At 68.6% G+C, this 54,959-nt stretch carries 57 protein-coding genes; 30 read left to right on the forward strand and 27 right to left on the reverse strand.

Features of this window, described 5'->3' with window-relative positions; translation table 11 throughout:
- Window positions 1-167: 167 nt before the first annotated feature.
- Window positions 168-527 (reverse strand): thioredoxin, encoded by a 360-nt coding sequence (gene trxA, locus ACWCO2_RS00005; protein WP_450125450.1) that lies wholly within the window; start codon window positions 525-527, stop codon window positions 168-170.
- A 79-nt stretch (window positions 528-606) separates the two neighbouring features.
- Entirely contained in the window at window positions 607-3,468 is a 2,862-nt protein-coding gene (locus tag ACWCO2_RS00010; RefSeq protein ID WP_450125451.1) for an FAD-binding and (Fe-S)-binding domain-containing protein, read from the reverse strand.
- A 192-nt stretch (window positions 3,469-3,660) separates the two neighbouring features.
- Between ACWCO2_RS00010 and fabG the strand changes: the two genes are divergently transcribed.
- The 3 genes from fabG (at window position 3,661) to ACWCO2_RS00025 (ending at window position 6,516) form a co-directional block, all read left to right on the forward strand.
- Window positions 3,661-4,365, forward strand: a complete 705-nt coding sequence (gene fabG, locus ACWCO2_RS00015; RefSeq protein ID WP_270951668.1) for a 3-oxoacyl-ACP reductase FabG — start codon at window positions 3,661-3,663, stop codon at window positions 4,363-4,365.
- Between the two features lie 91 nt (window positions 4,366-4,456).
- On the forward strand, window positions 4,457-5,227 hold the full coding sequence (fabI, locus tag ACWCO2_RS00020; RefSeq protein ID WP_450125452.1) for an enoyl-ACP reductase FabI: 771 nt from the start codon (window positions 4,457-4,459) through the stop codon (window positions 5,225-5,227).
- A gap of 269 nt (window positions 5,228-5,496) precedes the next feature.
- Entirely contained in the window at window positions 5,497-6,516 is a 1,020-nt protein-coding gene (locus ACWCO2_RS00025; RefSeq protein WP_450125453.1) for a ferrochelatase, read from the forward strand.
- Window positions 6,517-6,574: 58 nt separating this feature from the next.
- Here the strand turns inward: ACWCO2_RS00025 and ACWCO2_RS00030 are convergent, their stop codons facing one another.
- Window positions 6,575-7,609: a PucR family transcriptional regulator gene (locus ACWCO2_RS00030; protein WP_450125454.1), complete on the reverse strand. Its 1,035-nt coding sequence runs from the start codon at window positions 7,607-7,609 to the stop codon at window positions 6,575-6,577.
- 95 nt (window positions 7,610-7,704) lie between these two features.
- Between ACWCO2_RS00030 and ACWCO2_RS00035 the strand changes: the two genes are divergently transcribed.
- Window positions 7,705-8,523 carry an alpha/beta hydrolase gene (locus ACWCO2_RS00035; RefSeq protein ID WP_450125455.1) on the forward strand — a complete coding sequence of 273 codons (819 nt, stop codon included), beginning with the start codon at window positions 7,705-7,707 and terminating at the stop codon, window positions 8,521-8,523.
- Here ACWCO2_RS00035 and ACWCO2_RS00040 read toward each other — a convergent pair.
- Window positions 8,520-10,394: a sensor histidine kinase gene (locus ACWCO2_RS00040; RefSeq protein ID WP_450125456.1), complete on the reverse strand. Its 1,875-nt coding sequence runs from the start codon at window positions 10,392-10,394 to the stop codon at window positions 8,520-8,522. The two genes, ACWCO2_RS00035 and ACWCO2_RS00040, sit on opposite strands and share 4 nt — an antisense overlap.
- On the reverse strand, window positions 10,378-11,082 hold the full coding sequence (locus ACWCO2_RS00045; protein ID WP_450125457.1) for a response regulator: 705 nt from the start codon (window positions 11,080-11,082) through the stop codon (window positions 10,378-10,380). The genes ACWCO2_RS00040 and ACWCO2_RS00045 overlap by 17 nt, the downstream gene beginning before the upstream one ends.
- 190 nt (window positions 11,083-11,272) lie before the next feature.
- Between ACWCO2_RS00045 and ACWCO2_RS00050 the strand changes: the two genes are divergently transcribed.
- Together ACWCO2_RS00050 and ACWCO2_RS00055 are read left to right on the forward strand one after the other, a co-directional pair.
- Window positions 11,273-11,656: a hypothetical protein gene (locus ACWCO2_RS00050; protein ID WP_450125458.1), complete on the forward strand. Its 384-nt coding sequence runs from the start codon at window positions 11,273-11,275 to the stop codon at window positions 11,654-11,656.
- A 37-nt stretch (window positions 11,657-11,693) separates the two neighbouring features.
- Entirely contained in the window at window positions 11,694-12,311 is a 618-nt protein-coding gene (locus tag ACWCO2_RS00055) for a class F sortase (RefSeq protein WP_450125459.1), read from the forward strand.
- 3 nt (window positions 12,312-12,314) lie between these two features.
- Here the strand turns inward: ACWCO2_RS00055 and ACWCO2_RS00060 are convergent, their stop codons facing one another.
- Window positions 12,315-13,136 (reverse strand): UbiA family prenyltransferase, encoded by an 822-nt coding sequence (locus ACWCO2_RS00060; RefSeq protein ID WP_450125460.1) that lies wholly within the window; start codon window positions 13,134-13,136, stop codon window positions 12,315-12,317.
- Between the two features lie 27 nt (window positions 13,137-13,163).
- Here ACWCO2_RS00060 and ACWCO2_RS00065 point away from each other — a divergent pair, with 27 nt between their 5' ends.
- The 4 genes from ACWCO2_RS00065 to ACWCO2_RS00080 are packed head-to-tail and all read left to right on the forward strand — an operon-like array spanning window position 13,164 to window position 16,803.
- Window positions 13,164-13,880 (forward strand): class I SAM-dependent methyltransferase, encoded by a 717-nt coding sequence (locus ACWCO2_RS00065; protein WP_450125461.1) that lies wholly within the window; start codon window positions 13,164-13,166, stop codon window positions 13,878-13,880.
- A 12-nt stretch (window positions 13,881-13,892) separates the two neighbouring features.
- Window positions 13,893-15,065 carry an acyl-CoA dehydrogenase family protein gene (locus tag ACWCO2_RS00070; RefSeq protein ID WP_450125767.1) on the forward strand — a complete coding sequence of 391 codons (1,173 nt, stop codon included), beginning with the start codon at window positions 13,893-13,895 and terminating at the stop codon, window positions 15,063-15,065.
- A complete protein-coding gene (locus ACWCO2_RS00075; RefSeq protein ID WP_450125462.1) occupies window positions 15,062-16,099 on the forward strand; it encodes a type III polyketide synthase in 1,038 nt (345 codons plus the stop codon). The genes ACWCO2_RS00070 and ACWCO2_RS00075 overlap by 4 nt, the downstream gene beginning before the upstream one ends.
- The gene (locus ACWCO2_RS00080; RefSeq protein WP_450125463.1) at window positions 16,096-16,803 is read left to right on the forward strand and encodes a YqjF family protein; all 708 of its coding nucleotides are present in this window, start codon (window positions 16,096-16,098) and stop codon (window positions 16,801-16,803) included. Before ACWCO2_RS00075 ends, ACWCO2_RS00080 begins: the two co-directional genes overlap by 4 nt.
- 58 nt (window positions 16,804-16,861) lie before the next feature.
- Here the strand turns inward: ACWCO2_RS00080 and ACWCO2_RS00085 are convergent, their stop codons facing one another.
- A complete protein-coding gene (locus tag ACWCO2_RS00085; RefSeq protein ID WP_450125464.1) occupies window positions 16,862-17,383 on the reverse strand; it encodes a lytic polysaccharide monooxygenase auxiliary activity family 9 protein in 522 nt (173 codons plus the stop codon).
- Window positions 17,384-17,600: 217 nt separating this feature from the next.
- Window positions 17,601-19,163: a non-homologous end-joining DNA ligase gene (gene ligD, locus ACWCO2_RS00090; RefSeq protein ID WP_450125465.1), complete on the reverse strand. Its 1,563-nt coding sequence runs from the start codon at window positions 19,161-19,163 to the stop codon at window positions 17,601-17,603.
- Window positions 19,164-19,266: 103 nt separating this feature from the next.
- On the opposite strand from ligD, the gene ACWCO2_RS00095 reads away from it, so the two are divergent.
- Window positions 19,267-20,379 carry an NAD(P)/FAD-dependent oxidoreductase gene (locus ACWCO2_RS00095; RefSeq protein WP_450125466.1) on the forward strand — a complete coding sequence of 371 codons (1,113 nt, stop codon included), beginning with the start codon at window positions 19,267-19,269 and terminating at the stop codon, window positions 20,377-20,379.
- Window positions 20,380-20,453: 74 nt separating this feature from the next.
- On the opposite strand, the gene ACWCO2_RS00100 is transcribed toward ACWCO2_RS00095, so the two are convergent.
- On the reverse strand, window positions 20,454-21,284 hold the full coding sequence (locus tag ACWCO2_RS00100; protein ID WP_450125467.1) for a helix-turn-helix transcriptional regulator: 831 nt from the start codon (window positions 21,282-21,284) through the stop codon (window positions 20,454-20,456).
- 119 nt (window positions 21,285-21,403) lie between these two features.
- Here ACWCO2_RS00100 and ACWCO2_RS00105 point away from each other — a divergent pair, with 119 nt between their 5' ends.
- Entirely contained in the window at window positions 21,404-22,468 is a 1,065-nt protein-coding gene (locus tag ACWCO2_RS00105; protein WP_450125468.1) for an aldo/keto reductase, read from the forward strand.
- Between the two features lie 109 nt (window positions 22,469-22,577).
- Here the strand turns inward: ACWCO2_RS00105 and ACWCO2_RS00110 are convergent, their stop codons facing one another.
- The 3 genes from ACWCO2_RS00110 to ACWCO2_RS00120 form a co-directional block, all read right to left on the reverse strand.
- The gene (locus ACWCO2_RS00110; RefSeq protein WP_450125469.1) at window positions 22,578-22,751 is read right to left on the reverse strand and encodes a DUF397 domain-containing protein; all 174 of its coding nucleotides are present in this window, start codon (window positions 22,749-22,751) and stop codon (window positions 22,578-22,580) included.
- 3 nt (window positions 22,752-22,754) lie between these two features.
- Window positions 22,755-23,603: a helix-turn-helix domain-containing protein gene (locus tag ACWCO2_RS00115; RefSeq protein WP_450125470.1), complete on the reverse strand. Its 849-nt coding sequence runs from the start codon at window positions 23,601-23,603 to the stop codon at window positions 22,755-22,757.
- 665 nt (window positions 23,604-24,268) lie between these two features.
- Window positions 24,269-24,751, reverse strand: a complete 483-nt coding sequence (locus tag ACWCO2_RS00120) for a YbaK/EbsC family protein (protein WP_450125471.1) — start codon at window positions 24,749-24,751, stop codon at window positions 24,269-24,271.
- A 147-nt stretch (window positions 24,752-24,898) separates the two neighbouring features.
- On the opposite strand from ACWCO2_RS00120, the gene ACWCO2_RS00125 reads away from it, so the two are divergent.
- Window positions 24,899-25,648, forward strand: coding sequence for a lipoate--protein ligase family protein (locus tag ACWCO2_RS00125; protein WP_450125472.1), 750 nt, complete (start codon window positions 24,899-24,901; stop codon window positions 25,646-25,648).
- Between the two features lie 65 nt (window positions 25,649-25,713).
- Here ACWCO2_RS00125 and ACWCO2_RS00130 read toward each other — a convergent pair whose 3' ends face one another.
- Entirely contained in the window at window positions 25,714-26,193 is a 480-nt protein-coding gene (locus ACWCO2_RS00130; protein WP_450125473.1) for a DinB family protein, read from the reverse strand.
- A gap of 13 nt (window positions 26,194-26,206) precedes the next feature.
- Window positions 26,207-26,833: a class I SAM-dependent methyltransferase gene (locus ACWCO2_RS00135; RefSeq protein ID WP_450125474.1), complete on the reverse strand. Its 627-nt coding sequence runs from the start codon at window positions 26,831-26,833 to the stop codon at window positions 26,207-26,209.
- Window positions 26,834-26,920: 87 nt separating this feature from the next.
- Between ACWCO2_RS00135 and ACWCO2_RS00140 the strand changes: the two genes are divergently transcribed.
- From ACWCO2_RS00140 to ACWCO2_RS00150, 3 genes are all read left to right on the forward strand, one after another.
- Window positions 26,921-27,526 (forward strand): helix-turn-helix domain-containing protein, encoded by a 606-nt coding sequence (locus tag ACWCO2_RS00140; RefSeq protein ID WP_450125475.1) that lies wholly within the window; start codon window positions 26,921-26,923, stop codon window positions 27,524-27,526.
- A gap of 138 nt (window positions 27,527-27,664) precedes the next feature.
- Complete coding sequence (locus ACWCO2_RS00145) at window positions 27,665-28,789, forward strand: MFS transporter (protein WP_450125476.1); 1,125 nt, start codon at window positions 27,665-27,667, stop codon at window positions 28,787-28,789.
- Window positions 28,790-28,964: 175 nt separating this feature from the next.
- Window positions 28,965-29,738: an endonuclease I family protein gene (locus ACWCO2_RS00150; protein WP_450125768.1), complete on the forward strand. Its 774-nt coding sequence runs from the start codon at window positions 28,965-28,967 to the stop codon at window positions 29,736-29,738.
- Between the two features lie 54 nt (window positions 29,739-29,792).
- Here the strand turns inward: ACWCO2_RS00150 and ACWCO2_RS00155 are convergent, their stop codons facing one another.
- Entirely contained in the window at window positions 29,793-30,635 is an 843-nt protein-coding gene (locus tag ACWCO2_RS00155; RefSeq protein ID WP_450125477.1) for an alpha/beta fold hydrolase, read from the reverse strand.
- 51 nt (window positions 30,636-30,686) lie between these two features.
- Here ACWCO2_RS00155 and ACWCO2_RS00160 point away from each other — a divergent pair, with 51 nt between their 5' ends.
- Window positions 30,687-31,142, forward strand: a complete 456-nt coding sequence (locus ACWCO2_RS00160) for a MarR family winged helix-turn-helix transcriptional regulator (protein ID WP_450125478.1) — start codon at window positions 30,687-30,689, stop codon at window positions 31,140-31,142.
- A 4-nt stretch (window positions 31,143-31,146) separates the two neighbouring features.
- Here ACWCO2_RS00160 and ACWCO2_RS00165 read toward each other — a convergent pair whose 3' ends face one another.
- The 3 genes from ACWCO2_RS00165 to ACWCO2_RS00175 all read right to left on the reverse strand — a co-directional run bounded on the left by ACWCO2_RS00165 (window position 31,147) and on the right by ACWCO2_RS00175 (window position 33,640).
- On the reverse strand, window positions 31,147-31,692 hold the full coding sequence (locus tag ACWCO2_RS00165) for a PadR family transcriptional regulator (RefSeq protein ID WP_450125479.1): 546 nt from the start codon (window positions 31,690-31,692) through the stop codon (window positions 31,147-31,149).
- A 63-nt stretch (window positions 31,693-31,755) separates the two neighbouring features.
- Window positions 31,756-32,745 carry an NAD(P)H-dependent flavin oxidoreductase gene (locus tag ACWCO2_RS00170; RefSeq protein ID WP_450125480.1) on the reverse strand — a complete coding sequence of 330 codons (990 nt, stop codon included), beginning with the start codon at window positions 32,743-32,745 and terminating at the stop codon, window positions 31,756-31,758.
- Window positions 32,699-33,640 carry a transposase family protein gene (locus ACWCO2_RS00175; protein WP_450125481.1) on the reverse strand — a complete coding sequence of 314 codons (942 nt, stop codon included), beginning with the start codon at window positions 33,638-33,640 and terminating at the stop codon, window positions 32,699-32,701. The genes ACWCO2_RS00170 and ACWCO2_RS00175 overlap by 47 nt, the downstream gene beginning before the upstream one ends.
- A gap of 127 nt (window positions 33,641-33,767) precedes the next feature.
- Here ACWCO2_RS00175 and ACWCO2_RS00180 point away from each other — a divergent pair, with 127 nt between their 5' ends.
- Complete coding sequence (locus tag ACWCO2_RS00180; RefSeq protein WP_450125482.1) at window positions 33,768-34,109, forward strand: hypothetical protein; 342 nt, start codon at window positions 33,768-33,770, stop codon at window positions 34,107-34,109.
- Between the two features lie 36 nt (window positions 34,110-34,145).
- Here the strand turns inward: ACWCO2_RS00180 and ACWCO2_RS00185 are convergent, their stop codons facing one another.
- From ACWCO2_RS00185 to ACWCO2_RS00205, 5 genes are all read right to left on the reverse strand, one after another.
- A complete protein-coding gene (locus tag ACWCO2_RS00185) occupies window positions 34,146-35,945 on the reverse strand; it encodes a LamG-like jellyroll fold domain-containing protein (RefSeq protein WP_450125483.1) in 1,800 nt (599 codons plus the stop codon).
- Window positions 35,946-36,226: 281 nt separating this feature from the next.
- A complete protein-coding gene (locus tag ACWCO2_RS00190) occupies window positions 36,227-36,601 on the reverse strand; it encodes a glycine betaine ABC transporter substrate-binding protein (RefSeq protein WP_450125484.1) in 375 nt (124 codons plus the stop codon).
- On the reverse strand, window positions 36,523-37,272 hold the full coding sequence (locus ACWCO2_RS00195; RefSeq protein WP_450125485.1) for a transposase family protein: 750 nt from the start codon (window positions 37,270-37,272) through the stop codon (window positions 36,523-36,525). Before ACWCO2_RS00195 ends, ACWCO2_RS00190 begins: the two co-directional genes overlap by 79 nt.
- A gap of 91 nt (window positions 37,273-37,363) precedes the next feature.
- The gene (locus ACWCO2_RS00200; RefSeq protein ID WP_450125486.1) at window positions 37,364-38,929 is read right to left on the reverse strand and encodes a long-chain-fatty-acid--CoA ligase; all 1,566 of its coding nucleotides are present in this window, start codon (window positions 38,927-38,929) and stop codon (window positions 37,364-37,366) included.
- A gap of 76 nt (window positions 38,930-39,005) precedes the next feature.
- Window positions 39,006-39,632: a TetR/AcrR family transcriptional regulator gene (locus ACWCO2_RS00205; RefSeq protein WP_450125487.1), complete on the reverse strand. Its 627-nt coding sequence runs from the start codon at window positions 39,630-39,632 to the stop codon at window positions 39,006-39,008.
- A 163-nt stretch (window positions 39,633-39,795) separates the two neighbouring features.
- Here ACWCO2_RS00205 and ACWCO2_RS00210 point away from each other — a divergent pair, with 163 nt between their 5' ends.
- The 4 genes from ACWCO2_RS00210 to ACWCO2_RS00225 all read left to right on the forward strand — a co-directional run bounded on the left by ACWCO2_RS00210 (window position 39,796) and on the right by ACWCO2_RS00225 (window position 44,439).
- Complete coding sequence (locus ACWCO2_RS00210) at window positions 39,796-40,995, forward strand: acyl-CoA dehydrogenase family protein (protein ID WP_450125488.1); 1,200 nt, start codon at window positions 39,796-39,798, stop codon at window positions 40,993-40,995.
- A gap of 258 nt (window positions 40,996-41,253) precedes the next feature.
- Window positions 41,254-42,333, forward strand: coding sequence for an acyl-CoA dehydrogenase family protein (locus ACWCO2_RS00215; RefSeq protein WP_450125489.1), 1,080 nt, complete (start codon window positions 41,254-41,256; stop codon window positions 42,331-42,333).
- 148 nt (window positions 42,334-42,481) lie between these two features.
- Complete coding sequence (locus tag ACWCO2_RS00220; protein WP_450125490.1) at window positions 42,482-43,678, forward strand: MFS transporter; 1,197 nt, start codon at window positions 42,482-42,484, stop codon at window positions 43,676-43,678.
- A 41-nt stretch (window positions 43,679-43,719) separates the two neighbouring features.
- Window positions 43,720-44,439 (forward strand): HNH endonuclease family protein, encoded by a 720-nt coding sequence (locus tag ACWCO2_RS00225; protein WP_450125491.1) that lies wholly within the window; start codon window positions 43,720-43,722, stop codon window positions 44,437-44,439.
- On the opposite strand, the gene ACWCO2_RS00230 is transcribed toward ACWCO2_RS00225, so the two are convergent.
- Window positions 44,426-44,902, reverse strand: a complete 477-nt coding sequence (locus tag ACWCO2_RS00230) for an EamA family transporter (RefSeq protein WP_450125492.1) — start codon at window positions 44,900-44,902, stop codon at window positions 44,426-44,428. The genes ACWCO2_RS00225 and ACWCO2_RS00230 overlap by 14 nt on opposite strands.
- A 224-nt stretch (window positions 44,903-45,126) precedes the next feature.
- Here ACWCO2_RS00230 and ACWCO2_RS00235 point away from each other — a divergent pair, with 224 nt between their 5' ends.
- Both ACWCO2_RS00235 and ACWCO2_RS00240 read left to right on the forward strand, forming a co-directional pair.
- The gene (locus tag ACWCO2_RS00235) at window positions 45,127-45,747 is read left to right on the forward strand and encodes an L-threonylcarbamoyladenylate synthase (protein ID WP_450125493.1); all 621 of its coding nucleotides are present in this window, start codon (window positions 45,127-45,129) and stop codon (window positions 45,745-45,747) included.
- Window positions 45,748-46,099: 352 nt separating this feature from the next.
- Window positions 46,100-46,303: a cold-shock protein gene (locus ACWCO2_RS00240; protein ID WP_270950401.1), complete on the forward strand. Its 204-nt coding sequence runs from the start codon at window positions 46,100-46,102 to the stop codon at window positions 46,301-46,303.
- Between the two features lie 204 nt (window positions 46,304-46,507).
- Here the strand turns inward: ACWCO2_RS00240 and ACWCO2_RS00245 are convergent, their stop codons facing one another.
- Entirely contained in the window at window positions 46,508-46,867 is a 360-nt protein-coding gene (locus ACWCO2_RS00245; protein ID WP_450125494.1) for a hypothetical protein, read from the reverse strand.
- 65 nt (window positions 46,868-46,932) lie between these two features.
- Window positions 46,933-47,484: an FABP family protein gene (locus ACWCO2_RS00250; RefSeq protein WP_450125495.1), complete on the reverse strand. Its 552-nt coding sequence runs from the start codon at window positions 47,482-47,484 to the stop codon at window positions 46,933-46,935.
- Window positions 47,485-47,590: 106 nt separating this feature from the next.
- Between ACWCO2_RS00250 and ACWCO2_RS00255 the strand changes: the two genes are divergently transcribed.
- A complete protein-coding gene (locus tag ACWCO2_RS00255) occupies window positions 47,591-48,220 on the forward strand; it encodes a VOC family protein (RefSeq protein WP_450125496.1) in 630 nt (209 codons plus the stop codon).
- 210 nt (window positions 48,221-48,430) lie between these two features.
- Window positions 48,431-48,553, forward strand: coding sequence for a hypothetical protein (locus tag ACWCO2_RS00260; RefSeq protein WP_450125497.1), 123 nt, complete (start codon window positions 48,431-48,433; stop codon window positions 48,551-48,553).
- 13 nt (window positions 48,554-48,566) lie between these two features.
- Here ACWCO2_RS00260 and ACWCO2_RS00265 read toward each other — a convergent pair whose 3' ends face one another.
- Entirely contained in the window at window positions 48,567-49,475 is a 909-nt protein-coding gene (locus ACWCO2_RS00265) for a LysR family transcriptional regulator (protein ID WP_450125498.1), read from the reverse strand.
- Window positions 49,476-49,583: 108 nt separating this feature from the next.
- On the opposite strand from ACWCO2_RS00265, the gene mdlC reads away from it, so the two are divergent.
- The 4 genes from mdlC to ACWCO2_RS00285 all read left to right on the forward strand — a co-directional run bounded on the left by mdlC (window position 49,584) and on the right by ACWCO2_RS00285 (window position 54,591).
- On the forward strand, window positions 49,584-51,170 hold the full coding sequence (gene mdlC / locus ACWCO2_RS00270) for a benzoylformate decarboxylase (protein ID WP_450125499.1): 1,587 nt from the start codon (window positions 49,584-49,586) through the stop codon (window positions 51,168-51,170).
- A 39-nt stretch (window positions 51,171-51,209) separates the two neighbouring features.
- On the forward strand, window positions 51,210-52,541 hold the full coding sequence (locus ACWCO2_RS00275) for an MFS transporter (RefSeq protein ID WP_450125500.1): 1,332 nt from the start codon (window positions 51,210-51,212) through the stop codon (window positions 52,539-52,541).
- A gap of 14 nt (window positions 52,542-52,555) precedes the next feature.
- Window positions 52,556-54,016, forward strand: coding sequence for a benzaldehyde dehydrogenase (locus ACWCO2_RS00280; protein WP_450125501.1), 1,461 nt, complete (start codon window positions 52,556-52,558; stop codon window positions 54,014-54,016).
- Window positions 54,017-54,297: 281 nt separating this feature from the next.
- Window positions 54,298-54,591, forward strand: coding sequence for a zinc ribbon domain-containing protein (locus tag ACWCO2_RS00285; protein ID WP_450125769.1), 294 nt, complete (start codon window positions 54,298-54,300; stop codon window positions 54,589-54,591).
- The last annotated feature ends 368 nt before the right edge of the window (window positions 54,592-54,959 follow it).

Consider the following 54,959-nt stretch of genomic DNA (forward strand, 5'->3'; position numbering starts at 1 on the left):
CGCCCAGGGGGGGGGGGGCAATCGTATCACCCCCGGGGGGGGGGGGGGGGGGGGGGGGAGCATGCGCCGCAGGCGCATGCGCCCCTCGACGCGCGGTGCCGGTCGTGCTTCGCGGTCACCAGCCGGCCAGGATGAAAAGGCTCAATGGAAATCGCACGGCCGGGAGGTCAGTTGGCCTCCTGCGCCTCCTGGCGGACCTCGTCCATGTCGAGTTCGCGGGCCTGGCGGATCACGTCGTCGAGGACGTTCTCCGGCAGCGCGCCCGGCTGCTGGAAGATCAGCACGTTGTCGCGGATGACGGCCAGCGTCGGGATCGAGCTGACGTTGAACGCGCCGGCCAGCTCCTGCTGGGCCTCGGTGTCGACCTTGGCGAAGACGATGTCCTCGTTCTTGTCGGAGACGCGGTCGAAGACCGGGGCGAACTGCCGGCACGGGCCGCACCAGGACGCCCAGAAGTCGATGATGACGAAGTCCTTGTCGGCGACGACCTCGTCGAAGTTGTCCTTGGTCAGCTCGACCGTTGCCATGGGAGTTCCCTTCTCGTGGCGGTTACCGGGACAACGCGGTGCGCCCGCTCCGGCATTCCGCCGGTGGTTGTCGGGTGCGTCACCGCTGCGTCCCGTCCAGGGTGCGAGCGACGAGGGTAGCCAAGTGGACGGGTTCGACGTCGGAGGCCTGGCGCAGCTGTGTCCGGCAGCTGAAGCCGTCGGCGACCACGTCGGTTCCAGGCTCCGCGGCGCGCACGGCTGGGAGCAGGCCTTGCTCGGCGCAGGCCATCGAGACGTCGTGGTGGCCGCGTTCGAAGCCGAAGTTGCCCGCCAGTCCGCAACATCCCGAGTCCAGCACGCGAGCCCGCGTGCCGGTGGCGTCCAATGTGGCCTGATCGGCGGCGAACCCCAGCTCGGCGTGCTGGTGGCAGTGGACCTGCACCAGGGCCTGCCGGTCCGACGCGGGCTGTTGCCACTGCTCGCGGGTCGGCTCCACCCACTCGGCGAAGGTGCGGGTCGCCGCGGCCAGGGCAGCGACGTCGAGGTCGTCCGGGGCGAGTTCCACCGCGTCGTTGCGCAGGAATGCCGTGCAGCTGGGTTCCAGGCCGATCACCGGCAGACCGCGGTCGAGCTGCGGGCGCAGCAGGCGGGCGGTGCGGCGGACCGCGCGGCGGGCGATGCCGAGCTGACCCGTGGAGTGCCAGGTCAGTCCACAGCAGACCGGTTCGCGCGGGATTTCCACGGCGTGGCCGAGGGCTTCGAGCGCGGTGACCGCATCGCGCCCGATGTGCGGGTCGAAGTGGTTGGTGAAGGTGTCCGGGAAGAGCAGCACCCGTGCGGAGTTGCTGCTTCGCGGATTCCGCTCGGACCACCACGCCTGTAGTGATTGGGCGGCCAGTTCCGGCACGTCTCGTCGCGCGTCGATCCCGCCGAGTCGTTTGAACACCGGTGCCAGCGGGCCGGAAAGCACCCGGTTGACCAGCCGAGGGGCGCGCTGCCCGGCCTTCAACCACAGCGGCAGGAAGCCCATCGAGTAGTGCGCGGCCGGGCGCAGCCGGTGCCGGTAGTACTGGTGCAGGAACTCCGCCTTGTAGGTCGCCATGTCGACGTCGACCGGGCAGTCGGACTTGCATCCCTTGCAGGACAGGCACAGGTCGAGCGCTTCGCGGACCTCCCTGGACCGCCAGCCGTGCTTGATGACCCGACCGGCGAGCATCTCGAACAACAGGTGAGCGCGGCCTCGCGTGGAGTGCTTCTCCTCGCGGGTGACCCGGTAACTCGGGCACATCACCCCACCTGTGGTGTTCAGGCACTTGCCCATGCCGACGCAGCGGCGGGTCGCGGCGGCCAGGTCACCGGAGTCGGCGTGCAGTGCCAGCGCGGTGCGCGTCGGGATCTTGGGCGGGGCGACCAGCGGGCGCACGTCGGAGTCGACCGGTCGCGGGTGGACGATCTGCCCGGGGTTGAGCAACCCCTCCGGATCGAAGGCCGCCTTGAACCGCTCGAACGCCTTGATCACCTCGGGCGGGTACATCCGGGACAGCAGCGCGGAGCGGGCTTGGCCGTCGCCGTGCTCACCGGAGACCGAGCCACCGTGCGCCACCACGAGGTCCGCCGCGGCTTCCAGGAACGAGCGGTACTCCGCCGTGCCGGGCCCGGACAGCAGGTCGAAGTCGATGCGGACGTGGATGCAGCCGTCGCCGTAGTGGCCGTAGGTGACGCCGCGGCGGCCGAACCGCGCCAGCAGAGCGTCGAATTCCCGCAGGTAGGAGCCCAGTTGTTCGGGCGGGACGGCGGCGTCCTCCCAGCCTGACCAGCGCTCTGAACCGGCCATCCGGGTCGAGTACCCGGAGCCTTCCTCGCGGATCTTCCACAGCGCCGCGATCCGCACCGGATTGGTGTGCACGACGCTCTCCGCGCGCTCACCCATCGCCCGGACGATGTCCCTGGCCGCGGACTCGGCCTCACCGAGGTCGGATCCGCCGCTCTCCACCAGCAGCCAGCTGCGCCCGCCGGGCAGCAGCGGCAACGCGGGCGACGCGGGGTTGCGCTGCCGCACCACTTCGACCAGTTCGGAGCTGAGCCCTTCGATGGCCAGCGCCTCGAGTCCCCGCAGCCGGGGCACCTCGTCCGCGGCAGCGTAGGTATCGGGGAACCCGAGCACGGTCAGCGCTCGGACCGCAGGCGAGGACACCAGCTGGACCGTCGCCCCCAGCACCACCGCACAGCTGCCCTCGGAGCCGACTAGGGCTCGGGCCAGGTGGAAGCCGTTCTCCGGCAGCAACTGGTCGAGGTTGTAACCCGACACCCGACGTGCCAGGTCGGGGAAAGAACGGCGGACCAGATCGGCGACGTCGTCCCGCAACCCCCGCAGGTCCTGGTGCAGACGTCCGACGCGATCCCCGCGAGCGCACAGCGCGTCCAGCTGCTCCGGCGAGGTCGCGCCGACCTCGAGCCGGGTGCCGTCGGAGAGCAGCACGTCCAGGGAGTGCACGTTGTCGACGGTCTTGCCCCAGGCGACCGAATGCGTGCCGCAGGCGTTGTTGCCGATCATCCCGCCGAACGTGCAACGGCTGTGCGTGGAGGGATCGGGACCGAAGGTCAACCCGTGCCCGGCCACCGCCGAGCGCAGCGAGTCCAACACCACACCGGGCTGCACGCGGGCCAGCCGGCGGTCGACGTCGATGTCGACGATCCGGTTGAGGTGGCGGGCGAAGTCGAGCACCAGTCCGGTGCCGATGGCATTGCCCGCGATGCTGGTGCCCGCCCCGCGCGTGGTGATCGGTACGCCGTGACGCCGCGCGATGGTCACGGTCGCGGCCACGTCGTCCTCGTCGCGGGGGAAGACCACCCCAGTCGGCACCTGCCGGTAGTTGGACGCGTCGGTCGCGTAGAGCGCTCGGGTGCCGGGGTCGAAGCGCGCCGGTCCGGACAGCGCGGCGCGCAGCTCGGCGACGAGGTCAGCGGGCGGGTTGGCCATCGGAGCGCCTTCCTGGTCGGTGTTGGCGGTGCGGTGGTGATCAGCCGCATAGCGCAGTCTGCCTGCCCTCGCGGGTGTAGGCGCACCACGACACGGTGACCCTTTTTCTGTATGGAGGCGACGAGCGGTAGGCGTCCCCGAACGGATAATGTCGCGGCTGAACCGAATCTTGCGTTCGAGGGGAGATCCACAGTGGCACGGTCCGTACTGGTGACCGGCGGTAACCGCGGCATCGGCTTGGCCATCGCGAAGGCGTTCCAGGCCGCCGGGGACAAGGTCGCGGTCACGCACCGCGGATCGGGTGCACCGGAGGGGCTGTTCGGGGTGCAGTGCGACGTCACCGACCCGGAGCAGGTCGCGGCGGCCTTCGACGAGGTCGAGGCCGCGCACGGCCGGGTCGAGGTGCTGGTGGCCAACGCCGGCATCACCGACGACACCCTGCTGCTGCGGATGGGCGAGGACCAGTTCAGCCGGGTCATCGACGCCAACCTGGCCGGTTCCTACCGGGTGGCCAAGCGCGCGGCCAGCAGCATGCTGCGCAACCGCAAGGGCCGGATGATCTTCATCTCGTCGGTGGTCGGGCTCTCCGGCGGCGCCGGGCAGGCCAACTACGCGGCGAGCAAGGCGGGCCTGGTCGGCCTGGCCCGCTCGATCGCCCGCGAGCTGGGTTCGCGCAGCATCACCGCGAACGTGGTTGCCCCCGGTTTCGTCACCACGGACATGACCGACGCGCTGTCCGAGGAGCGCAAGAAGGAGATCTTCGGTCAGATCCCGCTGGCCCGGTTCGCCGCTCCGGAGGAGGTCGCGGGCACCGTGCAGTGGCTGGCCTCGGACTCCGCGGCCTACGTCACCGGAGCGGTGATCCCGGTCGACGGCGGTCTCGGGATGGGTCACTGAGCCACGTTCGAACCGCGCGCCCACGACGGCTGCGCGCGGTGTTAGTCCCAGGTGCCTGCGCACCTGGTGGAGAAGCACAGCGGAGGATTTCGTGAGCGGTTTGCTCGAAGGCAAGCGGATTCTGATCACCGGCGTGATCACCGACTCGTCGATCGCGTTCCACGCGGCCAAGGTCGCCCAGGAGCAGGGTGCCGAGGTGGTGCTCACCGGGTTCGGCCGGATGAGCCTGGTGCAGCGAATCGCGGGTCGGCTGCCCAAGCCGGCGCCCGTGCTCGAGCTGGACGTGACCAACAACGAGCACCTGGACAGCCTGGCCGAGCGGGTCCGCGAGCACGTCGACGGCCTCGACGGCGTCCTGCACTCCATCGGCTTCGCCCCGCCGTCCTGCCTGGGCGGTGACTTCCTGAACGCGCCGTGGGAGGACGTCTCCACCGCGATCGAGGTCTCGGCCTACTCGCTGAAGTCGCTGGCCACGGCCACCCTCCCGCTGATGGGCCAGGGCGGTTCGATCGTCGGCATGGACTTCGACGCCCGCGTCGCCTGGCCGGCCTACGACTGGATGGGCGTGGCCAAGGCAGCGCTGGAGTCCACCACTCGCTACCTGGCGCGCGAGCTCGGACCGAAGGGCATCCGGGTCAACCTGGTCGCGGCCGGTCCGGTGCGGACCATGGCGGCCAAGTCGATCCCGGGCTTCACCGACCTGGTGGAAGCCGGCTGGAGCGGCCGCTCGCCGCTGCCGTGGGACGTCGACGACCCGACCCCGGTGGCCAAGTCGATCTGCGCGGTGCTGTCGGACTGGCTGCCCATGACCACCGGTTCGATGGTCATGGTCGACGGCGGCGTGCACGCGCTGGGCGTCTGAGAACCTGTTTCCATCCTCGTTTTGCGTGGCGGTGCGGGTAGCGGAACCTCAGCGCCCGCCTGGCGCCAATACACGGCGGCTGGGCCGCCCTCGCCAGGCGAACGCTGAGAACCCGCGGCGGTGCCAGCGCCGAGGGTGGGCTGAACGCCTACGGCGTTTCAATGACAAGGATCAAAAACCTGGATCGAAGACAGGTCTGTGGTGTGGTCTCGCGCGCAGCCGGTGCACCCGGCTGCGCGCGAGCTTTTCGGCGCAGCCATCATGGTCGGGTGAGCTTTGACGCGTTGCTGTTCCTGTCGTTCGGAGGACCGGAGGGGCCGGAGGAGGTCCGGCCGTTCCTGGAGAACGTGACCAGAGGCAGGGGAGTCCCGCCAGAACGCCTCGACGAGGTCGCCGAGCACTACCACCACTTCGGCGGGGTGTCGCCGATCAACCGGCTCAACAAGGAGATCATCGCCGCGCTGGAGGCCGAACTGGCCGCGCAGGGCCGTGATCTGCCGGTCTACTTCGGCAACCGCAACTGGCACCCGATGGTCGAGGACACCGTCGCGAAGATGGCCGACGACGGGGTGCGCAACGCGCTGGTGTTCGCCACTTCGGCGTGGGGCGGCTACTCGGGGTGCAAGCAGTACCACGAGGACATCGTCCGGGCGCGGGAAGCGGTCGGCGAGCGGGCCCCGGATCTGGTGAAGCTGCGGCAGTTCTTCGACCACCCGCTGTTCATCGAGGCCAACGCCGACGCGGTGCGCCGGGCGTTCGAGGAGCTCGACCCGGCACAGCGTCAGCAGGCGCGACTGGTGTTCACCGCGCACTCCATCCCGCTGCGGGCCGACGAGCAGGAGGGCCCGGACGGCCAGCCGCGGTGGTACTCCCGCCAGGTCGCCGAGTCCGCGCGGTTGGTGGCCGAGGCGGTCGGCGCGGACGGCTACGACGTGGTGTGGCAGTCCCGGTCCGGCCCGCCGCAGGTGCCGTGGCTGGAGCCCGACATCTGCGACCACATCGAGGACCTGCACGCCAAGGGCGTCCAGGCGGTCGTTGTCAGCCCGATCGGTTTCATCTCCGACCACCTCGAGGTCATCTGGGACCTGGACAACGAGGCCAAGGACAAGGCAGCGGAACTGGGCATGGGCTTCGCCCGCGCGGTGACTGCGGGCCCGGACCCGAGGTTCGCGAAGTTGATCGTCGAACTCATCGCCGAGCACACCGACGGCGCGCAGCAGCGCAAGCTCTCGGAGCTTCCGGCGGCGGGCTCCACCGCCAACGGAGAACCCTGCGCCCCCGGCTGCTGAACCGAGTTCGAAGGCACCCCCGACCGGTATCGGTCGGGGGTGCCTTTCTCGCTGGGCTTCAGTCGGCGAGCAGGCGCCAGGTGGTCAGGGCGAGGTTGGCTCGGAGCAGCCCGGTCGGTTCGGTGAGGTTGAGGTCGAGGGCTTTGCCGAGGTGTTCGAGTCGGCGGGCGACGCTGCTGTGGTGCCGGTGGAGGCGCTCCGCTGCTCGACGCAGCGAACCGGTGGCGCAGTAGGCGTCGAGGGTTTCCAAGTCTTCCGGGGATTCGGCGATCTGGGCGATCGCAGCGACGTCGGGGTTGTTCTGGGCGGTGTCCTGGGGGATTTGCGCGAGCAGGGCCAGCGCTCCCAGATCGCGGTGGTGGACGACGGGCTGGTTCGGGGTGGTGAAGCGGAGGGTGGTGCGCGCCTCCTTCCAGGACAGCGCGGGGTTTTGAGCGGTACCGATGCCCGCGCGGGTTCCCGCCGGGAATCGGGTCGGGTCCACAGTGGTCGCAAGGATGACGCCGACTCCACCGACCGGCGCCGCTTTCACCGGACGGCCCGGGCTGATCAAATCGCCGATCTGGTCGAGCGGGAGCGACGAGCGCGTGGCGACGACGCGGATCGGCAAGGCGGGCGCGAAACCCAGGAGCCGCAGGCCCCGTTCCCGCGCGGCCTCGTCGCTGTCAGCGCTGATCACCAGCTCGACGAGTGCTGGGTCGGCCATGGTGGTGCGGGCCGGGCCGTACCTCTCGACCACCGCCGCCGCGGCGATGGCGAGCCGCTCCAGCAACAGATCGTCTAGCGGGCCAGCCGGGCCCGGGCGTTCCAACCACGCAGTGCCGATCTCCTCCTCGTCCAGCGAGATCGGCGTCGTGGTGGACGTGGGGATCGACGAGTCCGATGCTTCCTTGCCGTTCGGCGCGAACCGGATCACCCGTCCCGTGCCGTGCAACCGAACCCCAGCCACGCACTCGGACAACCCCGCCGAGGCCCTGACCAGCGCGGGGATGTCCACCGGGCGGCGCATCAGCGTGTCGTAGAACGAGACGACCCGCAGCGCGCCCGCGGCTTCAGCATCCAACTGCGACAGCCGGACGACCAACGCATCCATGTCGGCAGGATATGCGCGAACGTCGCGCGGTGGAGCTGAAACGCGCGACAGCTGGCGGGTGCTCCGGCCGGTGCTCCGCCGGGACGATGGCTGGCATGGATCCCGAACTCGAACCGTTCCTCTCGCTGTTCCCGCCGGCCGATCTGAGCGATCCGCCCACCTCTCGCAAGCAGCTGGCCGAGCTGGTCGCCTCGGTACCGGAGCCGTACACCGCGAACCTGGAGATCGAAGATCGCGCGGTTCCCGGTGAACCGGACGTTCCGGTGCGGATCTACCGGCCGAATCAAGCCCAGGGCGCGATCATCTGGTTGCACGGCGGCGGATTCGTCATGGGCGATCTCGGCACCGAACATCCGTGGGCGGCGATGCTCGCCAACGGCTCCGGAGCGACCGTGATCTCGGTGGGTTACCGGCTGGCCCCCGAAAACCCGTTCCCCGCGGCGAACGACGACGCCTACGCGACGCTGACCTGGGCAGCCGAGTACGCGGCAGAGCTCAGGATCGACCCGGAGCGAATCGCGATCGGCGGCCACAGCTCCGGTGCGGGGATCGCGGCCGTTGCTCCGTCTTGCGCCGCGCAGTGGCGTGATGAAGGCGCCTTCCACCGGGTGGTTCGGTGGAAGGCGCCGATCGAGTCGGGGGAGGTCGAGGACGAAGTCGAAGGTGGCGGTCCGGCCGTCGGGGCCGTCCTGGACGTCCATCAGCAGGGCCGGGTCGAAGATGGTGTCCGAGTCGTTGCCGGGTTCGCCGGGAAGTACAGCTGGGTGGTCAGGATTGGCTGGAGGAACGTGGCCCGACGGGTCCGCCGTTCTTCCTCTGTCATCAGCGAGCCGCCTTTCGGGGGAAATGACGCGAAATGGTGTGGACCATTGCGCGCGGGAGGGCTGGCCGCAGAAGTGCACTGTTCGGGCTAGGGATCGATGCTTCGCTCTGCTAAGTCCATTATGGACTGCATCGCTGGGAGGTGGATGCTGAACGTCGTGCCGACCCCGACGGTGCTGCGGACCCCGATGCTACCGCCGTGCGCGTCCACCAGGTGGTGCGTGATGGCCAAGCCCAGACCGCTGCCACCGCCGTGCCGGCCGCGCGACTTCTCCGCCCGCCAGAAGCGGTCGAAGACGTGCGGCAGCGCCGCGGCGTCGATGCCGACCCCGGTGTCGCTGACCTCGATGAGCACTTCGTCGTCCACCAGCCGAGCCCGTACCTCGACGCGCCCGCCCGCAGGGGTGTGGCGCAGCGCGTTGGACACCAGGTTGCCCAGCGCCTGGCGCAGCCGAGTCGGGTCGGCGGACAGATCCGGATCGCCGTCGACGGTCGCGGTCAGGCCTACGCCGTCGGCCTCGGCGCGGCTGCGGTGCGCAGCGGCGACCTGCTCCAGGAGCGCGCCGAGGTGCACTGGTTCGGGGTGGACGTGCAGGTTCCCGGCGTCGGCGAGCGCGAGGTCCTGCAGATCGTCGACGAGACGCTGCAGCAGCAGCGTTTCCTCCAGCAGCGAGGCCACCAGCGGTTCGTCCAGAGTGGCCACTCCGTCCTGCGTCGCCTCCAGCCAGCCGCGCACGTTGACCAACGGGGTGCGCAGTTCGTGCGCGATGTCGCTGACCATCGTCTTGCGCTGCTGCTCGGTGCGTTCGATTTGTTCGGACATCGCGTTGAACGTTGCGGCCAGCTCACCGATCTCTCCGCGCGCGCTGGTCCGCACCCGTGCGGAGCGGTCGCCGCCACCCATCCGGCGGGCTGCCGCGGTGATCGCGTCTATCGGGCGGACCAGTCGGCTGGCGGCCATAGCGGTCAGCCCGACGGTGACCACCAGCACCGCCAGCGCGGTCCACGCGATCCGCGAAATGCCCACAGTGGACAGATCGGTTGCCGCCTGGTTGCCGCCAGACTTGGTGATGAACAGCTGAGCGGCGGGCGAGACGTAGCCGCCGAGCTGTTCCCGGCGTGCGGCGTCCACGCAGTGCTGGTCCTCCGGTGCGGCGCGCAGGCCGTTCGGCCAGGTGGTTTCGGCGGCGTCGGCGGGCAGCGGATTCGCGCCCTGCCTGGTCAGGCAGGCGTTGACCAGGGTCAACAGCTCGGTGTTGGCCCTGCGCTCGGTCTCGGTGGTGACCGGCGGGCCCGCGCACAGATCCGCCGAAGGAGCCACGCGGGACGATTTCTCCGGCACCGCTACCCGGGCTGGTTCCGCGTTCGGTGTTTTGTCCGGCGCCGACGACTTGGGTACGGCCGGCTGCTCGTCGGCGGTGATCTCGACCGTCGAACGCCCGTTGGGCAGCTCGACGACCCGGCCGTCCGCCCCGATCTGCTGCAAGCAGCTGACCTGCCGCTGCGCGGCGCCCGCCAGTTCGCTGCGCTCGTCAGCGGTCAGCTGGTACGGGCCCACGGCCCGCGGATCGATACCCGAATCCGTCGTACCGGGCTTGAGCACCGGGTCCACGGAGAGCGGGTCGACCACGGCTGACGGGGTCTGCGGCAGCGGGGTGTCCTGCGGGTCCCCGGAATCAGCGAGCGGCGCGCGCGCCGCAGTGGTCAGGGTGATGCGGCGACCGGTGCGCTCGGACAGGTCAGCAACCACGTCCTGCACGCCGGACCACTGCTGGTGGGCGGCGGCGTAGCCGAGCAGCGCGTCGTAGATCTTGGCGTCGGTGGCCAGGCTCTCGCCGATCTCCTGGTTGATGGCCCCGCTGGTGCTCTGCGCGGCCAGCCACGCGGTCGCACTGATCGAGCACCCGGCCACCACCACCGACACCGTCAGCAGCCGGGCCAGCAGGCTATGCCGACGTGCCATCGGGGCAGTCCTGCAGCTTGTAGCCGACGCCGTAGACGGTGAGCAGCCGGACCGGTCGGCGCGGATCCGGTTCGAGCTTGCGGCGCAGGTTCATCACGTGCACGTCCACAGTGCGCTCGGTGATGAACTTGTCCACGCCGAAGGCCTGGCTGAGCAGCTGGCCGCGGGTGAAGGCGCGACCAGGTTCGGCGGCCAGCACGGCCAGCATCTGGAACTCCGCGGGTGTGCAGTCGAGTTTGTCGCCGTGCAGCGTGACCTCGTGGCGCTGCTGGTCCACCACCAGCTCGCCGACGCGCAACGGCTGGAGGCCGCGGTCCTGAACGCGCCGCACCCGCCGCAGGATCGCGCGCACGCGGGCGGCCAGCTGGCGAGGGCTGTAGGGCTTGGTGATGTAGTCATCGGCGCCGAGGTCGAGGCCGAGCAGCACGTCGTCCTCAGTGGTCCGCGCGGTCAGCAGCACGATCGGCACGTCCGATTCGGCGCGCAGGACGCGACACACGTCCAGTCCGTCCACCTTGGGCATCATCACGTCGAGCACGACCAGGTCCGGTTTGCGCCGCCGGGCCTCGTCGATCGCTGCCCGGCCATCAGCGACCAGCACCACCTGGTGGTCATCGCGTTCCAGGTAGCGCCGGATCAGCTCGGCCTGCTTCGGGTCGTCCTCCGCGACCAGCACATGTGCGCTCACACGGCGCATTATCGCTGCCGCCGGCGCGCTGCAGTGCCGGAGCAGCACATCTGAACAGGATCTTCACATTCGGCGCGGCGGAATCCGAACAGGTTCTTCACATCGTGCAGACGGGATCTTGAAAAGTCCTGACCATGCTGGTCCTCGTCCGGCACTTCCCGGACCGATCCAACGGAGAGGACGCAATCAGATGAAGCTTGGTCGTACGGTCGCAGCTGCTGCCCTGCTCGGAACCGCGGCGCTGCCGCTGGCCGCGACGGTCAGCTGGGCGGATGAGTCGAAGCCGGCCGCAGTGGAGGAGAGCAAGCCGGTCGCGGAGCAGGAGAGCCGCCCGGTCGAGCCGCCGAAGGAAGCCGCGCCGGCGCCGGAGCGGAGCCGTCCCGTCGAGTCGCAGCCGGCTCCGGGGGAGAAGCGCGGGCAGGTTTCACAGATCCCGACCGGTGCGCCGGAAACCGGTGGCGGCCCGGAGGAATCCGGCTTCGGCCCGGCTGCGCTCGGTGGCGCCGCGGCGATCGCCGTCGCGGGTGGCGGCACCGCGCTGGCGCTTCGTCGCCGACGTGCGGGCGTGAACTGAGGCGCCTGGGATGAACATGCCTCGCCGAGCGCGGGGGATGAGCCGGGGTGGTCGCGCGGTCGCGGCCGCCCCGGTCTTCATCGCTGCCGCGCTCTCCTTCGCGCTGTCGGGATGTTCGGTCGCCGACCGGCCCCCGAATCTCACTGCCAACACATCAACCCAGCAGGTGCAGGCCGCATCGGCGCTGCCACCCTCACCGCCGACCTGGATCGAGATCCCCAAGATCGATGCTCGGTCGTCGTTGATCCCGCTGGGGCTCAATCCCGATCGGACGGTCGCGGTGCCATCGGTGCACGAACCGATGCAGGCTAGTTGGTACCGCTACAGCCCCACTCCCGGCGAGGTCGGGCCCTCCGTGGTGCTGGGGCACGTCAACGGTGACGGTCAGGACGGGATCTTCGCGCGGCTGCAGGAGTTGCAGCCCGGCGACGAGATCCGGATCGGTCGCCAGGACGGGACGATCGCCCGGTTCGTCGTGCACCGCATGGCGCAGGAACCGAAGACCGGCTTCCCCCACGAGGAGGTCTACGGCGATACAGCCGATCCGCAGATCCGGCTGATCACCTGCGGCGGATCGTTCGACAGCAGCGCGCGGAGCTACCGGGACAACATCATCGCCTTCGCTACCCTAGCCGGAACCGTCCAGAGTGGATAGTGCTCAGCCCGACGGGATCCCGTTGCCCAGCAGGACCACGACGTCGAGCAGTGCGACCAGGACCACGGCGTGGAAAGCGGCACGGGATCCCGGACGACGCCCCAACGCGAGCCCGGCGCTGAGCAGCACCGCGGCCAGCGCGAGCACCAGCAGGCCAATGGGGAAGCCGACCGACCCGACCACGAGCAAGGCGGCAGTGGCGAGCACCAGAACTGCCGCAACCGCAGTGCTTTTCGCTGCGCCGAGCCGGTGAGGAAGACCGTGCACTCCGGTGGCGGCATCGTCGGCGAAATCGGGTAGCACGTTCACGAAATGCGCTGCCGAACCCAGCAACGCCGCTGCGAGCACCAACCACACCGGCGGCGCCGCCCCGATTCCCAACGTCACGAACGCAGGAAGCAATCCGAACGAGACGGCGTAGGGCAGCACCGAGAACGCCGTCGACTTCAACCCGAGGTCGTAAACCCACGCCGATCCCAACGCCACCAGATGTGCAGCAGTCGCCGCGGCGCCGAACGGAAGCGACAACACCACCGCGACCGGCGCAGAGACGAGAACGGCGACCAGCACCCCACGCCGGGACACCGCGCCGGAGGCCACCGGCTTGCCGGAACGCCCCACCTGTGCATCGCGATCGGCGTCGACCAGGTCGTTGAGCCATCCGACGGACAACTGCCCAAGCAGCACCGCGGCGACCACCCCCAGCACACCGAGCGATCCGCTGCCCACCGCCGCGGCCAGTCCGGCGGTGATCGCGGTGACGGCCAGCGCGGGCAGCGGGTGCGCGGCGCGGAGCAGCGCGGAGGCGGTTGCGAAGTGCCGCACCTGGCCGAGTGTGCCAGCCTGGAGCGCATGGCACGCAGCGGGACGCGGACCGCGCTGCGCAACGATCCGCAGCTCTACGAGACTTGCGCAGATCAGTGGTGGCAGCCGCAGGGTGTGTTCGCGATGCTGCACTGGCTCGCCGCCGCACGCGCGGCGCTCGTGCCCACTGCATCGCGTCCGGATGCGGTTCTGGTCGATCTGGGGTGCGGCGCCGGGCTGTTGGCTCCGCACGTGGCGGACAAGGGCTATCAGCACATCGGGGTGGACCGGTCGCCAAGTGCACTGCGGCAGGCCGCTGAGCACGGCGTTCAGCCGCTGGTCGGTGACGTGCAGGAGGTGCCGCTACCTGCTGAGTGCGCGGATTGCGTTGTGGCGGGGGAGATCCTGGAACACGTCGCGGATTTGCGCGCCGCGGTCGCCGAAGCGTGCCGGATCCTGCGGCCCGGCGGCCTGCTGGTGCTGGACACGCTGGCTGCGACCGCGCTGTGCCGAGTGCTGGCCATCGGCGTCGCCGAACGGTTGCCCGTCGCGCCGCGCGGCGTGCACGATCCGGCGCTGCTGGTCGACCGCGACGTTCTTGCGGATGAAGCTGCCCGGCACGGCGTTGACCTGGCGTTGCGGGGCCTGCGACCGTCTCTGCGGGACCTCGTGGCGTGGTCGCTCGGACGGCGGACCGCAGTTCGCATGGTTCCCATCCGGGTGACCGCCGTGCTGTTCCAGGCCATCGGCTGGAAGAAGGGGTGAGCGCCGGTGTCGATGTCATCTGCCTCTGCGCATGAGATGGTGCGCGACCTCGTTCCACGCATTGCCGCGCGCGCCGAGCACTACGACACCGAGGGCGCTTTCCCCAGCGAGGACTTCGCCGACCTGCGCGATCGAGGGCTGCTTGGGCTCATGGTTCCCGAGGAGCTGGGCGGACTCGGCGCCTCGTTCGCCGACTACGCCAACGTGGCGTCCGAATTGGCCACCGGAGCCGGCGCCACGGCGCTGATCTTCAACATGCACGCCTCGGTCACCGGCGCACTCGCGAACACGCCCGATGACCTGCTCGAACAACTGGGCGCACCGGAGAGCTGCTTCGACGCGCGCGACCGGCTGCTGTCTGACGCCGTCGACGGCGCGCTGTACGCGGTGGCGATGAGCGAACGCGGCAGCGGATCGCGGCTGTCGCGCACCACCACCGGTTACCGCCGCGGTGACGGCGGATTCCGCATCACCGGTCGGAAGGCGTTCGTCTCCGGCGCCGGCCACGCCGATGCCTACCTGGTCACCGCCAAGGACGTCGACGGTGCTGAGCCGCGGGTGTCCTACTTCCTGGTCCCGGCCGGTGACGGCATCCAGATCTCCCCGACCTGGGACTCGCTGGGCATGCGCGCCACCGGCAGCCACGACGTGCACTTCGACGTCGCCGTCGGCCCGGACGCGCTGCTGGGCGGTTTGGAAGGACTGACACTGCTGGTCGCGCAGGTGATGCCGCAGTGGCTGGTCGCCTCCTACGCCGCGGTGTACGTCGGCGTCGCTCGCTCCGCATTGCGCATCGGCAGCTCGCACCTGCATGAACGCGGTCTGCACGAGCTGCCGTCGGTGCGCAGCCGGATGGGGCGCGCCGATGCGTCGGTGGCAGCGGCTGAAGCGGTCGTGCAGGAGGCCGCGCGTCGAGTGGCGCAGCAGCCCGGGGAGCCGGAGACGAACCGCTGGGTGTGGCGGGCCAAGCTGGTCGCGGGCGACACCGCCGCGCAAGTGGCGTCCTCGGTGCTGGAAGCCGCCGGCGCCTCCGCGACCAGGCGCGGGCATCCGCTGGAACGCATCTACCGCGACGCCCGCTGCGGCGCACTGCAACCGGCGACTTCCGATGTCTGCGCCGACTGGCTCGGTGTTGCCGCGCTCGGCGGCGATCCCGACCACGACACCGAAGCACCGCGCTGGTGATCCCGGCGATCGTCGGATTCGGCTCGGCGCTGCCGCACTCCGCCGAGCAGCAAGAACTGTGGGACGGCTTCTTCGCGGCGCACTTCGGCGACAGCGCCCTGGCGCGACGGCTGTTCGCGGCAGTCGGAGTGCACCGCAGGCACACGGTCGCGAACCCGGTCGAGGAAGATCTGTCCGGATGGACCACGGCGGCCCGGATGCGCCGCTTCGACGAACAAGCGCCGCCCCTGGGGCACGAGGCGGTGCGTGCAGCGTTGGACGACGCGAGCCTTGATCCGCAGGATGTCCGCTTGCTCACCGTCGCATCCTGCACCGGCTACGGAACCCCTGGCCTGGACATCAAGCTCGCCCGTTCGCTGGGCCTGCGCTCGGACCTGCGACGGCTGTTCGTCGGGCACATGGGCTGCTACGCGGCCCTTCCGGCGCTCGGCGGCGTAGCGGATTTCGTCGCCGCGCGCGGTCAGCCCGCCGTCCTGCTGTGCCTGGAGCTGACCTCGCTGCACATCCAGCCGCCCACGGCCGATCCGCAGCAGATCGTCTCGCACGCGCTGTTCGGCGATGCGGCGGTGGCCGTGGTCGTGCACCCGAGCGCGGCAGGGTTCGCCGTGGTCGACCTCGAAGCCTTCACCGACACCAGCGGACTCGACCACATGACCTGGGACATCACCGATCTCGGCTTCCGGATGAAACTTTCGCCGCGAGTCCCCGACGTGCTGGGCCGTCACCTCGGCGCGGTGATCGGCGACCTGCTCAGCCGCAACGGACTGCGCGTGGCAGACGTCGATGGTTGGGCCGTGCACCCCGGCGGACCACGTATCCTCGACACGGTGGAGACGACGTTGGGCTTGCCCGCGACGGCGTTGCAGCCATCGCGAAAAATCCTGGCAGAGCACGGGAACTGCTCCTCGGCGACGCTGCTGCTGGTGCTCAGAGAGCTGGTTGCTGACGATCTGCGAGCCGGAAGTCACGTGGTGGCAATGGCTTTCGGTCCGGGCCTGACGCTCTACGCGACCTTGCTGAGGGTGGCCGGATGACCGAACCGCTGACGCTCGCCGCCCCGCACCGGATCCGCTGGTCGCTGACCAACCAGGTCTGGCGCGACGTCGTGTTCGCCCACTGGCCGTGCGACCCCGCACTGCTCGAACCGATGTTGCCGCGCGGCACCCGGCCCGACCTGTTCGCCGGATCCGCCTGGATCGGTCTGATCGGCCTGCGGATGACGGTCAGCTCGGTGCTGGGTGTTCCGACACTGCCCGCATTGCGCGACTTCAACGAGCTCAACGTCCGGACTTACGCCGTTGACGAGCGGGGCCGCCGAGGGCTGGTGTTCCTGAGCATGGAGGCGTCCAACCGGACCTTCGTGCGGATCGCGCGCGGTTCGGTGCAGCTGCCGTACCGGTACGCGCAGGTGGAATTCACGCACTGCGGAAGCGAGATCGGTTATCAGGTGCGACGAGGCGGTGTCGGACTGGAGCTGCGGGTGCGGCGTGGTCCGCGCATCGCGGCGGGAGAGACCGAGCGGTTCGACACTTCGCGCTGGCGAATGTTCTCCACCTGGCGAGGACACGCCCTGCACACCCCGGCCGAGCATGAACCGTGGGCCCTGCACAGCGCCGAACTGCTGTCCTGCGCGGATTTCGGCTTGATCAGCCAACTCGGCCTGCCTGCCCCGGATCAGACGGTCGCGCTCGTGGCGTCCAGAGTGGACGCCCGCTTCGGACCGCCGAGCAGGCTCTGACGGGCGGCGGGCCCGCCGCCGGGACAGGTGTGCGGGCCCGCCTTTTCACCAGAGGTGGTCACTTGCCGCCGACGTTGAGGTCGACGCAGGCGTAGAAGGCGTTGGCGGTGTCGGCGACGTTCCACACCGCCAGCACCTTCTGCGGGCCGCTGACGCCACCGAGGTCCACGGTGTGCGACAGCTGGTTCGGCGGCTGCTTGCCGCCCTCGTCGAAGACCGCCACGCGGTTGCCGCCGATGAAGTACTCCCAGGTGCTGGTGGCGTGCGCAGCGGTGAGCGTCCAGTTGAACGTCACCGAGTTGCCGACCGGGGTGGCCGTCCAGCCCTTGCTGTCGTCGTCGAGCTCGGCGAAGGCCTCGTTGCCGCCGCTGCAGCTGGTCAGGCCCTTGGGGCCTTCGACGCTCTGCGGCTCGTACTTGATCGACCCGCACTCGACGGTGCCCGCGGCGCACTGTGCCTGGCGGCTGGGCGGGGAGTCGATGTAGCCGTGCGCGCTGGCGGTGCTGGTCGGGATCGCCACCAGGAAGGGTGCGATCGCGGCACCGACAGCGGCGGCGGCGAGCTTCGGCTTCTTGTTCATGTCAGCTCCTTGGGGGAGACCGCGTCCAGGAACGTCGGACGTCCTGGTGGCGGCGCTGGTGGAACATGGCCGAGGAAGGGGAGAGGGAGCGCTCCGACGACCGCTGGTTCATCGACTCCTGACCGAGCCGTGGTCTGGACCATAAGTGCACGATTTGCCCAGGGTCAAGAACTCGAAGCGGAACGCGTTTTTCCCAAGCATATTCCCATTTTTCCCGTCAAAGCGGCGGGAGCTGCTGCTGCACTTCAAGCAGCGGGGCGAACGGGTCGCCGACCTGGGCCACGCGGTCCAGCACCGTGCGGATGGTCCAGCGGTCCGGGGTCAGGTCCGGGTCGTCGAGCTCGTCCCACTCCAGCGGGACCGACACCGTGGCGCCCGGCCGCGGTCGCGCGCTGTAGGGGGCGACCAGGGTCTTGTTGATGACGTTCTGGGTGTAGTCCAGGCGGGCCAGCCCGCCGCGCTCGGACTTCGTCCACGCCCAGCTGACCAGCTCCGGAACCGTGTTGCCGACCGCCCGCGACACCTGTTGCACCCACGCGCGGGTTTCGGCGTAGGTGTAGCGCGGCTCCACCGGAACCCAGATCTGGATACCGCGCTGGCCGGTGACCTTCGGCCGCGCCACCACCCCGAGGTGCTCCATCGCGGTGCGGTGCAACCGGGCAAGCACCAGGACTTCCTCGAAGGTCGTTCGACTGCCCGGATCGATGTCGAACAATGCCCATGTCGGATGCTGCACGTCGGCGGCGCGCGAGGTCCAGGCGTGCAGCTCCAGTGCTGCGTAGTTGGCGAGCCAGGCCAGAGCGGCGACGCTGTCCGGGATCAGGTACCACTGGGTGTCGTCGGGGTCGGCGTCGGGATAGCGCCAGCGCTGCAACCAATCCGGGGCGTGGTTGGGCACTTCCTTGTGCCAGAAACCGGGTTCGGTGACGCCGTTGGGGAACCGGTGCGAGTTCAGCGGCCGACCGTCGAGGTAGGGCAGCATAACCGGAGCGATCTGCGCGTAGTAGCGGACCAGGTCGCGTTTGGTCACCGGCGCTTCGTCATCGCGCCCCGGGAAAAGCACCTTGTCCAAATTGGTCAGTGCGAGGTCGCGGCCGCCAACCTGCCAGCGGCCCTTGGCGCCGAGCTCGTCCAGCGCGGTGATTTCGGTTTGGCTGGGCGCTTTCCAGCCCCCGAGGCGGATCTCGGCTTGGTCGGGTGGGAGATCGCTGCGCCACATCGCCTCCGGCGCAGCAGCGACCTCTTCATTGGTGCGTCCGGACTTCACCGACCGCGGATGCTCCTCGGGATCCCAGCCCGGCTGGGCGTGCTCGTCCTTCTTGTGTAGCAGGAGCCACTGCGTCTCACCGCGCCGCACCAGCACGAACCGACCCACGAGCTTCTCGCCTTGCAGGTCGAAGTGCAGAGTTCCGGCCTCGATCGCGGCGGCCGGGTCGTCCTCCCCGGCGGTCCAGGTGCCGAGGTCCCAGACTATGACGTCCCCACCGCCGTACTCGCCGGCCGGGATGGTGCCCTCGAAGTCGGCGTACTCCAGCGGGTGGTCCTCGACGTGCACGGCCATCCGCCGGACCGAGGGATCCAACGTCGGCCCCTTGGGCACCGCCCAGCTGACCAGCACCCCGTCCAGCTCCAACCGCAGGTCGTAGTGGCGGCGCCGAGCCCGGTGGCGCTGCACGACGAACCGGTTGCCCGCATCGGAGGGTGTCGCGGCGCCACGAGGCTCGGCGGTGCGGGTGAAGTCCCGCATCTCCCGGTACTTCGCCAGCCGCTCCTCGGTCACACTCCCACCCCGGCTCGATCGGTGACGTGGGACACATGTTGTCACAGTTCGCCGGGCTGCTCCGTTCAACGACCACAACGCATCGAGCGGAGAGGACGAGACCATGGGGCAGCAGATCGTGGTCGTCGGAGCGGGCTACACCGGACTGGCCGCTGCCAAGCTGGCAGCGCGATGGACCGGTGCCCGGGTAACGCTGGTCAACGCTGGGGACCGGTTCGTGGAGCGCGTCCGCCTGCACCAGCTCGCGGCGGGGCAGAAACTGCGCGACCTACCGCTGGCAGACCTGCTCAAGGGCACCGGTGTGGAGCTGATCGTCGACCGGGTGGCCGACATCGACGCATCGGCCCGAACCCTGCGGCTGGCGGGCACGTCCCGCGAGGTCCGCTACGACCGCCTGATCTACGCCGTCGGCAGTGCTGCGGACATGACCTCGGTCCCCGGTGTCGCCGAGCACGCCTTCAGCGTCGCCACCAGCGACGATGCCCTGAGCTTGAAGCAGCGCCTGGCGGCCAGCGAGGTCGTCGCCGTCGTCGGTGGAGGGCTGACCGGCATCGAAGCCGCGGCGGAACTGGCCGAGACGAACCCGGCGCTGAAGGTTCGGCTGCTCACCAGGGGCGATCTCGGTGCCGGGCTTTCCGAGCTGGGGAAGGACCACCTGCAGCGCACCTTCGCCCGCCTGGGCGTCGAGATCCGCGAGAACGCGAGCGCGTCGGAGGTGCGCTCGGACGGACTGCTGTTGGCCGACGGCGCGCACATCGCCGCCGACACCGTGGTGTGGACGGCGGGGTTCCGGGTGCCGGACCTGGCGGAGCGGGCGGGTTTCGCGGTCGACGACAGCGGTCGGGTGATCGTGGACGGCGAGTTCCGCTCGGTCTCCCACCCGGAGGTGACGGCGATCGGGGACGCAGCAGCCGGCCGCATGCGCACCGGCCAGGAACTCCGCATGGCTTGCGCAACGGGCCTGCCCTCGACCCAGCACGCGGTCCGTGCGCTCGCCGCCCGCCTCGCCGGCCGCGAACCCCGCCAGCTGCGCTTCCGCTACCTCAACCAGTGCATCAGCCTCGGTCGCAACGACGCCCTCGTCCAGTTCACCCGCGCCGACGACACCCCGAAGGAATCAGTCCTCACCGGCCGAAAAGCAGCCCTCTACAAGGAAGCGATCGTCCGAGGCACGATCATCTTCGAACGCCACCCCATCATCCCGACCTCGTTCTGAAACCGATCGGCCCCGAGGCCCACACCTCGGGGCCGATCGTCACCGCTCCCGGAAGCACGCCGGACGGTTCGACATTACCGTGCGCACAACTGGTCCAATGCCGCCCGGCTCTCATCGTCCGCGGGGCGGTAGATCAACAATCGCTGGTCCGGATCTTGAAGTGGCGCAAGCACTTCGAAGTGCACCGTGATCACACCGACGTCGGGATGCCGCAGCACCTTGCGCCCGCGGCCGTTGACCTTGACGTCTCGCTCGTCCCACAATCGCGCGAATTCCTCGTCGTGGGCGATGAATTCGGTGATGAGGTCGGTCAACGCCTGATCCTCCGGATGCGCGGCCCAGGCCGTGCGCAGGTGGGCGATCCCCTCCCGCACGACGCGTTCGCGGTCGACGTAGAACTCGCGCATCCCCGGATGCATCAGGCACAACCACATCGAATTGCGCTGCTGCGGCGGCAGGGTGTCGAAATCCAGCAGCAGCCGCGCCATTTCGCGGTTCCAGGCCAGGATGTCGTAGCGGTGGTTCATCAGCATCGCTGGCAGCGGCGACAGGTCGGCGACCAGCTGGGCCAGCGACGGCGCCGCGGTGGTGGCGAGCTCGTCGGCGTTGCGCGGACGCTGCTGGGCCAGGTCGAAGAGGTAGGCACGTTCGTCGGGGGCCAGGCGTAGCGCCCGGGCCAGCGCCTCCACCACCTCCGCTGAGGGCCGCAGCCCGCGGGCCTGCTCCAGCCGCACGATGTAATCGATGCTGACCCCGGCCAGTTCGGCGACTTCTTCGCGGCGCAGTCCCGGGGTCCGCCGGGCCTGCCGACGCGACGGCAGGCCGAAATCCTCCGGGTCCAGACGTTCACGCCGGGTCCGCAGGAACGCGGCGAGTTCCTGCGTCATGTCCACGGCGCGGGCCATCACGTTCGAGGCTACAGCCGGGTAGGACTGGCCATCCCAGGAAGTCCTTTCCCTTATCCCCGGCTCGCGGCGGTCGCAGACTTCGTTCCGACAACGGATCACGAGCTCTGGAGGACACGATGTCGCTCACCCTCGACAGCTACCGGCTGCTGGGCCGCTCCGGGCTGCACGTCTCACCGCTGGCGCTGGGCGCGGCGACCTTCGGCACGGAGTGGGGCTGGGGTGCTGAGCAGGACGATGCGCGCAAGCTGTTCGACCGCTACGTCGAGCGCGGCGGCAACTTCATCGACACCGCCGTCACCTACACCAACGGCAGCTCCGAGCGCCTGCTGGGCGAATTCACCCGCGGCATCCGCGAGAGCCTGGTGCTGGCGACGAAGTACACGACGCTGCGCCGGCCCGGCGATCCGAATTCCGGGGGCAGCCACCGCAAGAACCTGTTCGCCTCGGTGGAAACCAGTCTGCGACAGCTGAACACGGACTACATCGATCTGCTCCACCTGCACGTGTGGGACTTCACGACACCGGTCGAGGAGATCCTGCGCGGCATGGACGACCTGGTCCGCCAGGGCAAGGTCTTGTACGTGGCGATCTCCAATGCCCCGGCCTGGCAGATCTCGCGCATGCAGACGATCGCCGACCTGCGCGGCTGGTCGCCGCTGGTCGCGCTGCAGATCGAGTACAGCCTGATCGAGCGCACCGGGGAACGCGACCTGATCCCGATGGCACGCGAGATGGGGTTGGGCGTGCTGCCGTACTCACCGCTGGCCGGCGGCGTGCTCACCGGCAAGTACAGCCGCGACGACCTGACCACGGCGGACGTCGCAGTCGATGACGGCACCCGCAAGAGCCTCACCATCGCCAACGGCACGCTCACCGAACGCAACTTCGCCATCGTGGACGTCGTGAAGGAGGTCGCCGCGGAGCTGGGACGCACCCCCGCCCAGGTCGGGCTCGCCTGGACCCTGCAGAACCCGGGCGTGACGGCACCGCTCATCGGAGCCCGCGCCCCCGCGCAGCTCGAGGGCAATCTGGACGCCCTGGAGGTCGACTTCACCGCCGCCCAGCTGGCCCGCCTCGACCAGGCCAGCGCGATCGAACTCGGCATCCCGCACAACCTGCTCGCCAGCGACTTCGGCCGCACTCTGACCCGAGGCGACCTCAAGCTCGAGACCCGCCGCTGAAACCGATCGAGCCCCGACGGCGGACTCACGGGTCGTGGCTCCGCAGTCATCCCGACAACCTGTGAGAACAGGGCGGCCCCGAGGTCCAGTCCTCGGGGCCGCTTTCTCGTCACTGATCGAACCGGCCGTCCTTGACCGCCTGGATGAGCGCAGCGGCGTCGATCTGGATCCAGGGGCCGTCGGGGTCCTTGGAATCGCGGACTAAACCACGTGGACGGGACAGCTCAACGCAGTTCCCGTTCGGGCCGGTGTAGCTGGACTTCTGCCAGGAATACCTGATCACTTTTCAACTCTCCCACTTCGCCTTCGTCTTCATGATGAACTCGACGGATTCCTCTTTGTCCAAGGCCGAGCTCTCGATCTGCTGGATTGCGCTGCGGTACTCGTTGACGTCGTGGTCGGTCGGGATGAAGGCGCCAGAGCTGTAGTGCTCGAAGTGAACGACCGGCGTGATGTCGTCAAACTCGTACAGGACGAACGGCCCTAGAAGCCCTGGGTGCCAGCCAGCGCGAAGCGGTACGACACGCACGGCGACGTTGTTCCTGCCTGCGAGCTCGGCGAGCTGGTCGAGCTGCTCGACCATCACGTCAGCCGATCCGATGGGCTCGAACAGCGCTGCCTCACCGATGAAGGCGTTGAAGCTGACCGGTGCTGTTCTACGCACAATGACCTCGCGTCTGCTCGCGCTCAACATCACCCGGAGTTCCGTATCAGCTTCGGAAAGGCCGCTGGCCCTCTTCATCGATCGGTTGTAGTCCAGCGTTTGGAGCAGGCCTGGCACCAGCATCGGTGCCCATTCGGCTATCGCAGATGCGGCTCGTTCGCACTCGACTGCTCCGGCGAGCTGCTGCGGAATGCCGTTCAGCCCGACTGTGAGCCAGTTCGGCTCGTGCACGTTGCGGGCGAGGTCGAGGATTCGATCTCGTTCAGCTGCCGTGACGCGCAGCGTTGCGAGGATGGCCGCGACGGTCTCGATCTTCGGAACGCGCTTTCCGGTCTCCCAGTTCGAGATCTCCACGTGGGTGTACTCGAGTATTCGACCCAGTTCGCGAACGCCGATTCCGGAGGAGACCCGGGCTTCTCGAAGCGCGGCCGACAACGCCCGCGCCCGCGGCGTACCTGCTGTGGCAGCCATGAAACACATCCCATCAGTAGCTGAAAGTCAATTGATCACCCGATTCGAGGAGTGGTGGAGCTGTCGTGCTACCAGACACGCTAACTCCTGTCTGAGGTCTGGTAGCACTTCCAACATTGGGGAGAAGAAGTAGTGATGTGCAAGGAAAATGTGGCAATAGCACCCGATTGCGCTGAACCCGTTGGCAGGTCTGGTACTTCCAGTACCGGGGTGGGATGGTTCCCGAATGGTCCAGGTTCGCCCACATCCGCCGCGATGGGACTGAATCGCAGGTTCGGTCGTGGTGTCGGCAGACGTTCCGGCTAGAGGAGGTCGAGGACTGTTCCGCGCCGCGAGTGAGGGGGACTGGCTTGCCGGATGCCACAGCCGAGTGCACGGACTGCTTCGTGCGCTTCGTCTTCCGGGAGTCGCCGGACGCCGCGTCCGATGTGGGGCAGCGGCTCATTCCCGCTCGAATCGACACTCCCGACCAGATGGCCTCTGCGATGCGTGTCTTGCAGCGGGAGCTGGTAGATGAAGCGGGTCGAATTCCTGGCGGGGAGGTCGATCCGGAGCGGCTCGGAAAGCTCGCGGGGGAGACGGAGCGGTTCAGTCGAGCGCTGCGGAGATTCGGTTGGTTGGCCGCTCGCGGCTCGTGACTCCGCTGGTCGCCTCCATGGTTGAGCTCAGGAGGTGACTGGGAGTTCGGTTGCGTTGGTGATGTTGCGGAGTTCTGCTGCTGTGGTGGGGAAGACCGTTCGGGGTGTGCCTGCCGCTGCCCAGATCTGCGGGTAGTCGGACAGGGCTGCATCCACCACGGTGGGCAGCGGGGTCGGGTGGCCTACCGGGGCAACCCCGCCGATGACCTGGCCGGTGGCTGCTCGGACCTGGTCCGGGGTGGCTCGGTGGAGCTTGTCGAGGCCCCAGCGCTCGGCGAGGGCTGCGGTGTCCACTCGGTGGCGGCCGCTGGTGAGGACCAGCACCGGTTGGTCGTCGGAGAGGAAGACCAGGCTGTTGGCGATCGCGCCGATGTCGCAGCCGAGCGCTGCCGCGGCTTCTGCGGCGGTGCGGGTCGAGTCCGCCAGTTCGCGGACCTCGCCTCGGACGCCCGCCGCCGCCAGTGCGCGGGCGACCTCCTGGCTGCGGGCTGGGAGCTGGCTGGTCGTCATGCTTGTCCTGTCCAACGCGCTTCGTTCTGTATGCGGAACGATAGGTCAAGGCCGTTCGGTCGGTCAACTCGAGAACCGAACTGAATGCCCATAGTGGACATTTGGCGCAGGAGTTGGTCGTGAGGGCGACCGATTAGGATCGTCGCCGTGGAGCTTTATCGCGGTGCGCTCGGAGCGGATGCGGATCAGGCCTTGGAGGTCGCGGTCGCGCACGCGATGCTGCGCCAGGTCAGCGCAGGCGATGCCGGCGCTGCCGTGCGGATCTACCGGCCCAGCGGGCGCGTGGTGGCGTTCGGGCGCCGGGACACCCTGCTGTCCGGTTTCCCGGACGCTGTCCGGGTCGTGCGCGACGCCGGGTTCACCCCGGTCGTGCGGGCGCCCGGCGGTCGGGTGGTTGCCTACACCGAGCGTTCCCTGGTGGTCGACCACGTCGGTCCGGATCCCGGTTACCTGTCCGGGATGGAGGACCGGTTCACCGGCTACGCCGAGCTGTGGGCCGACGTGCTGCGCAGGCACGGCGTCGAAGCGCAGATCGGCGCCGTGCCCGGCGAGTACTGCCCCGGCGCGCACAGCGTCAACGCGCGGGGCCGGGTGAAGCTGGTCGGCACGGCGCAGCGGTTGGTGCGCGGTGCCTGGCTGTTCAGCGCGGTGGTGATCGTCGACGACACCGAGGTGCTGCGCCCGCTGCTCACCGAGGTCTACCGGCTGCTGGAGCTGCCCTTCGACGACGACTCCGTCGGATCGGTCGTGGACGAATCCCCAGGGCTGGAGCTGGACGCGCTGGAAGCCGAGGTGATCGCCACCTACGACGACCGCTACGGCCTGGAACCCTCCGCGTTGCCCGAGGACTTGCTGACCCGCGCCCGGGACCTGGCCGCCGACCACCGCGTCGACTGAGCATCAGGCGGATTTCCGCTGGAAAGTCCTAAGTGGACTTGTCCGGCGCTTGGGTGGCAGAGATGTTAGCGCCCGGTCGTGCCGTCGATCAGCTCGCGGAGGATGTCCGCGTGACCCGCGTGACGGCCGGTCTCTTCGATCATGTGGGCGAGGGCCCACCGGATGCTGGGAGCCGGACGGTCCGATCGAGGGCGGGGTACCGGTGCGCTGAGGTCCGTGCATTCGTCGAGGACCTCGTTCGCACGCTCGACGGCCTCCCGGTAGCGGGCGACGACATCCGCTGCGCTGTCCTCCGGTGCGGCCTGGAACGTCGCCTGCCAGTCGGCGATGCGGTCCCCGAGGAACATTGCGCGCTCGACGGACGTGAGGTGGTTGAGCAGCCCGAGCAGGTTCGTGCCCGACGGCACCCCGGCTGTCCGCACCTGCGGTTCGGGCACGCCGTCGACCTTCGCGGCGATCGAGGACCGGAGGTAGTCGAGGAACCCGCGTAGGACCTCGGCCTCGCTGTTGCCGGTCCGGGGCGGTGGGGAGTCGGTGCGGGGCAAGGCGATCCTCCGATCAGGCGGTGCGACGGATGAGCAGGACGTGGTCGACGACCTCGGCGGTGCGCCCGCCCGGGCCGGTCGCGATCCGGCGAGCTGCGTCAGCCCGGTCGATCACCCACGTTGTCGGATCCAGGGCGATGCCTGCGGCGACCTCTTGCGCGCTCGGGTACCGGACGTCGGGGTCCTGGTTCCACGACCACGGTGCGGTCGAACCGTGGTCGACGACCAGCAGTCGTCCGTGCGGACGCAGGGCGTGCGCGGCCGAGCGAAGGACGCTCGCGCGGTCCAGGGGCGCGGGGGTTTGCAGGTAGTGGGCGCAGATCAGGTCGAACTGGCCTTGCGGGAAGGACTCCTGCAAGTCGTGGCGCGCGGTGGTGACGCGTTCGGTCAGGCCGGATGAGCGGGCCAGGTCGGTGAGCCGCTCGACGGCCACGGCCGAGATGTCGGCGGCTGTGACGCGCCACCCCTGCCTGGCGAGCCACAGGGCGTCGCCACCGTCGCCGCACCCGAGGTCCAGCGCGTCGCCGGGCGGCAGGTCCGCGACTGCTTCGGTGAGGCGGACGTTCGGCTGCGGGTTGGTGGCTGGCATTCGGGCCGCGTGGACGCCGTCCCAGAACGCGATCGCATCGGTGGTGCTCATCAAGACTCCTTCTCCCGGTAGGCGCTCAGTCTTGCCTGGCTCGCCACCACCTGGCACGAGATCTTGCTGTTCCGGCAAGATGGCCCCGTGGACCGAGAAACGGACGACGTGCTCGACGCGGTGGGACCGCGACTGCGCGCGCTGCGTCGCGACCGCGGCATCACCCTCGCCGACCTCGCATCGAGGACCGGCGTTTCGGAGAGCACCCTGTCCCGGTTGGAGAGCGGGCAGCGCCGGGCGACCCTCGAGCTGCTGCTGCCGCTGGCCCGCACCTACGACGTTCCACTGGATGACCTCGTCGGCGCCCCGCGCACCGGGGATCCCCGCGTCCACCTCAAGCCGATCCACCGGTTCGGGATGACCTTCATACCGCTGTCCCGGCGGCCAGGCGGCGTGCAGGCGTTCAAGATGATCATCCCCGCCCGGCTCAAACCGCTCCAGCCGACGCCGCAGACCCACGACGGCTACGAATGGTTGTACGTGCTCAACGGACGCCTGCGGCTCGTGGTTGGCGAGCGCGATCTGACGTTGCCGCCCGGTGAGGCAGCCGAGTTCGACACGTCCTCGCCGCACTGGCTGGGCAGTGCCGACGGTGGCGTGGTCGAGCTCCTCATCCTGTTCGGCGTGCAAGGGACGCGCGCCCACGTGAGCGCCGAACCACATCGGGCGTCTCGCGGCGAGAACCAGCGTTGAGCTCTCGGCCCGGCAATGCGGTTGTGACGTGCGACGGGACCTTCTCGACTTCGCCCGGTGCGTTGTGATCCACTGCCCGGTGGATAGTTCGCTCGGCGAAAGGTCTAGGTCGATGGCTCGCATCGGGGCGACCGGGCGGTGAACTCCCGGATCGCGCTGTACGTCGGCGGTCTGCTGGGGCCGTTCGGCGGTGGTGTCGTGTCCGCGATGCTTCCGGAGCTGAGTAGGAGCTTCGGTGTCTCGGAGGGGGTCGCGGCCACATCGTTGACGGCCTACCTGCTGCCGTTCGCACTCGTCATGCTCGTGTCCGGCAGCCTCGGTGAGCGGTGGGGGCTGGCGCGCAGCATCCGGTTCGCCTACGTGGCCTACGCGCTGGCCGCGCTGCTCGCGGCGGTGGCGCCGTGGTTCTGGGCTTTCCAGGTCAGCCGGGCGCTGCAGGGTATCGCGAACGCCTTCACGACCCCGCTGCTGCTGGCCAAACTCGCTGGGGTGACGCCGAAGGACCGGCTCGGCCGGGCGTTGGGCACCTATGGTGCGATGCAGGCGATCGGCCAGACCACGGCCCCGCTGGTCGGCGGACTGGCCGCCGAAGGGGCTTGGCAGTGGGCGTTCGTCGGCTTGGCCGCGGTCGCAGCGGTGCTCGCGGTCGGCCCGCTGCCCGCCGACGAAGCGGACGGCGAGCGGCGAGAGCCGGCGAAGCTGCGAGATGCGTGGCGGTCGCCGGTGCTGCTGGCCGGTGGCGTGGCGTTCGTCGCCTGGGCGTCGCTGGCAGGGCTGCCGTTCCTGGTTTCCTTCCGCCTCGACGACGCGTTCTCGCTGAGCCCCGGGGCGCGGGGCCTGGTCCTGACCGGATTCGGGTTCGCCGGGGCGATCACAGCTCGCTTGACCGGTGGGGCGGTGGACCGGTTCGGGCCGCGCTCGATCATCGGTGTGGGGCTGCTGATCGCGGCTTTCGCAGTCGGGTCGATCGGGTTGGCCACCTGGCTGCCGGCGGTGGCCGTGGCGTGGGCGGTCAGCGGGATCTGCGCGCAGCTCGTGCTGGTGGGAATTCACGCGACGGTGCTCGTCGGCGGCGCCTCCGGAAGTGGCGGCATCATCTCGGTGGTCACCGCATTGCGCTTCCTCGGGATGTCCGCCTCACCAGCGATGTTCACCGAGATTTACCGGTATAGCGCGGCGCTGGGCTTCCTGGTGCCAGCGGTTTTGCTGGCACTGACAATTCCCGTTGTTCACGTTTGGTGGCCGCGCCGGGACCGCGCGTGACGGTGCGATCGCCTGACGTTTTCCCAGCAAGGGCGGTGTTCGGCGGATTCGGCGCAATCCGGCGTTCGCGAACTTGATCACTGTCCGACACCGAACTCCCCCAATTGGTTCGCCCAATGGTGATCGTCGGTGTGGCACGCTTCCCCCGGTTGCACACGGGGAGAGGACCATGCCGATGAAAACCACCCGATGGAAGCCATTATCCCTGTTATTAGGTATCGCCCTGGTGGTGATTCCGGTACCGGCGGCGGGTGCGTCCACCGCCGACGACTACTACCAGGACGCCGAGGGCAAGACCGGCCAAGAGCTCAAGACCGCGCTGCACGGGATCATCAGCAGCGGCACCACCACCCTGACCTACGACCAGGTGTGGGACGCGATCAAGGTCACCGACGAGGACCCGAACAACCCCGACAACGTCGTCCTGCTCTACACCGGGCGCTCGCAGGACAAGGACACCAACGGCGGTGACGCCGACAACTGGAACCGCGAGCACGTCTGGGCCAAGTCGCACGGCGACTTCGGCACCTCGCCCGGTCCCGGCACCGACGTCCACCACCTGCGCGCGACCGACGTCTCGGTCAACTCCGAGCGCGGCAACAAGGACTTCGACATGGGCGGCGAAGAGGTCGGCGAGGCGCCGGGCAACTTCACCGACGGCGACTCCTGGGAGCCGCGCGACGAGGTCAAGGGCGACGTCGCCCGGATGATCTTCTACATGTCGGTCCGCTACGACGGTGGCGACGGCTTCCCGGACCTCGAAGTCAACGACAACGTCGAAAACGGCAGCGCGCCCAACATCGGCCGGGTCTCGGTGCTCAAGCAGTGGAACGAGCAGGACCCGCCAGATGCCGGCGAGCAGCGCCGCAACCAGGTCATCTTCGACCAGTTCCAGCACAACCGGAACCCGTTCATCGACCACCCGGAGTGGGTTTCCGAGATCTGGTGACCCGAAGCGAGGGGGCATCCGCGACGGTGTTCGCGGGTGCCCCCTCCTCGTTCGTCAGCTCAGGAAGTCGGTCAGCGCGGCGTTGAGGTGCTCGGCGTTGTGCCCGGGGATCGAGTGGTGGCTGACGTTCGGCAGCAACCCGGTCCGGACATCGGGAACCGTGCGCTGCGCCTCGGTGATGAGGCGGCTGACGTCGTGGGCCTTGGACTTCTCCGCAGCCAGGACGAGCGTCGACACCGACAACCGGGTGGGATCGGGTTTGGGGCCGGTGATCACCTTCGCGCGAGGGAACGTCGCCGCGCGAGCCAGCAGCTCCAGCTGGGCGGCGTCGATGCCGGCGCCACCGGTTTCCCAGCGCAGAAACTTGCGCGTTCGCTGCGGATTCGGGAGCAGCAGCATCGGCAAGGCGCGCAGCAGGTACTTCCGGTTCCACCCGGTGAAGCAGTCGGTCGGATCCAGCAGCGCGAGGCGGCGCACGTGAGGTGAGTGAACCGCGTAGTGCAGCGCGATCCAAGCGCCGTAGGAGTGCCCGCACAGGTCCGCGGATTCCAGGTCGAGCTGGTCGAACACGTCGTCCAACCAGGACATGAGGCCGTCGATATCCTGCACCGGCTCGCCATCGGCGACGCTGCGCCCGGCCTCCCCGAGCAGGTCGACGGCGTAGATGCGGTGCGTCTTGCCGAGCGCTTCGACGTTGGCCGCCCAGATCGCCGAAGTCGCACCTCCGCCCGGCAGCAGCACCAGGGGAATTCCGTCAGCCTTGCCGCAGACGTGGACGCGAGTGGTTCCTCGGGCGGAGGCGAGGTCACGTGCTTCGAACGGGATCGGCCACTGCGCGAGTGCGGTGTCGTAGGCGGTGAAGAAGTCCGCGGCGTCCTGCGGGTTCTGGAAACCCATGTTCACCTCACTCGTCGAGTATCTCGATGGTCGAGAGATTAACATGGTGTGGTGCGAGACGAACTGGAACTGGTCCACCTGCTGCGAGCGGTCACCGTCGAACTGGACTTGCTGGGTGCGGAGTTCGCCGGTGCCAACCAGCTGCACCCCACCGACCTGCGCGCGCTGATCGCGCTGCTGGACGCGCGCCGCTCCGATGAGCCAGCGACGCCGGGGAAGCTGGGGGAGTGGCTCGGCTTGAACTCCGCAGCGGTCACCGCCCTGGTCGACCGACTCGAAAGTCGCGGCCACGTCCGACGGGAGAAGGATCCGGCAGACCGGCGGCGGGTGCGGCTGGTCGTGGCGGAGCAGGCCGTCGAACTGGGGTGGTCGTTCTTCGGTCCGCTCATCGACGAGGTGGTCGGGAAGATGCGCACCTACAGCGAGGCCGACCGAGCCGCGATCCGCCGCTTCCTGCATGACATGAGCGGATTGGTCGCCGAACAGCGCCGGGCGCAGCAGGAATGACCGATCATCCGGCGGTGTCGGCCTCGAACGCGGCGATGACCTCGTCGCACCAGTCGACCATCGACTGCTCGGTGCGGATTCCACCGCGCAGCACCAGGAACTGGTGCAGGGGCTGGCCGGACAGTCGCGTCCGGTCTGGGAAGTCGCGCTGCTCGATGGTCTGGTAGACCGCCTGGCGTTCGGCGTGCAGGGTGCGGTGGCGGCGGACCTCGGCGAGGACCTGGTCGATCTCGCCGTAGGAGGCGCCGCGGATCTTCACCGACAGCTCGTTGCGCACCGTCGGCGGGTCGGCCGGTTCGGCGAGCCAGCGGGCCAGTTCGGCAGTGCCGGAATTGCTGACCCGGTAGACCGTCTTGTCCGGCCGCTTCTCCTGCGCCACCTCATCACCGGAGACCCAGCCGAGCTCCACCATCCGCTTCAGGCTCCGGTAGATCTGCTGGTGGCTGGCGCCCCAGAAGTACCCGATCGATTTGTCGAACCGTCGGGCCAACTCGTACCCGGATCCCGCGCGTTCCTGCAACGACACCAGGATCGCGTACTCCAACGACACCGCGCACTCCTCAGCTCAGGTGGCACTGCTGGTGCCGACGATAGTCCGCAGTGGACGCCCGGATCACGCGTTCGGGCCGAGCAGGCTCCCGAGTCGGCCGCGGATCAGTTCGGTCGCCTCGCCCACGATGCGCTGCACCAGTTCGTCGACGGCGGGGACGTCGTCGATCAGGCCCTGCACCATGCCGACGCTCCAGATGCCCAGCTCGGTGTCGCCCTGCTCGTAGACCTGCCGCCCGCGCGCCCCGGCCACCAGCTCGCGCACGTCCTCGAAGGCGCCGTCGGCGTCCAGTCGGGACACCACCTCGCGGCTCACGGAGTTGCTGGCCACGCGGGCGGTGTTGCGCAGCGGCCGGAAGATCAGCTCGGTGTCCAGTTCGCTGGCCTCTGCGATCTGCTTCTTGACCTGGTCGTGGATCGGCGACTCGGCGGTGCACATGAACCGGGTGCCCATGTTGATGCCGTCGGCGCCCAGCGCGAGCGCGGCGACCAGGCCGCGGGCGTCGGCGAACCCGCCGGAGGCGATGATCGGGATACTCAGCTCGTCGGCGGCCCGGGGGATGAGGACCAGTCCGGGCACGTCGTCCTCGCCCGGGTGTCCGGCGCACTCGAAGCCGTCGATGCTGACCGCGTCGACGCCGAGCTGCTGGGCCTTGAGTGCGTGTCGGATGCTGGTGCACTTGTGCAGGACCTTCACCCCGGCCGGTTTGAAGGCGACGACCTGCTCGGCCGGGTTGGCGCCGGCGGTCTCCACGATCTTGATACCGGACTCGATGATGGCCTGCCGGTACTCCGCGTAGGGCGGCGGTGTGATGGTCGGCAGGATCGTGATGTTGACGCCGAAGGGCTTGTCGGTCAGCTCGCGGCAGCGCGCGATCTCCTTGGCCAGGTCCTCGGGGGTGGGCTGGGTCAACGCGGTGATCATCCCCAACGCCCCGGCCTCGGCGACGGCGGCGACGAGCTCGGCCCGCCCGACCCACTGCATCCCGCCTTGCACGATGGGGTGCTCAACACCGAACTCCTCGGTGAACCTGGTCCGAATCGCGCTGCCCATGACTCGCCTCCCGAAGTGCGCTGCTCACGATCAACCTACTATGCACAAAGTTGCAATGCAACAAGTTGCATACTCCGCCGACGGGAGGGCAGTGGTCAATTTCGCGAGAATTTGACCGGTGAGGGCCGGGATGGTGTGCCAGGGCAGGGCATCGAGCTGGTGGTAGAGGTGGATGTTGTTGGTCTTGACGGTGCAGATGTAGGTCGCCCCGTGTTCGTGCAGGTAGTCGGCAAACGGGCGGGTCGTGTGCAGGGCGTCGGCGGTGACGATTTATCCCGGCTAGGTTCATGTCGTCGAGCAGGGCTAAGACGGTGCCTCGTTCGTCCTTGCCGGCTGGTATGTGTTTCTGGCCCGTGATGACACCGGTGCGGTGGCTTAACGCCGCGGTGAGGCGGACGCCGTGGGTTTCTCCGGTGCGGGGATAGGTGCCACGCAGGGATTTCCCGTCGACCGCGATCACTTCCGGGCCCACGTCCTCACCGGCGGTATTGCCGGGATGGGCGGCCAGCCAGGCGCAGACGGCCGTATCGAGACTGTCACCGTCCACCATGGACAACACCCGCCGGATCGTGGCCTCATCCGGGACCTGGAACCCGCCCCGCGGGTCACGGCGCACGCCGAGACGTTCGAGCGCATCAGCGGGGGCATCGGCGGCCCATTCGGCGATCGCGGTGAACGTCTTCACTCCCGTGGCCACCGCCGATGCGGCGATACCCAGGATCGACACCAGCGAATGCCGCACCCCCCGACGACACCGCGGATCAACCACCCCTGCGAAACATTCCCGCAGGTCGAACAGCCGATCCGGGGCCTTACCCGAGTCCGGGACCTCCAGGGACAACAGGGCCAGGTGTCTGGCGACATCAGCAGGCAGGCAGGATGGACCAGCGGGCACGGCTCACTCACTCGATCACGTGGACTAGACACTCACATGATCAACAAGAGCCGTGCCCGCCCTCTATCCAGGGCCCATACGACTTTGCCGGAACCCTGGGGAGCTCGGGTCAGCGATGGAGATACTGATGGTCGCGCTGGGGCCGAGTGGTGCGGCGACGGCGATGGCCAGCCGAAGCTCTGGCGACCGCCCGCGCCGCCGGAGCAGTCGGCAACGTGCTGGCGCGGGCGGACTCCGCGTACTACGGGGGTGCGGTGATCAGCGCGGCATGCCGCGCCGGGGCACGGTTCTCGGTGACCGTGACAATGAATTCGGCAAACCGGCCGCGATCGGCACCATCGCCGAGGACGCCTGGATACCGGCGCGCTACCCGGAGGTGGCCGAAGATCCCGATACCCCGGAGAAACCCGGTGAGCTGATCTCCGACGCCGAGACCGCCTACACCGCCTTCGCGAGCCGGAAGCACTAGGTACCGCGTGCTTCGCGGCAGCTCTTTCTTGGGGCGTCAGTCGAGCATGAAGTCGCTCACTGGGAGCGGGCGGGCGACTACGCGGACGTCTCCGATCCAGCCGTGGAAGCCTTGTTCTACTGTCCGGTTGTAGGCGTATCCGCCGAGCAGCCAGCTACTGCCTGGATTGGCGAGGCCGGTCGCGGCAGTCCTCGGGTTCCGGACGACCGGGCAGCCGTCCACGTACATGGTGGTGTGCGTGCGGTCGTTGACCACGGCGACGTGCCACCACTTGTCCAGCTGCAGTTCGTGGCTCCAGTTCGTGCTGATGCCGTTCATGTTGAGCGTGAATGCCGCCCACTGGAACGCGGCGCCGTCGGAGAGGGACAACGTGACCGCCGGTTCGCTCGGATCGTCGCCGGTCTTGCCTGCGTCTGCGCCGGTGCCCAATCGCGAGAAGACGCTGCACCAGGCGTGGTTGCCGTCCTTGAAGTCCGGTGGCAGCTTGACGAACGCCTCAACGGTGTAGCCCTGGGCGAAGTCCATCGCGTTCAACGGCGCGGAGTCGACGGTCTGCAGGTACGAGCCGCGGGGCGGGTTCTTGGCCCCGGCGAACCGCAGGCTGGCGTGGCCTGGTTGCCGCCTGTCGAAGTCTGCGGAGTACGTCAGCGAGCCACCGCCGAGTGTCATGAGCTTCAGGTCGTTGCCCTGACCGGAGAGATCTCGCACGGACTCGACCTCGGTGCCGGCGGCAGCGTTGTCAAAACGCCAGTACGCAACTGTTCCCGGCAGCAAAATGTCGCGCACCGGTCGCGGCGCGGGCACGGGGACCGGTGCGAAGCCGGCGAAGCGCTGCTCAAAGTTGATCGGAACGCTGAAGTAGTCCACCTCGCCGGTGCGCTCGATTTCCTGGCGTTCCAGCTCGTTGAGGTCCGGGGCTTTCGCCAGCAGCCACGGAGAGACTGTGTGCACGTCGATGACACCGCGCGCCAGGTCGAACCGGTACAACCGGATCATCGCGCTGCCGCCGTAGTAGCGGTCCTGGTAATTGGTGATGTGCAGGTGCACGTCATTGCCGGCCTTGTTGCGGAGTACCGTGCGGCCGGAAGGCCAGAAATGACCGTTGAGGGTCAGGAAGATCTGGTCGTTGTCGGCCACCAGGTCGCGCCAGACGCGCTGGCCGAACTCGGACAGTTGCGCCTGCCCGTCTGCTTCGGCGTACACCATCTCGTGGATCGTCAGGATCACCGGCAGGTCCGGATGTTGGTTGATGACCGAGTTGGCCCAGGCGATGCCATCTGCCGACGGCCGCCAGTCCAGCGCCAGCAACAGCCATTGCCGGCCACCGCCGCGGAAGATGTGATAGCTGTTGTATCCGTCTTTGCTCGAGCCTTGGTAGGCCGGGGATTTCGCGGCTCGTTTCGGACCGAAGGCGCTGAGAAAGGGTGTCGGCCCGCGTTGGTCGTCGGTGGACGAGTCGATGTCGTGGTTGCCGGCAATCACGCTGTATGGGAACCGGCGCCGGTCGAGCGCCTCGAAGGAGCGGCTGATCTGCGCGAGCTCGCCCGGCTGGCCGTTCTCGGTCAGGTCGCCGAGGTGCGTGAGGAACACGATGTTCTCGTCCGCCTCCAGCACGTACCGCAGCGAGGCGTCGAGCGGGGCAGAGTCGCCGCGATCGGCGTCGAACAGGTACTGGGTGTCCGGCATGACAGCCACGGTGAACCGCGGGTTTTCCGGATCGATCCGCCCACCCTGGGCGGCCGCGGCGCCTGATGCGCCGACCAGGTTCGAGCTGGCGAGCCCGGCACCGAGCATTCCGGTGCCGAGCAAGAAAGTACGCCGATTAGCGTTCATCATGGCGCGAACGGTATATGGCTAATGTGGACAGTGCCGGAACGGATGGTGAACTTTCGCCGCAGGTCACCAACGGGATTCTTGCCTCGATGACCAACGCTTTCGTCAGCGCACTTCCTGTCGGCCGCGATGTTACAGCAGAGTGAGGCCCGCGTGCATTCTGTAAGTGCTCCGGGCAAGGCTGTACACGGACCATCAGCGGGAAGTGGAAAGTGGTGGTGCGAAGAAGGAGTCCCGGTGGGGTCCTGGGGAATGGCTCACCCACCGGGAAACTCGACCGGATTCTATGCGGGCAGGTTCGCGTGGCGGAGCCACTCGCGGGCGACTGTCTTGGGGTTTTCCCGTTCTGTCACAACGCGTCGGATCATGCTTCGGATCTGGTCTGTGGTGAGTTGCGCGGAGATCGCGTTGAGCGTTTCCGCGACGTGCGGGGTCACCTTGCTGCTGTTGGCCTGTGGGAGGATGTTCTCCGGGAGGAATAGCTCTTGGTCGTCCTGGAGGATCACGAGGTCGTGGTCGCTGATCGCCGGATCTGTGCTGAATAGGTCGGCGACGTCGACCTGCCCGTTGGTCAGCGCGCTTACGGTGAGAGGTCCACCGGAGTCCAGCGGCGCAAAGCTCTTGAAGTGCAGTCCGTAGAGCTTTTTCCAGGCCGACAACCCCGTTTTGCCGCGTGAGGCCACGATCTCGCAGTTCGGCTGTTGACGGCGACTGCGGGTTCGTCGAAGACCGGTAAGGACCGGGGAGTGCTGAAGCCGAGCGCGTGGTATCCGCGGTCCCGGCCGGCGAAGTCGTTGGCGGGGCGGGCCAGGAGTTCGGCGGGCGACGCGACCTGGACGGGAAATCCCTGCGCGGCAACTACCTCAGGCCCGGCGTCGGCCTCGCCGCCCGGGTGTGCACGCAGCCAGACGCTGATCGCCGAATCCAGGTTGTCGCCGTCCAGCCGGGTCAGGACCCGCCGGATCGTGGCCTCGTCGGGCACCTGTAACCCACCGGTGCGGGGCTGGCGGCGCACGCCCAGCAGGGCGAGAACCTGCTGTGGTGCATCAGCGGCCCACTCGGCGATCGCGGTGAACGATCGAGCCCCGGCGGCCACGGCCACGGCCGCGATACCCAGGATCGATACCAGCGAGTGCCACACGCCCCGCCGATCCCACGGATCATCCACGTCAGCAATGCATCCCCGTAGATCAGCCAGCTCGTCAGCGGCCAGTTCCCGGTCAGAATCACCACCGGAAAGCGGGGCCAGACGATCGAGAACACCGGGACTCGGGCAGGACGGGGCAGCGGGCACGGCTCTCTCACATGACCATGGGACGTAGACACTCACATGATCAACAAGAACCGTGCCCGTCCTTCATCGGGGCGAACCGACTTTGCCGGGGCCCTGCGGTCTCCGGGTGACGCGGTGCGGGGGTTGGTTACTCCTCGACGGGGAGTTGGCCTGCTGCGTGTTCGGTGCGCAGTTGGGTTTTGAGGACTTTGCCGCTGGGGTTGCGGGGTAGCTCGGCGATGATGGCGATCCGGCGGGGGCGCTTGTAGCCGGCCAGCCGTTCGCGGCACCAGGCCGAGATTTCGTCGAGGGACGGGGGATTCGCGGGGTCGCGTGGGCTGATGACCGCCAGCGGGGCTTCGCCCCAGCGATCGTCCGGAACGCCGATCAGGGCGACTTCGGCGACCTCGGGGTGGGCTGCGAGGACGTCCTCGACCTCGGCGCAGTAGATGTTCTCGCCGCCGGAGATGATCATGTCCTTCTTGCGGTCCACCACGTAGAGGTAGCCGTCTTCGTCCTGGCGCACCAGGTCACCGGAGTGGAACCAGCCGCCGCGGAACGCCTCGGCGGTCTCGTCCGGCTTGCCCCAGTACTCCCGCATCACCGTCGGACCCCGGTAGACGATCTCGCCGACCTCTCCCGGTGGCACGTCGTTCATTTCGTCGTCGACGATCCGCACCTCGACGTTGATCATCGGTGTGCCCACGGAACCGATCTTGTGCAGCGCGTCCTCGGCGCGCAGGACGGTGGTCACCGGACAGCACTCGGTCTGCCCGAACGCGGTGGTGATGTCAGTGTCCGGGAACTTCTCGAACATCGACCGCAGCAGCGTGGTCGATGCGGGCGCTGCACCCCAGGTGATCCGCCGCAGCGCGGAGAGATCGTGGTCAGCGAAGTCGGGAAGGTTGCAGATCGCCTGCCACTGCGCGGGAACCAGGAAGCAGGTGGTGATCCGCTCCCGGGCCATCAGCTCGACGATCTCCGCCGGATCGAACCGCCCCGACGCGGTGAGCACGATCCGGCCGCCTTGCAGCAGGTAGGGGAGCATCCCGGACACCCCGGCGATGTGGAACAGCGGCACTCCGACCAGCCAGACCTGGTCCTCGTCGGTGATGCCGTGGTGCACCATCGAGCTGAACGTGTGCATCAGCAGGTTGTGGTGGGTCAGCACCGCGCCTTTGGGGCGACCGGTGGTTCCGGAGGTGTACATGATGAACGCCGGGGACTGCTCGTCCACGGTGATCTCAACGTGCTCTGGCGAAGCCGCGGCCAGCGCCGATTCGTAATCGCCGGAGTCTCCGATGACCAGGCGAAAGTCCACATTGGACGCGGATTCCCTCGCCTTGTCCAGGGTTTCAACGAAGAGCTCGTCGACGATCGCGGCGCGGGCCCCGCTGTCGGTCAAGGCGTAGGCGACCTCGTCGGCGACCAGCCGGAAGTTGATCGGCACGCAGATCGCGCCCAGCCGGGCCACGGCGAGGTAGGACTCGACGATCTCCAGCCCGTTGCGGCCGAGCACCGCCACGCGGTCACCCGGCTCGATACCGCGAGCGGCCAGCGCGTTGGCCAGCCGGGTGACGCGTTCGTCCAGTTCGCGGTAGGTGCGGCCGGTGCCTGCGAAGCGCAGTGCGATCTCGTCTGGGATCTGGCGGGCGTGACGGGCGAGTTGGTCGCTGCTGGTCATGCCTCGGCCGGACTGCGCGAATGCTGGCATCGCTACCTCGTCGGTGAGGGTGATGTGACGCGCCTCATACTGCGTCGGCCGAACGCTGGCGGTCAACAGCAGTCGGTCAGGCGTCGAACAGCAGTCGCCGGGTGATGGACTTCCAGACCTCCAGGTGCGCGGACCTGGAGGGGGAGCGGTCTTCGAAGGCGTAGGCCAGCGCTGCGCCGCGCATGCTGGTGAACAGCATCTCGCGCAGCTGCGGGTACACCGGGTGGTCGCACACCGACGGGCCCCAGATCCGGTCGGACACCGATCGGATCGCCCGGCGCAGCCGCCGTTCCTCCGGGCGGAGTGCCGCGCTGAGCGCCGGATTGGTTCGGGCGGCGGTCCACAGCTCCATCGCGGCCCAGAAGTGCGGTTCGTGGAAGGTCTCCCACAGCAGGTCGATGCAGCGGTCGACGCGTCGGGGTCCTTCGGGCATGTCCGCGAGCTGTTCGGCGACCCGCTGCTCGGTCTGCACCAGCCGGTCCCGGGTCAGGTGTTGCGCGGCGGCGACCAGCAGTTCGTCGCGGGATGGGAAGTGGTGCAGCAGTCGACCCCGGGAGACCCCGGCCTTGGCCTGGATGGCCAGCGTGGAAGCGCCCGCGTAGCCGTGCTCGACCAGGCAGGCGACGGCGGCTTCGAGGATCAGCGTGCGGCTGTCGGCTGCTCGTTCCTGCCGGGTGCGCTGGTCGTTCCGGGTCTGGTCCACGCGAGCAGGGTACCGCCGACCGGGAACATCCACAGTGGACTTGATCGGATGTGGAGTACGGGCCGCTGCTGCATTTGACGGGTGTTCGTAGCGCGTCCGATCAGTTACAGTCAGCGTTGACTGATCGGGTTGCTGCCGCGCCGTCGGGCCGGAGGGAGACCACATGAGCGTCGACGAGTTCCGCGCCGGTGCGCGGGAATTCCTGGCCCGCAACGCACCCGGGCCGCTCGCGGAGCTGGAACCCGCCGAGCAGCTGCGGACCGCGAAGCGGTTCCAGGCCGCCGCCTACGACGCGGGGCTGATCGGCATCACCTGGCCGGCCGAGTACGGCGGTCGCGGGCTCACCGCCGCTGAACAGCAGGCCTACAACGAAGAAGCGGTGCACTACGACCTGCCCAGCGCGCCGTTCATGGTCGGCATGGGCATGTGCGGACCTACCCTGCTGGACCTGGGCAGCTACGAGCAGAAGACCCGCTACCTGCCGCCGCTGCTGCGCGGCGACGAGATCTGGTGCCAGCTGTTCTCCGAGCCCGGCGCCGGTTCGGACGTGGCCAGCCTGCAGACCCGCGCGGTGCGCGACGGCGACTCCTGGGTGATCAACGGCCAGAAGGTGTGGACCTCCGGGGCGCAGTTCTCCGACTTCGGCGCGCTGCTGGCCCGCACGGACCCGGACGTGCCGAAGCACCGCGGCATCAGCATGTTCGTCGTGGACATGCGCAGCCCAGGCGTGACCGTCCGGCCGCTGCGGGACATGACCGGACGTGCTCCGTTCAACGAGGTCTACTTCGACGACGTGCGCATCCCGGCCGACGCGGTGATCAGCGAGGTCGGCGGCGGTTGGCTGGCCGCGGTCACCATGCTCGGCCACGAGCGGATCTCCATCGGCGGCTCGGTCCGGCGCGGCAGCGACCCCCTGGCCTACGACAACCTGGTCGAGCTCGCCCGTCGGCACAACCGCACGGACGACCCGGTGGTGCGCGATCGGCTCGCCGAGATGTATGCGCACGAACGGGCTTTGGCGCTGTTCAACACCAAGCTGCGGCAGGAGGCCGCGGCCGGTTCGCCGCCTGGAGCACGCGGGTCGGTCGCCAAACTCGCCGGTGCCGAGCTGCTGTGGCGCGCCGTGGACACCGCTGGACTCATCGCCGGATCGGCGCTGACCTCTTGGGAGGACGGCGACTCGGCGGCCGAGGAAATGGCCATCGCCATCAACGGCACCCCGGCGATGAGCATCGCCGGCGGGTCCAACCAGGTGCAGCGCAACATCATCGGGGAACGGATCCTCGGTCTGCCCAAGGAGCCCCAGGTAGACCGCGACGTCCCCTTCCGCGAGCTGAAGGTCGGCACCCAGCGGACCCCGTGACCCCTCGGAGCCTGTCGGCGAATGCCGTCCGTGCCTGTGGAGCTGCTTGCATCCGCCAACGCGGGTCGACCACCGGCGGGTTCTGAGCGGTTTCCTGGAGAGGACGGCCCCTCCGCCGTGTATTGGTCATACATGAGGAGGGGCACCCGCAGTCCGGGGAAGCGCTCAGGTTCCGCTAGACGACCACCCACCCAGACTATTCACCAACAGGCTCTCACTGCGAGAAGAGTTCGCCTGAAGTCCACTGAGGAGTGTGCGATGCAGCTGGTGCTGGACCCGGAGCAGCAGGAACTGCGGTCCGCGGTGCGGAAGTTCCTCGCGGAGCACGCGCCGTCGCAGCGGGTGCGGGAACTGGCGGACGGCGACGGCCACGACGCCCAGCTGTGGCAGCGGCTGTCGACCGAGCTGGGACTGACCGGGCTCGTGGTGCCGGAGGAGCACGGCGGTTCCGGAGCCGGTCATGTGGAGCGGGCAGTGGTGTTCGAAGAACTGGGTCGGGCGCTGGCCCCGGTGCCGTTCCTGGCCTCCGCGGTGCTGGCCACCGATGTGCTGCTCGCGCTGGACGATGAGGCAGCCCGAGCGGAACTGCTGCCCGCGATGGTGTCCGGTGAGCTGATCGCGGCGGTGGCGTGGGACCAGGAGTCGGTGCCGACCGCGACGCAACGCGATGGCGGGTGGGTGCTGGACGGTCGCGCGCAGCGCGTGGTTTCCGGCGACATCGCGGATGTCGTGCTGGTGCAGGCCACGACCGGGCAGGGAACCGCGTGGTTCCGCGCGCGTGCCGAGCACATCGCGAAAACCCTGCTGCGCACGCTGGATCCGACGCGTCGCTTGACGAAATTGGACTTCGCGGCCACTCCGGCTGAACTCCTGTCGTCGTCAGACCCGGATGCGGTGCGCGTTCGGGTTCGGGATCTCGCTGCGGTGGCGCTGTCCGCGGAGCAGCTCGGCGGCATGGCGCGGGTGCTGGAGATGACCGCCGAATACACCAAGGTCCGGGTGCAGTTCGGCCGCACCATCGGCTCCTACCAAGGAGTCAAGCACCGGCTGGCCGACATGCACAGCGCACTCGAGCAGGCCAGTGCAGCGGTGCGCTACGCGGCGTGGACGGCAGACTCCGACCCGGAAGAACTCCCGCTCGCCGCAGCGCTGGTGCAGGTCCTCGTCTCACCCGCCAACTTCCAAGCGGCGGCCGACACCGTCCAACTCCACGGCGGCATCGGCTACACCTGGGAGCACGACGCGCACCTCTACTACAAGCGCGCCAAGACCTCGCAACTCCTGCTGGGCACCCCGGACGAGAACCGCGCTCGCCTCGCCGACCTGCTCCAGATCTGACCGCAGTATCGGGCGTAGCTGACAATTGTCCTTGCGCAGCGGGTGAAATCCGGGCGTAAGTGACGGATCTCTCGCTGGGAGTGCCGGAAACTCTGCCAAGCTGGATGGGCTCGGAACTCGGGCTCGCGCGGCGAGGAGTGAACGGCAATTGCAGGCGGACGAACGCCCCTTCGAACTGAGAACCGTTGCGCTCGCGGCATTCGGACCGACCCTGCTGTTCGCCATCGGCGAGGGCGCCATCATCCCGATGATCCCGCTGATCGCCGCCGACCAGGGCGCGAACCTCGGGGTGCTCGGGCTGATCGCGGCGATGCTGATGGTCGGCGAGCTGATCGGCGACGTACCCAGCGGAGTGCTCGTGCACCGGCTCGGTGAGCGCACCGCGATGATCGGTGCCGCGATCGTCTCGGTGCTGGGACTGCTCGGCTGCTACTTCTCGACGGATCCGTGGGCGCTCGGCGCGTGCGTGTTCGTCGTCGGCCTGGCCACAGCGGTTTTCGCGCTGGCCAGACACGCGTTCATCACCACCACCGTCCCGCTGCGTTACCGGGCGAGGGCGTTGAGCGTGCTCGGCGGGTTGTTCCGGGCGGGCTACTTCATCGGCCCGTTCCTCTCGGCGCTCGTGCTGCTGGCGACTCCGGACAAACGCGCGGTCTTCTTGCTGCACATCGGATTCGCCGCGGCTGCGATCATCCTGCTGCTGTGCACGAAGGACCTCGGCACGGCGGAGGAGGACAGCGCCGAGCAGTCGCACCAAGGTCTGGTCACCACGCTGGTGCAGCACCGGGGTGTGCTGTTGCGGATGGGAACCTGCGCGGCGCTGATCGGCGGACTGCGCGCGTCGCGGATGGTCGTGCTGCCGTTGGTTGCGGTGGCCGCCGAGCTACCGCCATCGACGACAGCCCTGATCATCGGCATCGCCGGCGGGGTCGACTTCGCGCTGTCCTACAGCTCCGGCCAGATCATGGACCGGTTCGGCCGGATCTGGGCGGCGGTGCCGTCGATGATCGGCTTGGCGGTGGGGCACCTCCTGCTGTTCGTCGTGACCGATGTGCCGACTTTCGCTGCCGTCGCAGTGCTGTTGGCGCTGGCGAACGGAACCAGCGCCGGAATCCTGATGACACTTGGCGCCGACCTCGCACCGCAGTCAGGTCCGGCGCCGTTCCTCGGAGCTTGGCGCTTCACCGCCGATTTCGGGCAGGCGGTCGGACCGGTCACCATCTCCGGCCTGACCGCACTGCTGGGCGTCGGCTTGGCCGGAGCGGGCATGGGAGTGCTCGGCCTGCTCGGTGCCGGGCTGCTGATGCGCTACGTGCCCCGGTACGTCCCGCGGGGGAGCGGCTGAACACCCGTGCGCTAGGCCACATTCCCCGCGTGGCGGAGTGAATGACCACCACCCCGGATGATCGAATGACCGCGGAGCTGTCGTCGAACCGGGAGAAGGCCATGAGCGGGGCTGTTGCGAAGAAATCGGCGTGGACGTCGGTCGTGGCGGCCGTGCTGCTCGTCCTGATGTGGGTGCTGTTCGAGTCCGACTTATTCGACGCGCGCGGCAGCAGCCAGCCCACCGGCGCCGCCGCCGACCAGCTCGAGCAGCTGAAGGTCGCCCCGGCCGGATCGATGGACGGTTACTCGCGCGAGCGCTTCAAGCACTGGACGTCGAAGCCGGAAGCCGGGACGAACTGCAACACCCGGGAAGCGGTGCTGGTCCGCGATGGCGAGGAGGTGGAGACCAACAACGCCTGCGAGTCGGTCTCCGGCAGCTGGACCTCGGTGTACACCGGCGAGAAGCTGGCCAAGCCCTCGGACATCGACATCGACCACATGGTCCCGCTGGCCAACGCCTGGCGCAGCGGTGCGAACGAGTGGGACGACGCGCGTCGCGAGCAGTTCGCCAACGACATGGACCTGCCGCAGCTGGTCGCGGTCGACTCCAGCTCCAACCGCAGCAAGGGCGACCAGGACCCGTCGACGTGGAAGCCGACGGCGGAGAAGGCCTGGTGCGACTACGCGACGAAGTGGGTGACGGTCAAGAACGGCTACGGCCTGACCGTGACCGAAGAGGAGAAGCAGGCTCTCAAGGAAATGCTCGCTACCTGCTCCTGACCTCGCGGACGCCGGCGACGACCACGACGCTGCCGAGGATGAGCACGCAGCCGACGAGTTGGAGCGGCGTCGGACGTTCGACGAGCACCACGGCGCCGAGAACGAGGGCACCGACCGGTGTCAGCAGGAGCAGGATCGCGCCGACCTGGCTGGACAGGTGCGGAAGGCACACTGCCACCAGCAGCCAACCCAGAACTTGTCCGCACACCGCGACCAGCAGCAGCCAGCCGGCTGCCGCCCAGCCGGGGAACAGGTCGATGCCGGTCCACATCGCTCTCAGCGCCGCCGACACCAACGCGGCCGACACCATCATCGCCAGGTAGGACCGCACGGTCTGACCACGGCGTCCCGAACGGCGCAGCAGGAACAGGAATCCCGAGTAGCAGAGCGCGGCGAGTGCCGCGTGAATCGTTCCTCCCAGCGCGATGAGTCGGTCTGGCGCTCGGTGGGTGGTTGTTGGCATGGATCAACCGGGGCAACTTTCAACGGAGTGCTCGCAAGCGACCTCTTCGTCGGGCGGTCGTGCGGAGGACGGTAGAACCAACTCCGCTGGAACCGCCAGCCATTTGAAAGACGCGCATGTCCGGATCCGAGCTGGTATGCACCCGCAGACCGGGCGGACGCTGAGGTTCCGCCACCCGCACCGCAATGCGGGGTGAGCCCGGAGGCAGGCTTTAAGCTCGGGGCATGGCGAAGTACTTCGACGTGCACCCGGAAAACCCGCAGAAGCGTTCCATCGGGCAGGTGGTAGACATCCTGCGCGAGGACGGGTTGATCGCCTATCCGACGGACTCCTGCTTCGCCCTCGGGGCGCAGTTGGGGAACAAGGAGGGCATGGAGCGGATCCGCTCCATCCGGCACCTCGACGATCGGCACCACTTCACCTTGGTGTGCCAGAACTTCGCTCAGCTGGGCCAGTTCGTGATCATCAACAACGCGGTGTTCCGCGCCATCAAGGCGTCCACGCCGGGCAGCTACACCTTCATCCTGCCCGCCACCAAGGAAGTGCCGCGCCGGCTGCTGCACCCGAAGAAGAAGACCGTCGGCGTGCGCATCCCGAACCACGTCGTGGTTCAGTCGCTGCTGGCCGAGCTCGGGGAACCGATGCTGTCCAGCACGCTGCTGCTGCCCGGAGAGGAGGAGCCGATGACCCAGGGCTGGCAGATCAAGGACGAGCTGGACCACGTGCTGGACGCGGTGATCGACTCCGGCGACTGCGGCACCGAGCCGACCACGGTCGTCGACTTCTCGGGTCCCGAACCCGAGGTCGTCCGCTACGGCGCGGGCGATCCGTCCCGCTTCGAATGATCAGTGCACCGGTTTCGCCAAGAGCTGAACACCCGCCGTTCACCCGATAGGCGGTCGATGAGACCAGTTCCGACTCGGGGGCGCGGGGAAACCCGAGGTCGCCGACGGATGGGGGTTGTTGTCGGCTGCGACACGCTGGTGGAGCGGTAGGGGCGCGATCTTGCTGGACCGTGTAGTGTCGGCACTGGTCGTATTTTTCTGGGGTCGTGTTCGCGCACACTCGCAGGATGGTGATGCGAGCGTGCTGCTATCTGGTTGTAGCTGGAGTAGTCGCCGTTCGAGATCCGCGACCCAGGTGGTCACGCAGTGTGATTGCCTGATGTAGTACCGGCTCCCAGAAGGAGAGAAGAGCATGGCACAGGGAACCGTGAAGTGGTTCAACTCGGAGAAGGGCTTCGGCTTCATCGCTCCGGACGACGGTGGCCCGGACGTGTTCGTCCACTACTCGGCCATTGACTCGCGTGGCTTCCGCACCCTCGAAGAGGACCAGAAGGTCACCTACGAGGTCAGCCAGGGCCCGAAGGGTCCGCAGGCCGCGGACGTCCGCACGGTCTGAGAACGGTGAGCCAGCTCGTTCCGCTACCACGGCACGGGCCAGCTTGACCGCTAGTCGATGAAAGCCCCGCACTTCGGTGCGGGGCTTTCTCACGTTTTGACTGTGGTGGCTGGGTTGCGGGCGGTGCCAGTGGCGGAACCTCAGCGCCCGCCTGGACTGCAGGTGCCCTGGGTTAAACGCCTGCGGCGTTTCAAAGGCAGAAGATCAAGACTCTGGCAGGGGCGGCGTTCTGCACCCGCTCGCGGCCGGTGTCGGTGATGCGGATGATCGCGGCGCGGCGGTCGTCTGGGGCCGGGCGCGCTCGGCCAGGCCAGCGGAGGTGAGGTGTTGCACCATGCGGGCCATCGACTGGGGCGTGACCCGTTCGGCGACGGCCAGCCCGCTGGTGGTGGCGGGCCCGTCGCGCTCCAAGCGGCCGAGCACTGCCATGCGGCCGAGGGTGAGCTCGCCGGGGTCGCGCTCGGAACGTAGCCGCCGGGCCAGCCGCATCACGCTGGTGCGCACTTCGGCGGCTGCGTTGGCGACGCCGGCGGTGTCCTCAGCGGCAGGGTCGTCGCGGCTCATGTGTTCAGCATAGCTGTCTTTGTTATCGATGCGAACGACCGTCTTCGTGTGCTCGCTCGTTGCTGTTACCGGACGCGGTGCAGGCGCGCGGCCACGTGCGGCGTCATGGTCACGCCGACCATCGCGCGGTGCTCGGCGTAGTCGAGAACGTCGTCCTCGCTGAGCGTGTAGCTGCGCTGCGCGGCTTGGACGTCCTTGGCGGTCTTGGTCCGGACGACGGAGTCGGTGGCCAGCTCCCAGCCCCGGTCCGCCGCTTCGCCGTAGAACAGCTCCTGGATCCCAGTGCAGTGGGACAGCAGCAGCTCCAGGGTTCCGTCGGGTTGCGGGCGCCACCATCCCGTCTCCCACGCGGCCGGGCGGAGCACCGCGCCGTCGGCGTCGAGCAGCCAGGCGCGCGCTTCGTGGCGCAGGAACGGTCGTCCGTCGTGGGAGATCGTGAGCTGCTGGCCGAACCGGTACGGCCCGTCGATCGTCGGGTAGTCGACCTCGCCGCGGCCGCGCCATACGCCGACCAGGGCGCGCAGCGGCTGGCACGCGTCGTGCAGCGGTGGGCCGGTGGTCAGGTCCGCGGTGTCGGCAGGGATGGGCAGTGCGGTGAGGTCGTCAGGGGAACCCATACGTGGCAGCGTAGGCGGTGCCCGGGTTCGCCGGGTCGATCCCCGGAGGCGTTGATCTTCCCGGCGCCGGGTGGTGGGATCGGGAACCGGTCTTCGGGAGGTGCGGATGACGAACGTCGAGGCGCGACTGGACCACCTGGTGTACGGGGTGCCGGACCTGCTCGCCGGAGTGCGGGCGGTCGCGGACCTGCTCGGCGTCGCCCCGGTGCCAGGCGGTCTCCATCCGGCCAACGGCACGCAGAACTACCTCGTCGGTCTCGGCGGCCGGGCCTACCTGGAGATCATCGGCCCGGACCCCGAGGCGACGCGGCCGCCGACCGTGTTCGGCCTGGCCACGCTGACCGTCCCGCGCCTGGTGACCTGGGCGATCAGCACCACTGACCTGGATCGCGCGGTGGCTGACGCGCGCGCAGCCGGTCACGATCCGGGTGACGCCGAGTCGATGTCTCGGCGCACGCCGAGCGGAGAGCTGCTGGAGTGGCGGCTGGCCAAGCGCGAACCGCGGCCGCGCGACGGACTCGTGCCGTTCCTCATCGATTGGGGCAGTGCGCCGCACCCGGCGGAGTCCGGACTGCCGGAGGTTCGGTTGCTCTCGCTGCGCGCTGAGCACCCGGATCCCGAAACCGTTCGAGTGGACCTGCGTGCCGTGGGTGCACACCTGGACCTCACTCGTTCGGATGCCCCGGCGCTACGCGCCGAAATCGAAGGCCCCGGCGGTCGCGTCGAACTGCGCTGACCGTCCGGTGCGCCGGCGTCGCCCTACCGCGTGGTAGTCCTCTGTAGACGGTTGCGTTGCGTGTTCGGCCTTGTGCGGGGCGGTGTGGTCGGGCGTTTTACCAGGCGTTATCGTCGTGGCAACGGCGCTGCCATCCGGCGGGTTGAGCATCTGGGTGAACCTGTTAGGCCGGGGTCTGGTGATCCGGCGCCGCGGAGAAGGGGAACTCCCATGGTGCGTGCTGTTGGAACGCTGGCCGTCGTCGGCGCCGGTGTGGTCGGTTTCTGGGTCGGCTACCTGTTCGACGTGCGCCGCCACGCGATCAGCACCGAGCTCGATCAGGTCGCTGCCTGATCCCCTTTCAGTCTCAAGTGGACGGTTCTGCTCGGCGGAGGGTGCGTCGGATGAGCTCGCGGAGCCAGTCGGTGCCAGGCGCTGGCAGCGCTCGCCGGTAGGTGTAGAGCGAGACCTCCACCGTCGGGATTTCGAACGGAAGCTGGAAGGTCGCTACGTCCGATGAGCGGGTGAACAGCTCGGCCACGCCACTGGGCACCGCCGAGAGGTAGTGGGTTCGCGCCAGCAGTTCCGGCAGCGCGGTGAAGTGCGGTACCCGGGCGGCAACCGCGCGGCGGTGTCCGAGGCGGGTGAGCTCCATGTCGGCGTCGACGTGTCCGGCTGCCGGGTCGACCACGATGTGCCGCTCCCGCAGGTATTCCTCGAACGTCGGGTGCTCGCCGATGCGCGGGTGCGCTCGGGCGCGCAAACCGACGTAGTGCTCCTGGAAGAGGGCGTCGCGCCGGAGGTCCGGGGCGTCGATGCGGGGCGTGCAGATCACCGCGTCGGCGCGGCCCTGGCGCAGGTGCTGCGGTGCGGCGGTCATGTCCAGCGGCAGCACCTCGACCGCGCAGTTCGGTGCGTCCCGCTCGAGCCGGGCCAGGACCGGCGGCAGCAGGTTGATCTCGCCGAGGTCGGTGGCGCAGATCCGGAACGTGCGCTCCGAGGTGGCCGGGTCGAACCGGCCCGCGCCGGACACCGTTTCCTCGATGACCTCCAGCGCCTGCTGCAACCTCGGGTACATGCGCTCGGCGATTTCGGTCGGGGCGAGGCCGTCGGGGGAGCGGGAGAACAGCTCGTCGTTGAACTGGCGGCGCAGTCGCCGCAGCGCATGGCTGACCGACGGCTGCGTGATGAACAGCGCCTCGGCCGTCTTGGTGGCGCTGCGCGTCTCGTAGAGCAGCACGAAGGTCTTCATCAGGTTCAGGTCCACGTCGACCACGCAGCAAGAATAGATCTGAGCTATATCCGGATCAACAACATTCATTAGGCCTATGAGAGCTGTGCTCCCTAGGGTGGCGGACATCACCGACACGGGGAGCGAACATCCATGGCCGACGTGCGCGACGTGACCTACGACCTGCTGCGATCGCACGAGTTGACGACGATCTTCGGCAACCCGGGCTCCAACGAACTGCCGTTCCTCGCGGGGATGCCCGAGGACTTCCGCTACGTGCTGGGCCTGCACGAGGGTGCGGTGCTGGCGATGGCCGACGGCTACGCGCTGGCCCGCGGCAGCTCGGCGCTGGTCAACCTGCACGCGGCAGCCGGGACGGGCAACGCGCTCGGGGCGCTGACCAACTCCGTCTACTCGCACAGCCCGCTGATCATCACCGCCGGGCAGCAGGTGCGCTCGACCATCGGCCAGGAGGTCATGCTCGCCAACGTCGACGCCGCGGAGTTGCCGAAACCGCTGGTGAAGTGGAGTTGCGAGCCGTCCTGCGCACAGGACGTGCCGCGCTCGATCAGCCACGCCATCCACATCGCGAACCTGCCCGCCAAGGGACCGGTGTACGTCTCGGTGCCCTACGACGACTGGGGGCAGGAAGCACCGGCGGAGGCGCAGCACCTGCTCACCCGCCGGACCGGTAGCGCGGGGTCGCTGAGCGAAGCGCAGCTGGCCGAGCTGGCCGAGGCGCTGGACGGTGCGGAGAGTCCGGTGCTGGTGCTGGGACCGGAGGTCGACGCCGAGCACGCCAACGACGACGCCGTGCAGCTGGCCGACCGGTTGGGTGCGCCGGTGTGGATCGCGCCCTCGGCGTCGCGCTGCCCATTCCCGACCCGGCACCGAAGCTTCCGCGGCGTGCTGCCCGCCGCGGTCCAGGGCATCACCGACGCCTTGCGCGAGCACGACCTGATCCTGGTGGTCGGAGCGCCGGTGTTCCGCTACCACCAGTTCGTCCCCGGCGAGTACCTGCCCGCGGGCGCCCGGTTGGTGCAGCTGACCAGCGACCCCGGCGAGGCCGCGCGCGCACCGATGGGGGAGGCATTGGTCGGCAACGTCAAGGACGCGCTATCCCGGCTCGCCGGTGCGGTCACTCCCGGTCTCCGGCCCGAGCTGTCGCCGCTGCCGGAACAGCCAGCCGCGCAGACCGCCGGCGAGCGGCTGCACCCAGAGGAACTTTTCGCGCTGCTGCGCGAGCACGCCCCGGAAAATGCCGTCTACGTCAAGGAATCCACCGCGACCGTTGGTGCTTTCTGGGCGCAGATGGACCTCTCCGTGCAGGGCAGCTACTTCTTCCCGGCCTCCGGTGGGCTCGGCTTCGGGCTGCCCGCCGCGGTCGGCGCGCAGCTGGCCCACGACCAGCGCCAGGTGATCGGGCTCATCGGCGACGGCTCGGCCAACTACGGGATCACCGCGCTGTGGACCGCTGCGCGGTACCGGATCCCGGTCATCATCATCATCCTGAAGAACGGCACCTACGGCGCGTTGCGCTGGTTCTCCAAGATCCTCGACGCCGGCGAGGTGCCCGGCATGGACGTGCCAGGCATCGACTTCGTGCAGATCGCCAGGGGATACGGCGTCGACGCGACTTCGGTGCGCACCGGTGCGGAGTTCGCTGCTGCGCTGACGAGTGCTCTCGGCGCTGGCAAGCCGGTGCTGATCGAAGCGGAAACCGAACTCACCGAACCCTGACCGGCTCTCCCCGACGAAGTGGAAACCGGAGGAATCCAGTTGTCCCAGCACACCGCGGGGGCCGTGGTCGGCGCTGCCCGGCTCAACGGCTTCCACCTCAAAGTCCTGACCCTGTGCGCGCTGCTGATGGTCGTCGACGGGTACGACATGGTTAGCTACGGCACCGTCATCTCGCATCTGATGGACGAGTGGCAGATGGACCCGGTCACCGCCGGGACGCTCGGATCCGTTGCACTGGTGGGCATGCTCGTCGGCGGGTTGTTCATCTCGCCGCTGGCCGACCGCTACGGGCGGCGTCCGCTGATGATCACCTGCGTGACCATCGCCAGCATTGTCTCTTTCGGATGCGCGTTCGCCACCGGACCGGAGATGCTGGGGGCGCTGCGGTTCGTCGTCGGGGTGACGTTGGGTGCGCTGGTGCCCAACTTCAACGCGCTGGCCGGTGAGATCGCACCGCGCCGGGCGAAAGCCCTGTTCGTCACCTTGGTGTCGTCGTTCTACTCGGTGGGCGGCATCGGTGCGGCGGTGTTCGCCATCTACATCGAACCGGTGTGGACCTGGCGCGGCGTGTTCTACGTGGCGGGCCTGCCGCTACTGCTGGTGCCGTTCCTCCTGCGCCACCTGCCGGAATCACCGGACTACCTGGCCGCCCGCGGTGACCGGGAGCGGTTGCTGGTGGTGCTGCGCCGGATCGCCCCGGACCGCGACGACCTCGACGACGTGTCGCTGGACCGCAGCTCCGAGCAGGCCAAGGTGGGGCTGCGGCAGCTGTTCACCGGCGGAAACGCGCTCAACAACGTGCTGATCTGGGTGTTCTTCGCGATGTGCATGCTGCTCAGCTACGGGCTCAACACCTGGCTGCCGAAGCTGATGCAGACCGCGGGTTACCCCCTGGGCTCGGGGCTGTGGAACCTGGTGGTGCTGAACCTGGGCGGCATGGTGGGCGCGATCGTCGGCGGCTGGCTGGCCGACCGCTGGACCTACCGCAACACCCTGGTGCTGTACTTCATGCTCGCCTCGCTGTCACTGATCGGACTGTCGTTCAACCCGAACTCGTTGGTGCTCAACACCTTGCTGTTCATCGCGGGCGCGGCGACCGTCGGCGTGCTGGCGATCATCCACGCCTTCGCCGTGGAGTACTACCCGGCAGAGGTCCGCTCGACCGGCGTCGGTTGGGCGGCCGGGATCGGTCGCATCGGCGCCATCGGCGGGCCGACGCTCGGCGGCGCGCTGCTGGCTTTGGAACTACCGTTCCAGCAGAACTTCATCGCCGTCGCGGTGCCGGGCGTGATCGGTGCGATCGCCGTCGCGATCGTGGCCCAGAAGAAGTTCCGCCTCCCCGAACCCGAGCGGACACCCGCGCAATCCTGAAGAAAGGCCGATGCATGACGATCCTCGACACCGAACGCTGGGCCAAGCAGGTCTTCACCGGGCGTTGGACCTCGGCCAGCGGCACACCGACTGAGGTGGTCGAGCCCGCGACCGGGCAGCAGCTCGGGCACGTTGGCTGCGCCACCCCGGCGGACATCGATGCGGCCTGCGCGAAAGCGGCTGCGGCGCAGCGGGAATGGGAGGACAGGCCGTTCGAGGAGCGGGCGGCTGTGCTGCGGCGGGCCGGGCAGCTGTTCCTCGAACACGCGGAGGAGGTCCGCGGCTGGCTGATCCGCGAGGGCGGTTCGATCCGGCCGAAGGCCGAGATCGAGGTCCAGACCGCGGCCAACGAGTGCTTCGAAGCCGCTGCGCTGCCCTCGCACCCGGCGGGATCGCTGCTGCCGTCGGCGGACGGTCGGCTCAGCTTCAGCCGGCGGGTCGCGGCTGGGGTCGTCGGGGTGATCGCGCCGTTCAACTTCCCGCTGATCCTGTCGATCCGCGCTGTGGCACCGGCGTTGGCGCTGGGCAACTCGGTGGTGCTCAAGCCCGACACCCGGACCGCGGTGTGCGGCGGGCTCGCGCTGGCGGCGATCTTCGAAGCGGCCGGGGTGCCCGAGGGCGTGTTCCAGGTGCTGCCGGGTGGAGCCGATGCGGGCGCGGCGCTGGTGGCCAACGAGCACACCCGGGTCATCGCCTTCACCGGATCCACCGCGGCCGGACGCAAGGTCGGGGAGGCCGCCGCCGCGCACCTCAAGCGCGCGCATCTGGAACTGGGCGGCAACAACGCGCTCATCGTGCTGCCCGACGCCGACATCGCCGCTGCCGCGTCGGCCGGCGCGTGGGGATCTTTCCTGCACCAGGGGCAGATCTGCATGGCCGCGGGTCGGCACCTGGTGCATGAGTCCATTGCGGACGAATACGTCGCGGTGCTGGCGGAGAAGGCGCGCAACCTGCCGGTCGGGGACCCGAACACCGCGGAGGTGGCGCTGGGGCCGATCATCGACGCCAAGCAGCGCGACGGAATTCACCGGCTGGTGACCGAAAGCGTGGCCAATGGCGCGGAACTGGTCGCCGGTGGTGAGTACGACGAGCTTTTCTACCGGCCGACGGTGCTCGACCACGTCAAGCCCGACACTCCTGCGTTCAGCCAGGAGATCTTCGGCCCGGTCGCGCCGGTCCTGCGGTTCAGCACGGTGCAGGAGGCGATCTCGATCGCCCGCGACACCGAGTACGGGCTGTCGTTGAGCGTGCTCGGCGGGGATGCCATGCAGGCGTGGGAGATCGCCAAGCAGATCCCGAGCGGTCTGGTGCACGTCAACGACCAGACCGTTGGCGACCACGCGCACATCCCCTTCGGCGGGGTGAAGGCTTCCGGTAACGGCGGCCGGGTCGGGGGAGCGGAGGCGAACCTCGAGGCCTTCACCGAAACCCAGTGGGTGACGATCCAGGGCCCGATCCAGCAGTACCCGTTGTAAACAGCTCGCCCTGAAGCGACCGAGCTTTTGTGCGGCTGGGGTCAGTAGGGGCTTGGCTTGCGCTCCCGTCTCACCGCTGGCTGCGGTGGGACGGGTCGCATCGCAGCCAGCTAGCTGGCGGGTTGGGGCATGTTTACGAATACCCACGCCGAGCGTGCGCGATCACGCACGTTGACCCCGGCGACGATATCGGCCGGTCCAGCGAGACCACACAATCTTCCTGGCCGTTTGCCCAGCTCGGGAACTTCATCGCCTACAAAGCACAGCGCGCAGGCGTGCCCGTGCTGCCGGTGGATGCGGCCTACACCTCGCAGCGCTGCCCGCTGTGTGGTCACACCGAGCGGGCCAACCGGCCCACTCGGGACGATTTCTGTTGTCGTCGGTGCCGTCCCGGAACACCAGGTCTGACTCGCCCTGGCGATGTTCAACGAGGGTTTTCAGATCCTGTGGTGAGGCGGCGAAACCCACGTTCTTCAATCGGCCGTGCGTGGTCCAGATCGAGACGGTGCGCTGGTCGTAGTTCCACGACAAGCACCGATCATCGAAGGTGTGCGCCGCATCAGCACGGAACGTGACGGGCTTGGATTCGGCCTTCATGCGGCGCTGGGAACCTGGTTTGCCGAGGTTGCCGTGACGGATGTTGCCGCGCAGGGTGGTGTAGGAGTCGACCACACGCTTGATCACGTGCTGCGCGGCCTGAGCCCCAAGACCACGGCCCTTCAGGCCCGCATAGCACAGCGACCGTAGTTGCTTGACCGAACCCTTCAGCCCATGAGCGCCGAAACCTGTTTGCGATACATCGTTCGCAGCATGGTTGACCGCGCGCAGGGTCGCCTCCAACGCCGATGCTTGTTCCGGCGTTGGCAGGAGCTTGACCTGCACAACGATCTTCACGACACAGGAACATAGCGCGCCCCATGGCGCCACGAACGGGTCAGCAGGC

The organism is Saccharopolyspora sp. NPDC002376, assembly GCF_053593195.1.

Coding starts and splice junctions, on each gene's coding strand:
- trxA (WP_450125450.1), bottom strand. CDS start 527: ATGGCAACGGTCGAGCTGACCAAGGACAACTTCGACGAGGTCGTCGCC.
- ACWCO2_RS00010 (WP_450125451.1), bottom strand. CDS start 3,468: ATGGCCAACCCGCCCGCTGACCTCGTCGCCGAGCTGCGCGCCGCGCTG.
- ACWCO2_RS00030 (WP_450125454.1), bottom strand. CDS start 7,609: ATGGATGCGTTGGTCGTCCGGCTGTCGCAGTTGGATGCTGAAGCCGCG.
- ACWCO2_RS00035 (WP_450125455.1), top strand. CDS start 7,705: ATGGATCCCGAACTCGAACCGTTCCTCTCGCTGTTCCCGCCGGCCGAT.
- ACWCO2_RS00040 (WP_450125456.1), bottom strand. CDS start 10,394: ATGGCACGTCGGCATAGCCTGCTGGCCCGGCTGCTGACGGTGTCGGTG.
- ACWCO2_RS00050 (WP_450125458.1), top strand. CDS start 11,273: ATGAAGCTTGGTCGTACGGTCGCAGCTGCTGCCCTGCTCGGAACCGCG.
- ACWCO2_RS00055 (WP_450125459.1), top strand. CDS start 11,694: ATGAGCCGGGGTGGTCGCGCGGTCGCGGCCGCCCCGGTCTTCATCGCT.
- ACWCO2_RS00065 (WP_450125461.1), top strand. CDS start 13,164: ATGGCACGCAGCGGGACGCGGACCGCGCTGCGCAACGATCCGCAGCTC.
- ACWCO2_RS00070 (WP_450125767.1), top strand. CDS start 13,893: ATGTCATCTGCCTCTGCGCATGAGATGGTGCGCGACCTCGTTCCACGC.
- ACWCO2_RS00080 (WP_450125463.1), top strand. CDS start 16,096: ATGACCGAACCGCTGACGCTCGCCGCCCCGCACCGGATCCGCTGGTCG.
- ACWCO2_RS00085 (WP_450125464.1), bottom strand. CDS start 17,383: ATGAACAAGAAGCCGAAGCTCGCCGCCGCCGCTGTCGGTGCCGCGATC.
- ACWCO2_RS00095 (WP_450125466.1), top strand. CDS start 19,267: ATGGGGCAGCAGATCGTGGTCGTCGGAGCGGGCTACACCGGACTGGCC.
- ACWCO2_RS00100 (WP_450125467.1), bottom strand. CDS start 21,284: ATGGCCCGCGCCGTGGACATGACGCAGGAACTCGCCGCGTTCCTGCGG.
- ACWCO2_RS00105 (WP_450125468.1), top strand. CDS start 21,404: ATGTCGCTCACCCTCGACAGCTACCGGCTGCTGGGCCGCTCCGGGCTG.
- ACWCO2_RS00115 (WP_450125470.1), bottom strand. CDS start 23,603: ATGGCTGCCACAGCAGGTACGCCGCGGGCGCGGGCGTTGTCGGCCGCG.
- ACWCO2_RS00120 (WP_450125471.1), bottom strand. CDS start 24,751: ATGACGACCAGCCAGCTCCCAGCCCGCAGCCAGGAGGTCGCCCGCGCA.
- ACWCO2_RS00135 (WP_450125474.1), bottom strand. CDS start 26,833: ATGAGCACCACCGATGCGATCGCGTTCTGGGACGGCGTCCACGCGGCC.
- ACWCO2_RS00150 (WP_450125768.1), top strand. CDS start 28,965: ATGAAAACCACCCGATGGAAGCCATTATCCCTGTTATTAGGTATCGCC.
- ACWCO2_RS00155 (WP_450125477.1), bottom strand. CDS start 30,635: ATGGGTTTCCAGAACCCGCAGGACGCCGCGGACTTCTTCACCGCCTAC.
- ACWCO2_RS00170 (WP_450125480.1), bottom strand. CDS start 32,745: ATGGGCAGCGCGATTCGGACCAGGTTCACCGAGGAGTTCGGTGTTGAG.
- ACWCO2_RS00180 (WP_450125482.1), top strand. CDS start 33,768: ATGGTCGCGCTGGGGCCGAGTGGTGCGGCGACGGCGATGGCCAGCCGA.
- ACWCO2_RS00185 (WP_450125483.1), bottom strand. CDS start 35,945: ATGATGAACGCTAATCGGCGTACTTTCTTGCTCGGCACCGGAATGCTC.
- ACWCO2_RS00200 (WP_450125486.1), bottom strand. CDS start 38,929: ATGCCAGCATTCGCGCAGTCCGGCCGAGGCATGACCAGCAGCGACCAA.
- ACWCO2_RS00210 (WP_450125488.1), top strand. CDS start 39,796: ATGAGCGTCGACGAGTTCCGCGCCGGTGCGCGGGAATTCCTGGCCCGC.
- ACWCO2_RS00215 (WP_450125489.1), top strand. CDS start 41,254: ATGCAGCTGGTGCTGGACCCGGAGCAGCAGGAACTGCGGTCCGCGGTG.
- ACWCO2_RS00225 (WP_450125491.1), top strand. CDS start 43,720: ATGACCACCACCCCGGATGATCGAATGACCGCGGAGCTGTCGTCGAAC.
- ACWCO2_RS00230 (WP_450125492.1), bottom strand. CDS start 44,902: ATGCCAACAACCACCCACCGAGCGCCAGACCGACTCATCGCGCTGGGA.
- ACWCO2_RS00235 (WP_450125493.1), top strand. CDS start 45,127: ATGGCGAAGTACTTCGACGTGCACCCGGAAAACCCGCAGAAGCGTTCC.
- ACWCO2_RS00240 (WP_270950401.1), top strand. CDS start 46,100: ATGGCACAGGGAACCGTGAAGTGGTTCAACTCGGAGAAGGGCTTCGGC.
- ACWCO2_RS00245 (WP_450125494.1), bottom strand. CDS start 46,867: ATGAGCCGCGACGACCCTGCCGCTGAGGACACCGCCGGCGTCGCCAAC.
- ACWCO2_RS00250 (WP_450125495.1), bottom strand. CDS start 47,484: ATGGGTTCCCCTGACGACCTCACCGCACTGCCCATCCCTGCCGACACC.
- ACWCO2_RS00255 (WP_450125496.1), top strand. CDS start 47,591: ATGACGAACGTCGAGGCGCGACTGGACCACCTGGTGTACGGGGTGCCG.
- ACWCO2_RS00260 (WP_450125497.1), top strand. CDS start 48,431: ATGGTGCGTGCTGTTGGAACGCTGGCCGTCGTCGGCGCCGGTGTGGTC.
- mdlC (WP_450125499.1), top strand. CDS start 49,584: ATGGCCGACGTGCGCGACGTGACCTACGACCTGCTGCGATCGCACGAG.
- ACWCO2_RS00280 (WP_450125501.1), top strand. CDS start 52,556: ATGACGATCCTCGACACCGAACGCTGGGCCAAGCAGGTCTTCACCGGG.